41 protein-coding genes and 1 pseudogene (1 of these 42 only partly in view) are annotated in these 47562 nt (G+C 66.7%); 7 read left to right on the forward strand and 35 right to left on the reverse strand.

Annotated features, from left to right (window positions below):
- The 29 genes from CHC02_RS23375 to mtnA all read right to left on the reverse strand — a co-directional run.
- On the reverse strand, nucleotides 1-445 hold the beginning of the coding sequence (locus CHC02_RS23375; RefSeq protein ID WP_141137697.1) for a sulfotransferase family protein. Its footprint begins 842 nt before the window's first position; 445 of the gene's 1287 nt are visible here — the first part of the coding sequence; its start codon is at nucleotides 443-445; its stop codon lies beyond the left edge, outside the window.
- On the reverse strand, nucleotides 402-1562 hold the full coding sequence (locus tag CHC02_RS23380; protein ID WP_167364763.1) for a glycosyltransferase family A protein: 1161 nt from the start codon (nucleotides 1560-1562) through the stop codon (nucleotides 402-404). Before CHC02_RS23380 ends, CHC02_RS23375 begins: the two co-directional genes overlap by 44 nt.
- A gap of 162 nt (nucleotides 1563-1724) precedes the next feature.
- Complete coding sequence (locus CHC02_RS23385; protein WP_089393792.1) at nucleotides 1725-3176, reverse strand: glycosyltransferase family 4 protein; 1452 nt, start codon at nucleotides 3174-3176, stop codon at nucleotides 1725-1727.
- Between the two features lie 9 nt (nucleotides 3177-3185).
- The gene (locus tag CHC02_RS23390; protein WP_167364762.1) at nucleotides 3186-3893 is read right to left on the reverse strand and encodes a glycosyltransferase family A protein; all 708 of its coding nucleotides are present in this window, start codon (nucleotides 3891-3893) and stop codon (nucleotides 3186-3188) included.
- A gap of 25 nt (nucleotides 3894-3918) precedes the next feature.
- Complete coding sequence (locus CHC02_RS30275; protein ID WP_090330257.1) at nucleotides 3919-4710, reverse strand: glycosyltransferase family 2 protein; 792 nt, start codon at nucleotides 4708-4710, stop codon at nucleotides 3919-3921.
- Nucleotides 4700-6418 (reverse strand): sulfotransferase family protein, encoded by a 1719-nt coding sequence (locus CHC02_RS23405; protein WP_089393796.1) that lies wholly within the window; start codon nucleotides 6416-6418, stop codon nucleotides 4700-4702. Before CHC02_RS23405 ends, CHC02_RS30275 begins: the two co-directional genes overlap by 11 nt.
- Entirely contained in the window at nucleotides 6415-7638 is a 1224-nt protein-coding gene (locus tag CHC02_RS23410) for an ABC transporter ATP-binding protein (protein WP_089393797.1), read from the reverse strand. The genes CHC02_RS23405 and CHC02_RS23410 overlap by 4 nt, the downstream gene beginning before the upstream one ends.
- Nucleotides 7639-7680: 42 nt before the next feature.
- Nucleotides 7681-8838 carry a glycosyltransferase family 4 protein gene (locus CHC02_RS23415; protein WP_089393798.1) on the reverse strand — a complete coding sequence of 386 codons (1158 nt, stop codon included), beginning with the start codon at nucleotides 8836-8838 and terminating at the stop codon, nucleotides 7681-7683.
- Nucleotides 8835-9842, reverse strand: a complete 1008-nt coding sequence (galE, locus tag CHC02_RS23420; protein WP_089393834.1) for a UDP-glucose 4-epimerase GalE — start codon at nucleotides 9840-9842, stop codon at nucleotides 8835-8837. The genes CHC02_RS23415 and galE overlap by 4 nt, the downstream gene beginning before the upstream one ends.
- 88 nt (nucleotides 9843-9930) lie before the next feature.
- Nucleotides 9931-11739 (reverse strand): hypothetical protein, encoded by a 1809-nt coding sequence (locus CHC02_RS23425; RefSeq protein WP_089393799.1) that lies wholly within the window; start codon nucleotides 11737-11739, stop codon nucleotides 9931-9933.
- Between the two features lie 689 nt (nucleotides 11740-12428).
- Nucleotides 12429-14747, reverse strand: a complete 2319-nt coding sequence (locus CHC02_RS23430; RefSeq protein WP_089393800.1) for a type II secretion system protein GspD — start codon at nucleotides 14745-14747, stop codon at nucleotides 12429-12431.
- A complete protein-coding gene (locus CHC02_RS30280; RefSeq protein WP_176450343.1) occupies nucleotides 14731-15216 on the reverse strand; it encodes a hypothetical protein in 486 nt (161 codons plus the stop codon). Before CHC02_RS30280 ends, CHC02_RS23430 begins: the two co-directional genes overlap by 17 nt.
- Before the next feature lie 175 nt (nucleotides 15217-15391).
- A complete protein-coding gene (locus tag CHC02_RS23440) occupies nucleotides 15392-15973 on the reverse strand; it encodes a hypothetical protein (RefSeq protein ID WP_244160865.1) in 582 nt (193 codons plus the stop codon).
- Nucleotides 15974-15985: 12 nt separating this feature from the next.
- Nucleotides 15986-16948 carry a hypothetical protein gene (locus CHC02_RS30285; protein WP_176450344.1) on the reverse strand — a complete coding sequence of 321 codons (963 nt, stop codon included), beginning with the start codon at nucleotides 16946-16948 and terminating at the stop codon, nucleotides 15986-15988.
- Nucleotides 16949-17003: 55 nt separating this feature from the next.
- Nucleotides 17004-18023, reverse strand: a complete 1020-nt coding sequence (locus CHC02_RS23450) for a hypothetical protein (RefSeq protein WP_089393802.1) — start codon at nucleotides 18021-18023, stop codon at nucleotides 17004-17006.
- The gene (locus CHC02_RS23455; protein WP_089393803.1) at nucleotides 18013-18615 is read right to left on the reverse strand and encodes a prepilin-type N-terminal cleavage/methylation domain-containing protein; all 603 of its coding nucleotides are present in this window, start codon (nucleotides 18613-18615) and stop codon (nucleotides 18013-18015) included. Before CHC02_RS23455 ends, CHC02_RS23450 begins: the two co-directional genes overlap by 11 nt.
- Nucleotides 18612-19070: a PulJ/GspJ family protein gene (locus CHC02_RS23460; protein WP_244160864.1), complete on the reverse strand. Its 459-nt coding sequence runs from the start codon at nucleotides 19068-19070 to the stop codon at nucleotides 18612-18614. The genes CHC02_RS23455 and CHC02_RS23460 overlap by 4 nt, the downstream gene beginning before the upstream one ends.
- On the reverse strand, nucleotides 19046-19459 hold the full coding sequence (locus CHC02_RS23465) for a prepilin-type N-terminal cleavage/methylation domain-containing protein (RefSeq protein ID WP_089393805.1): 414 nt from the start codon (nucleotides 19457-19459) through the stop codon (nucleotides 19046-19048). Before CHC02_RS23465 ends, CHC02_RS23460 begins: the two co-directional genes overlap by 25 nt.
- On the reverse strand, nucleotides 19428-19865 hold the full coding sequence (gspG, locus tag CHC02_RS23470) for a type II secretion system major pseudopilin GspG (RefSeq protein ID WP_089393806.1): 438 nt from the start codon (nucleotides 19863-19865) through the stop codon (nucleotides 19428-19430). The genes CHC02_RS23465 and gspG overlap by 32 nt, the downstream gene beginning before the upstream one ends.
- A 72-nt stretch (nucleotides 19866-19937) precedes the next feature.
- The gene (locus tag CHC02_RS23475) at nucleotides 19938-21128 is read right to left on the reverse strand and encodes a type II secretion system F family protein (protein ID WP_089393807.1); all 1191 of its coding nucleotides are present in this window, start codon (nucleotides 21126-21128) and stop codon (nucleotides 19938-19940) included.
- Nucleotides 21129-21132: 4 nt separating this feature from the next.
- Nucleotides 21133-22869 carry a GspE/PulE family protein gene (locus CHC02_RS23480; protein ID WP_089393808.1) on the reverse strand — a complete coding sequence of 579 codons (1737 nt, stop codon included), beginning with the start codon at nucleotides 22867-22869 and terminating at the stop codon, nucleotides 21133-21135.
- Nucleotides 22859-23671, reverse strand: a complete 813-nt coding sequence (locus CHC02_RS23485) for an ABC transporter permease (protein ID WP_089393809.1) — start codon at nucleotides 23669-23671, stop codon at nucleotides 22859-22861. Before CHC02_RS23485 ends, CHC02_RS23480 begins: the two co-directional genes overlap by 11 nt.
- 183 nt (nucleotides 23672-23854) lie before the next feature.
- Nucleotides 23855-24559, reverse strand: a complete 705-nt coding sequence (cmk, locus tag CHC02_RS23490; RefSeq protein ID WP_089393810.1) for a (d)CMP kinase — start codon at nucleotides 24557-24559, stop codon at nucleotides 23855-23857.
- Nucleotides 24559-26784: a bifunctional prephenate dehydrogenase/3-phosphoshikimate 1-carboxyvinyltransferase gene (locus CHC02_RS23495; protein ID WP_089393811.1), complete on the reverse strand. Its 2226-nt coding sequence runs from the start codon at nucleotides 26782-26784 to the stop codon at nucleotides 24559-24561. Before CHC02_RS23495 ends, cmk begins: the two co-directional genes overlap by 1 nt.
- The gene (gene hisC, locus CHC02_RS23500; protein WP_089393812.1) at nucleotides 26777-27889 is read right to left on the reverse strand and encodes a histidinol-phosphate transaminase; all 1113 of its coding nucleotides are present in this window, start codon (nucleotides 27887-27889) and stop codon (nucleotides 26777-26779) included. The genes CHC02_RS23495 and hisC overlap by 8 nt, the downstream gene beginning before the upstream one ends.
- Nucleotides 27890-27977: 88 nt before the next feature.
- Nucleotides 27978-29075: a prephenate dehydratase gene (gene pheA, locus CHC02_RS23505; protein WP_089393813.1), complete on the reverse strand. Its 1098-nt coding sequence runs from the start codon at nucleotides 29073-29075 to the stop codon at nucleotides 27978-27980.
- Nucleotides 29075-30160, reverse strand: a complete 1086-nt coding sequence (gene serC, locus CHC02_RS23510) for a 3-phosphoserine/phosphohydroxythreonine transaminase (RefSeq protein WP_089393837.1) — start codon at nucleotides 30158-30160, stop codon at nucleotides 29075-29077. Before serC ends, pheA begins: the two co-directional genes overlap by 1 nt.
- Nucleotides 30161-30175: 15 nt before the next feature.
- Entirely contained in the window at nucleotides 30176-32935 is a 2760-nt protein-coding gene (gene gyrA / locus CHC02_RS23515) for a DNA gyrase subunit A (RefSeq protein WP_089393814.1), read from the reverse strand.
- Nucleotides 32936-33147: 212 nt separating this feature from the next.
- Nucleotides 33148-34224 carry an S-methyl-5-thioribose-1-phosphate isomerase gene (mtnA, locus tag CHC02_RS23520; protein ID WP_089393815.1) on the reverse strand — a complete coding sequence of 359 codons (1077 nt, stop codon included), beginning with the start codon at nucleotides 34222-34224 and terminating at the stop codon, nucleotides 33148-33150.
- A 157-nt stretch (nucleotides 34225-34381) separates the two neighbouring features.
- Here mtnA and CHC02_RS23525 point away from each other — a divergent pair, with 157 nt between their 5' ends.
- The 5 genes from CHC02_RS23525 (at nucleotide 34382) to CHC02_RS23545 (ending at nucleotide 39206) form a co-directional block, all read left to right on the forward strand.
- On the forward strand, nucleotides 34382-35707 hold the full coding sequence (locus CHC02_RS23525; RefSeq protein WP_089393816.1) for a TRZ/ATZ family hydrolase: 1326 nt from the start codon (nucleotides 34382-34384) through the stop codon (nucleotides 35705-35707).
- A gap of 116 nt (nucleotides 35708-35823) precedes the next feature.
- Entirely contained in the window at nucleotides 35824-36522 is a 699-nt protein-coding gene (gene ubiG, locus CHC02_RS23530) for a bifunctional 2-polyprenyl-6-hydroxyphenol methylase/3-demethylubiquinol 3-O-methyltransferase UbiG (protein WP_089393817.1), read from the forward strand.
- On the forward strand, nucleotides 36519-37199 hold the full coding sequence (gene mupP / locus CHC02_RS23535; RefSeq protein WP_089393818.1) for an N-acetylmuramic acid 6-phosphate phosphatase MupP: 681 nt from the start codon (nucleotides 36519-36521) through the stop codon (nucleotides 37197-37199). The genes ubiG and mupP overlap by 4 nt, the downstream gene beginning before the upstream one ends.
- Nucleotides 37200-37286: 87 nt before the next feature.
- On the forward strand, nucleotides 37287-38030 hold the full coding sequence (locus CHC02_RS23540; protein WP_089393819.1) for a YciK family oxidoreductase: 744 nt from the start codon (nucleotides 37287-37289) through the stop codon (nucleotides 38028-38030).
- Nucleotides 38031-38276: 246 nt separating this feature from the next.
- Nucleotides 38277-39206, forward strand: coding sequence for a GGDEF domain-containing protein (locus tag CHC02_RS23545; RefSeq protein ID WP_089393820.1), 930 nt, complete (start codon nucleotides 38277-38279; stop codon nucleotides 39204-39206).
- 309 nt (nucleotides 39207-39515) lie between these two features.
- Here the strand turns inward: CHC02_RS23545 and rluB are convergent.
- Nucleotides 39516-40703, reverse strand: a pseudogene (rluB, locus tag CHC02_RS23550) (23S rRNA pseudouridine(2605) synthase RluB); the annotation flags it as partial.
- Between the two features lie 138 nt (nucleotides 40704-40841).
- Here rluB and CHC02_RS23555 point away from each other — a divergent pair.
- A complete protein-coding gene (locus tag CHC02_RS23555) occupies nucleotides 40842-41312 on the forward strand; it encodes an NUDIX hydrolase (protein ID WP_089393822.1) in 471 nt (156 codons plus the stop codon).
- 282 nt (nucleotides 41313-41594) lie between these two features.
- On the opposite strand, the gene CHC02_RS23560 is transcribed toward CHC02_RS23555, so the two are convergent.
- Genes CHC02_RS23560 through zwf form a run of 3 tightly spaced genes read right to left on the reverse strand, consistent with a single transcriptional unit; the run spans nucleotide 41595 to nucleotide 44437 of the window.
- The gene (locus CHC02_RS23560; RefSeq protein WP_089393823.1) at nucleotides 41595-42245 is read right to left on the reverse strand and encodes a bifunctional 4-hydroxy-2-oxoglutarate aldolase/2-dehydro-3-deoxy-phosphogluconate aldolase; all 651 of its coding nucleotides are present in this window, start codon (nucleotides 42243-42245) and stop codon (nucleotides 41595-41597) included.
- A gap of 19 nt (nucleotides 42246-42264) precedes the next feature.
- Nucleotides 42265-42981 (reverse strand): 6-phosphogluconolactonase, encoded by a 717-nt coding sequence (pgl, locus tag CHC02_RS23565; RefSeq protein ID WP_089393824.1) that lies wholly within the window; start codon nucleotides 42979-42981, stop codon nucleotides 42265-42267.
- Complete coding sequence (gene zwf, locus CHC02_RS23570; RefSeq protein ID WP_089393825.1) at nucleotides 42968-44437, reverse strand: glucose-6-phosphate dehydrogenase; 1470 nt, start codon at nucleotides 44435-44437, stop codon at nucleotides 42968-42970. The genes pgl and zwf overlap by 14 nt, the downstream gene beginning before the upstream one ends.
- A 200-nt stretch (nucleotides 44438-44637) precedes the next feature.
- Here zwf and CHC02_RS23575 point away from each other — a divergent pair, with 200 nt between their 5' ends.
- Nucleotides 44638-45495 (forward strand): MurR/RpiR family transcriptional regulator, encoded by an 858-nt coding sequence (locus CHC02_RS23575; protein WP_089393826.1) that lies wholly within the window; start codon nucleotides 44638-44640, stop codon nucleotides 45493-45495.
- A gap of 353 nt (nucleotides 45496-45848) precedes the next feature.
- Here the strand turns inward: CHC02_RS23575 and CHC02_RS23580 are convergent, their stop codons facing one another.
- Nucleotides 45849-46694, reverse strand: coding sequence for a D-hexose-6-phosphate mutarotase (locus CHC02_RS23580; protein ID WP_089393827.1), 846 nt, complete (start codon nucleotides 46692-46694; stop codon nucleotides 45849-45851).
- A gap of 388 nt (nucleotides 46695-47082) precedes the next feature.
- Nucleotides 47083-47562, reverse strand: a 480-nt coding sequence (locus CHC02_RS23585; RefSeq protein ID WP_176450345.1) for a carbohydrate porin, incomplete at its 5' end; no start/stop codon positions are given.

Below are 47562 nucleotides of genomic sequence, written 5' to 3' on the forward strand. Positions count from 1 at the left end.
GGACGGGGACCACCAGTGCAACATTCACCCTTCTGGCATCCAGCAGCGGCATCCAGAAATCCATAAGACGCGGCAGGCGCGGATCCTTGATGCCAAACAGGTCATGGCAAGCCAGGCGTTGATCCAGCAACAGCCCCATTCGCCGCTGCAGAACCTTGCCAGCCTCGCTACCCAGGAGGCCGGCGCCATCGACACCAACACAGGAAGACGAAGAGCCTTGCGCCGCGAATACCTGTTCGTTCAGTTCGACAATCGCGCTGTCCTCCCAAAACCCCCTGGGATTGTCCGGCCTCGGCGCGATGAGGTGCTCCCCGAAGTCCACCCCCAGGCACTCCAGCGCCGCGGACAACAGGCTGGTACCGGAACGATGCATGCCAAGTGTCATGACTACCGTTTTCAATTCATTTCCTACCTGACTGACAACGATCCCATCGAGCCGGTCCATCTCCACGTTCGACTACGACGTCTTGCGCATGGAGAAGCCGGGCAGCGCCGGGCGCCTGGGGCACGACCAGAGCGCCAAGCCAATCCCGGGTCGCGAAGTAGTTGCTCACGAACGCAGCGCATTGACTCTCATCTAGGAGTCCGGACAACCGATAGACGGTGGCGGCGCGCTCGACCAACCAGCCGGGTGGCTCAGCGCAATCCTCGATGAGCAAGTGCAGCGTCGCCTTTCCGATGAGAACCTCCAGTTCCGGTCGAGAGCATTGCTTGATATCGCAGCCTCGTTGCAGGCAAACCACAAAAATCCGTACCGGCGGACGCCGATACTGGCCCGGTCGTGACAAATTGAGCAGCGGTTCATCCACCAGCCGGCGGCGATATCCATCGGCCAGCGATTTTCGCCAAGCCGAGTTGGCGCAAAACTCCCGATGCGCCAGGCGCAACTCTCGGCAGGCCTGGCGCGGGCGACGGTTGGCATGCCCCAGTCGCGACCTGGGGTGCCTCCGATAGAACATCAGCGCCTCGCCTATCACCCTGCCCCGTACTCCCAAGCTCGCCAGGCGGATCCAGAAATCCCAGTCCTCGTACAAGGCACTCCGGACCTCGGAAAAACCGCCCACAGCCGCCCAGGCAGAACGCGAGAACACAGCCGAGACCCCAAGGTGATTGACGTGAGCCAGCAACACCGGATCGAGGTCTCGGGTCTTGACCAACCGCCGCTCCCTTCCGAACAGCTGCAGCCAGCTATGGGCCAGCCCCAGGCCTGCATCCGCCTCCAGCATGACCACACACTTCTCCAGGTAAGACGGCGCTAGAAGGTCATCGGCGTCCAGGCAACAGACATACCGCCCTCGAGCCTTAGCGATGCCCGCATTGCGTGCAGCCCCGGGACCGGCATTGGCTTGCCGGAGAACGGTCAATGAGGTGAGCCGCTCGAGCAACACGAGCAGACGACGAGTGGCGGGATCATCGGAACCATCGTCTACCAGGATGACCTCGAAGTCCTGCAATGTCTGCTCGCGCAAACTGCGCAGCGCCTGCAACAGATAATGGCCATAGTTGAAGCAGGGAATGACCACACTGACCAAAGGCAATTCAGGGGCCCAGGGTTCAGCCATAGCAGGCTCGCCAGGCAGACTTCCGCATGGGCGCGAGCCCAGCATCCAATGGAGCGCAGCTCGGCCCGGATTCCCCGCCATACGCCGTAATGCGGGCCGGCACAGGAACCAGAACCGCTCTGCTCCCGAACGAATCGCCTCTGCCATCGACATGAATGGCACTCACTCGACCGGCTGCGGTGCAGCACATGTCGGCAAGTATCCCGGCACGGCGGCAACCTCTCGCGTAAAAGTGGCCCAGACATGCCGCCCGCGCATTCGGGCCTGGGCATTGGTCACTTTCCTTTCGGCCCGCTGAGGATCCTCCAGCACTTGCCTGATCATCTCGACAAAGGCAAGCGGCCCTGCCGCAGCATCGAGGGGATAGCCGCTGTCCTCCTCCACCAGCTCCGCTATACCGCCCACCGTCGGCGCGACTATGGGAAGGCCTGCGGCAGTAGCCTCGAGCAGGACGTTCGGCAAACCGTCGTAGGCGGAGGTATAAAGGAAAACGCCATAATCACCCGCCTGGGCGATTGCCGCGAAACTGTCAAAGCGGCCAACCAGGGAAACGTTCGGCAATGCCTTCAGGCGCTGCAGCACATTTGTGTCATAGGCGGGGTCGGCTTCACCATGGACATCGAAGCCCACCTCCGGCATGGCCCGGGCGATTTCATAAAGCAGCTCGGGGCGCTTCTGAGCGGCCAACCGTCCCGCCCATAGCACCTTCCTACCTACTCCAGGCGCGCTGACGATCTCGCCGATGAAGGGGAAATACAAGGCATGCAGACGCTCCCGCGGAAGGCCGTCACGCCGCTGGATGAGCTCGAGAAAGTGCTGGTTGTCGGTGAAAACACCAGCGAGGTGCATCCATGCCTTCGGCAGGAACTCTGTGGCATAGCCACAACGCACCCCGTTGCGGTCGACATCGTCGCAGTAGACGCTGGCAAACAGGCGCTTGCCACTGCTCACCAGCGGTTTGCCGAATCGCTCGAACAATTGCCAACCCAGCAACGAATTGATCAGGTGCAGCGTACTGGCCGAACTCTGCAGCAGCAGCCGCAGCAACACCAGTTCACGATCCTCGTCGCCGGCATGTCGCGTCAGGCGTCCGAACTCGACCACCCTGGCCGCTGCCGGCAGGCGATTGATCCAAGGTGAGAGGACATCCCGGGTGATCACCACCGTCACCCGCAACCCCTGCTCCACACAAAGGTGAACATGGTGCAAAGTGCCCAGATCGGCCCCACCTCGCATCATGTGGGGAATGAGGAAAATCACTTGAGGCTGGCTGTCGACGAAATCAGCCAACAATTCCCGGTAGAGCGCCGCTGCATGAGGATCCTCGCCTGGCTGCCAGGAACGGAAGCGACCGAGCAGCTCATCGCTGGGATATAGCGCCGGCTCGATATGCGACAGTTCGCGTAACTCCTCGACTATCCAATGCGGCAGCGCTGCCGCTGCAGCGCCCTGAATCGGCGCAGCCTCCGGAAAGTAGCGATACTTGAGACGGCGGCAGGACACCACGAACTGCTGCAGCTGTCGCTCATTCAGGCAGCGTCGCAGAAGCGCGAACATCCATCTGTAGGCGTGCCAGGCAAGCCATGCGAGGAGTTTCTTCAGACGTACGGACATCAAAACCTCTTACCTCCAGAATCCATCGGCGAAGAATGGCCCCGGGCGCACGACGACCTGCTGTCGCAAGCCGGCGCTCTGCCGGGAACCGGCAGGCTTGCGCCGATAGAACAACGCCGTCTGCGGCGCTGTGGTATGGCGCGCTCCCGCGGCCAAGGTCGCGAGGCTCCAGTCCCAGTCCTCGTAGCCGAAGCCGGTCCTGGCCATGTTCGCCTCCCGATAGGGGCAACGCAGGAACAGCTCCCGAGACGCGAACACCGTCGAGGCCCACAGATGGTGTTTGAAACAGGTTTCAGCCCCCCCCTTCCCGGTTAACTGATCGCTCTGCCGGGAAAACTCCCAGGACTCGCCGAAAGTCAGCAGATAATCGGTATGCACGACCACCTCGCCAGACTGCGCAGCCAGGGCGCTCGATGCCTCGGTAATCCAGTTCGCCGAACAATAGTCGTCGCCATCGAGAATGCCGATCAGTTCGCCGTCCGCCTCGCTGACTCCCAGGTTGCGCGCCAGGCCAGGATCCCCCAGGGATGCCTCTATGACTCGATCCGTCGGACGCAGTACCGGATGCTCGCGGACCATTCGCAGCGTGAACGGATCGGCATGGTCCAGTACTGCCAACAGTTGCACTTCGTGCCCGAATAGCTCGGCATGGCTACGCATGCGTTCGAAGCCGAACAGCGACCACTGTCCCAGTGTGCGCTCGCGATGGAAGGTCATAACCACGCAGGACCTGGACATGGTCTCAACCAACCTCCGACAAGTGACGAGAAAAGAAGACACCCGGCCTGGGTACGCCGGCTGTCCCTTTACGCTGGACGGGGAGCCCCTCGGGCGCTCCGCGACAAAAGGCGGCAGTACCGCTAGCCAGGGTGTGAGCGCGACCGGAAGCAATGACCTCCAGCCCCCAGTGCCAGTCAGGAAAAGCGAAGCCCGTCTGCTCGGTGAACACAGGCTGATAGGGCACGGCCTCGAATACCTCGCGACGGGCAAAGACCATGGCGCCCCATGGATAACTCTTGAAGCAGCTCGCCGAGCTGTAAGCATCCACCAATTGATCGATGCAACGGGCATAGGAGAAGGCCTGGTCGTGATGCAGGAGATACTCGGGGTGCACCACCACCCGACCTCCACAACGCCGTACGACTCTCTGCGCCTCTACCAGCCAATTGGCGCTGCAGTAGCTGTCGCCATCGAAGATACCGAGACACTCGCCCTCCGCCAGGCCTATGCCGGCATTGCGGGCCAGGGACAGGTCACCGTGCTCGACCTCCAGCAGTCGGTCCGTCGGCTGCAGAGCCGGATGCTCATTGACAATTCGCCGGGTATCGCAGTCAGGACGGTCGAGTACCACCACCAACTGGACCGACAGGCCATGGAAAGCAGTCCATCGACGCATGCGCTGACAGGCCCATAGACTCCATTGGGCCCGTATGCCTTCGCTGCCGAATACGCCCACAAGGCTGATCACCGGCGGCATGGCGTCCATCTCGTGCCCTTTTATTTCCCCCATATCGGTACGACCGTCAAAGTACATATCCCAGACTCCCGGCAACGTCACTCACCACGGCGGCGACCAGCTCACGCTCATGCTCGTCCATCTCGTTACCAAGGCAGGACAGTGGGGCCTGATCCGGCAGAGAAGCGCTCCCCAGCAAGCGATCGAGCATGCCGGAAGGCTCGCTGACCAGATCCTCGTATCGCATCCAGCGCAGATGCTGCTCCATTTCCAGCAATTGGCAGGCGAGGTAGCGCCACCAGAGCGCCCGGCGCACAGGCAGGCAATCGCATGCCACGACTTCCCGCAGCATCTTGCGCTGCCAGCCGCTCAGGCCGGGATCGTCCGGATGGCCGACTGGCTGTGCCTGCACCGCCGCCGTACGCAGGTGTTCGAAGGTCCGCTTCCAGGAAGACAGACTGTCGTAGGGGTGGCGAACAAGCGCGATGCAGGTGGCGTCGGGCATAACCCGATGCAACTCCGGGAGACGCGACAGGTACGCCAAGGTGTTCTTGGTCCCCAGGGTGAAAGACCTGCTCTGGAGTTGCGCCCGATAAGGCAGTCGGTGGTCGAACTCGCGGGCGGTATCGTCCACCAGACGCCCCTCCACGTGCTTGTTCGGCACAGGCAACCCCGCCAGCAGGTCACGACGCAGTTCGCCATACAGCCGCGGAATTCCCCACGGAGTGGCACCGCTCGCCAGTGCCGGAAACACCTCGGCGGGCTCATTGATGATCACGGTGTCCCGACGTTCCGACAGCAGCCGACACAGATGGCTGGTACCGCTACGTGGCAGGCCGGTAATCAGCAGATCACGCCCAGCATCCTCCAGGCACGGGCTGACACCAGAACCAGCGAACCAGGCGGGTGAATAGGCCTGCACATCCACGGATTGCCGGAGCACCTCGGCCAGTTCGGGGAAACGTTGCTGGAGCCCCTGCATGTCGCCCAGCAACTCAGGTTCACGCGCCAGCACCGGAAGGTCGTGATAGTGGCAGAAGAAAGGCCCCCTCCCCGACTTGCCCAATGGTTTCAGGTGCAATGGAAAGTTGTAGCGCTCATCCAGTGAACGTATCCGCTTCTGCAATTGCACCAGGGCAAGCGGCAGTGCCAACTGGTCCAGCCAGGGCCATTTGTGCTCAAGCCCCGGCTCTTCGACGAGGCACTTGGCCACCCTTAACCAGGATGCGGCGAATTGCCCGGCATCGCGCACCCAGATGAAGCCGGCGTTGAAATACCCGGGCATGACCTCCTGATCATGGCTGGCCAGTACTCGCATCTGCGGAAGATCGAGCCCCAGCACCCCGTACAGACGCCCCCAGTAGTTGGCGTCGGTGGGTACCAGAGCCATATCCGCAGGCTTCAGCGCCGCTTCGGCCTGACGAAGCGCATCGAAATCCGGCGCGTGCAGACAGTACATGTCCGTATCGAGAAACAAGGTGTGCTCATACCCCTCCCCCAGGGCCAGAGCGGCGAACTTATTGCCGATGGGGTACGCCGTACCGAAGGGGTTCTCGATCTCCCGAATAGGAATGGCGAGGCGGTCGTACAGGTTGTGCGAAGCTTCGCTGAGCGCGCCCCAGGACGACGCGGGAGTGGCCAGGGCGGCCAGGATGGGGACCTTTTCTCCAAGCCTTGCTCTGAGAGAGGTCGCCAGCAACGCTGCCTTGTACTCGAGCGCACCGCCATGGGTAACGAATACCACGCAGAAGCCGGGAGCGACTCGATCAGGAAGTGAATGGGTCATGGTGCGTGCAGCAACTCGAAGGAGCCATGCAGGTTGACCACGGCATCGAAACGCTTGATGGGATTGTTGATTCGGAAAGTCGCTGCGTTCACCTGCTTGTCCAGCAGTTCGCAGAGTTCATCCGTCAACGCGTCATCCAGGCGTACCGTCAGGGCATAGTCGCCTGCCTGCAGATCGCCAGCGAAGCTGATGCGTACATGCAGAAGTCCATCGTCCCCCGTCGGCAACTCGATGCCCTGATGCGAATTGTTGAATGCGTAAAGGTTGTATCCCCGCAGATCACGAAGAACCAAGGTGATCCTCGGCCTCGATACAGGCTGGAATAGCCTGGCCACCACCTCGACCACTATCCGTTCACCGCTATCGAAAGATTCACGCCACTCTCCGGCGGTTCCCAGACGCAATTGCTGAATCCGCCCCTTGGCGTTGCCAAACGCCAAACCTCCATTACCAAGCGCAAGGTCGGTACCGCGTTCACCCACACGGTCTACAGCAGCACCCGCCTGGCTATCGCGCTGGTAGAGTTCGCAAGCCGTCTCGCAATCGCCGTCGAATGCAACCTGACCATCCCTAAGGTAGATAGCCCGGCTGCAATAGCCTTTGATCAACTGCGCATCATGGGAGACCAGCAAGATGGTCACGCCCCTGGCCAACAACTCGTCCAGCCTGCTCAAGCATTTGAACTGGAAGGCGGCGTCGCCAACCGCAAGGGCCTCGTCGACGATCAGCAGGTCGGCGTCGACATGGGCATTCAGGGCGAAAGCCAGGCGGACGTACATCCCGCTCGAGTAGGTTTTGACGGGTTGGTCGATAAAGGGGCCTATGTCGGCGAACGCGATGATCTCTTCCAGTTTTCCGGCGATTTCCTCACGGCTCATGCCGAGCAGCATGGCGTTGAAGATCACGTTGTCCCGCCCGCTATGCTCGGGGTCGAACCCCATCCCCAGTTCCAGCAGCGCGGCTACCCGACCATGGACCTGCGCCTTGCCCCGGGACGCGCGCAAGGTCCCCGCGATGATCTGCAGCAGGGTCGACTTTCCTGAGCCATTCCGGCCGATGATGCCCACCACTTCACCTGCCGACACCTGGAGCGAAACGTCACGCAAGGCCCAGAACTCGCGGTGAAAGCTGAAACGCTTGCCGAACAGCGCCTGTAGGAAACGCTTGCCGGGGCTGTCGAACAGATGGAAACACTTCCCAAGTCCGTCAACCTGGATCATGGGGTATCGCTCAACACTCATCTCGTTACCATTGGCCGGCGACTACATGCTCGCCAACACTTTCCTGTTGATTTCACGAACGTCGTAACGCGCTTCGGCAATCCGCCGGCTCTCCCTTCCCATCCGCAGAATGAGTCCGGGGTCATGGATGAAACGAGCCATCACCTGCTTCAGGGCCGCAGGGCTGCGGATCGGCACCAGAAAGCCGTTGACGCCGTCGACGATGCTTTCCCGGCAGCCCACCCAGTCCGTGGTGATCACGGGCCGCCCCAGTGCCATTGCCTCCTGGATGCACCGCGGAATGCCCTCGCGGTAATAGGAGGGCAGCACCAGGACGCTGGACTCGTTCAGCCAACCCCGCACATCCCTCACCCAGCCGACCCAACGCACGGAGCCTTCCTCGTTCCAGCGGAGGATTTCCTCCCGCCGGATGGAGTCCGGATTCACGTCCGTGTCGCCAAGGACGATGCATTCGATCTCGGGGTACTCCGCCTTCAGAGCGCGGGCAGCCTCGACGAAGTCCTGAATACCTTTCTGCTGCAGAAGGCGGCCGACGAAGATGAAGACGACCGGGCTCACCGGCGGACGCGATGGAAGGAAATGCGTCAGGTCGAGGCCGATGCCCGGCAGCAGCACGACCTTTTCCGCCGCTACCAGGCCGCCATGCACGAAAAGCGCGTAGTCGTCGGCATTCAGCAGAAAAACGCATCGGGACGACTTCAGGGTAATGCGGTAAAGCTGGCGCACGAGACTGCGCAACAATCCTCTGGCCGGGCTCGATGCGTCGACTTCCGAGAAGACGTAGCCAGCCCCCTCGATCATCGAATAGACGATACGAACCCCGGCCAACCTGGCGGCCAGGCCACCGAGGATCACCGGCATGGGGAAGTAGCTGAACACGGCATCCACCCGGCAGGAACGTAGCTGCCATGCGGTTTTCACGACTGCCCACAGCGCCGTGAGCGGATTCATGCCGCTGCGCCCGATGCAACCCCGCACCGGCGTCGCCCCCAGCTGGCGAAGCTGCCTTCTGGTGTGCTCGTCGTGATCGGGTGCAAAGGCATATACCTCCACGCCCCTGGCCACCATGTCGCGAATCAGCTCGCCGCGAAAATTGACGATCGAGAAGGCCTGGTTCGAAACCAGCGCCAACCGTCGGAAGCCGAGGTCGCCCGCGTCGGGCCGGCCTGAAAGCGTCATGCGTCCATGCCCGACGTCTGCCAGCGCCAGACATCGGCCACTATCTGCCCGATGTCCTTGCGGGACTTCCAGCCCAGTTCCCGCTCCACCTTGGCGACATCCGCCCAGCTTTCCGCAATGTCCCCCGGGCGACGGTCGCGAACCTCATAAGGTATCGGCTTGCCGCATGCCGACTCGAATGCCTTGAGGACCTCCAGAACCGAGTATCCCCGGCCCACGCCCATGTTCCAGACATGTGCGCCGGCGTGCCGGAAAAGAAAGTCCAGGGCCTGCACGTGCCCCTGGGCCAGGTCGCAGACATGCACGTAGTCGCGTACCCCCGTACCGTCGGCCGTGGGGTAGTCGTTTCCATATACCCCCACGGTCGGCTGCTGGCCTACGGCGACACGGCCAACGATGGGCAGCAGGTTGTTCGGCTGGCCTTTGGGGTCTTCGCCAATCAGGCCGCTGGCGTGGGCACCCGCGGGGTTGAAATAGCGCAGTATCGCTACCGCCCAGCCTGGGTCGGTCGCAGCGAAGTCCCTGATCACTTCCTCGGCGAAGAACTTGCTTCGGCCATAGGGATTGACCGCCCGCCCTGCCGCATGCGTTTCAGCAACGGGGACGCTTTCGGGATCGCCATAGACGGTGGCGGACGAACTGAAGACAAGGCGACGGGTTCCCGCCTCCTCCATCACCTCCAGCAACGTCAGGATGCCGCCGACGTTGGTGGAGTAGTAGTCCAGTGGCAGCCTTACGCTTTCCTCCACGGACTTCAGCCCCGCCAGGTGGATGACGGCATCGATGGAGTGCTCGGCGAAAAGCTCCCGAAGCAATGAGATATCTCGAACGTCCCCCTTCACGAAACGCAGGGACCTGCCGGTCAGGGCCTCTATGGTGTCGAGGGTGGCCTGGGAACTGTTGGCCAGGCTATCCAGCACAACGACATCGGCCCCCCATTCCAGCAAACGCACGACCACGTGGGAGCCAATGAAACCCGCTCCGCCTGTCACCAACACATTCATCGCTACACCAGTGAAAACATCGCGCATCGAAAAAAGTGGAAAGGCGATTCGCATCGCCTCCCCACGACCTCATGGCATAAGCCGGAGATCAGTTGCGGTTGTTGCCACCGCGATGGTTGACAGTGGTGGACGGACCGGAATCGCCGTTGAAGTTGCCCTGGGTGGTGGAAGTCATGTTCACCAGGGTGCCGTTCGGCGTACGGATCAGACCGAGCGCCTCGCAGGTGGGGAACTCGCCTTCGATCACCAGGCGGGCACGGCCACCTACGCCATTCCAGTCGTTACCATTGACACCGAAGGCGGAAGCGACCTGCTCCACGCTGTAAACGCCGGTTTCATGGGCCTGGAGGACTTCCTTGCCGCTCTGGTCGACGATGTAGGCACTGCCGACTTCCGGGTAGCGCTTGCCGTTCTGGTCGAACAGCACACCGCGGACCTTGCCGGAACGACCGCTGTCGCTGGTGTTGGTCAGGCGGATGAAGAACGCATCGGCGTTGTTGGCGGCCGGCAGGTTGAACAGGCTGGCGACGCAGCTGCTCTTCCAGAAGTGGTCGATTTCGCCACCGTTGATCACCCGGTCGACGTAGCGGACGTTACCGAAGTCGATGCTCAGCGGACCTACGGCGAAGCTCTGCTGGGCAACCATCGGGTCGACGCCATTGGACTTCACGCAGATGTTGTAGGTCTGGTTGACGTCGCCATTCACCAGGCTCAGCGGCAGCCTGGCTACGCCATTGGCCCCCGTGTTCGCCAGGATATCGGCAGCGCTCCAGGAGTGAGCGGCAGCGGCGCTGCCATCGGCAAACGCCTGGCAGGTGCCGGAAGTCAGCCCCACCGAGTCGATGCCGCTGAAGTTGCCGCTGACGTAGCTGGACAGCTTGTCACTGCCGTTGAAGCCGAACACGTTGCGGCCGTCTTCGTTCAGCACGTCCTGGTTGACGCCAAGGCGCACACTGCCGAGGCGAGCGTAATTGACGCCGTAATTGGTGGGATCGGTCAGTTCCGGCTGGGCGGAGACGCTGGTGTCGAAGCTCTTGTCCTGGTTGGCCAGGTCCAGCGAGTGGAGAACCTGGTACTGCCCCCAGGTGTTGACATTAAGGACATCCCAATAGACCGCCGGCAGGGAGGTGAATACCATCAGCGGCGGAGCGGAGTCGTTGTTCTTCGCGTCGCCGCCATTCGGGCCGGTGGTGGTGTCCAGCTGGGCGGAAACGGTGACATTGAAACGACGCTCGTTCAGCGGATCGTCCAGCATGTCGACGTTGGACTGGCTCAGGAAGGTCACGTCCCCCTGCAGGGCGGCGCGCAGGCGATCGACCCGCGCAGGCTGCTCGTTGGAGGTGTTGTTGGTGCGGAAGTTGAAGTGAATGATGGAACTCTCGGCCACCGCTTTCGCGATTTCCGCGGCGCCGGCGCTGTCCAGCGTGAGGCTGAGGGTGTTGACCCCGGTGCCGCTGGTGATGGCGAAGCCTTCGCCGGCTGGCAGCGTACCGATCTGGATCTGGTTGGGGGTGATCGTGTTGGCGAACTGCGCCACGGTACGATCCAGGGTCAGCTTGACGGTATGGCCGACGTCGACCTTGTCCGCCTTGGCCAGGTCGATGGCGTATTTGAGATCGGGCAAGTCGAATTGAGTGGTTTCGGAAAGGTTGCCGAAGACTTCCTGCGCGATGGTGATGTTTGCGGCGCGGCTGACGTAGTTCGCACCGGTCTCGATACTCACGCCCTCCTTGTAATTGGCTTGGCCCGGAGCATATTGATTATCGGCCCCCGGAGAGTTCTCGAGAATGGTCCCGTTGGAACTCTGACCAACGACGATGCTGACGACGCCGGCATTGGCCGCACCGGCGAACATGGCAGAGACGATAGCCGCGCTCAGCAGTGTTCTTTTCAACATTATTTCAAGCTCCTAACTTTTCTGGAATTTCCATTCAGTCGATCGACTGGGTCGCCGACGACAAATTACATACGGACCTTATTTCGTACCTGAAGCGGAAATGACACCTTGAACTCCGCGTCGGGCAAGGCTCGCCGAATACCGCCCAGCCAATTCCGACCGGGCAGAACAAGGAAAACGCAATACGGCCATATGATTTATTTCGCGCCCTTCCACAACTTACAGCCATGCCTGACCGAATGTGGGAACAGCGCAAGCCAACACCAAGACAGCACTAGCTTCAGGAAGCTTTATATATTCGGGTTTTCCTCAAAACAACGGACAAAGCCTTGCAAACACCCAAATACCAAAAATATGGAAAATACCTACATAGCAAGGAATCAAAGTCCTAAGAAAAGCCGAAGAAAAGTATCGGAAAGTTCAACGACTCTCAGAGCCAAATGAAGTATTTCTGAACGAAAAGCACCTCCAGCCCGCCACGGGCCACTCACTCGCCCATGTAGCGGAACTTCGTGTGATAGAAGGAAAGGATGCAGCAGCCCACTCAGGCATCGACGTCTCCGCGGCGGAGCCCGCCGAAAGTGGATTCAGACCGAAAGGTGGGCAAGACGGGCGACTTCACGGACGGCATCCCCTGCGCGCATGAAGCCGCCATACGGACAGTGCCCCGCTGCACTCGGGGCGACCATTCACAAGCTACGACATTCCGCCAGCGGCCTGTCGCAGCCGATCGCAGGCTCGATCATCCGCCGCAGCTTCTCGGTGATCTCCCTGGCGTCTTCCGCCCCGTCGATGACATAGGGCTGGATCAGCATCACCACCTCGTCCTTGGACGTGGTCCGGGACTGCTTGCCGAACAGGTAGCCCAGGACCGGCAGGTCCTTGAGCCACGGTACGCCGCCGTTGTCGTCCACACGGTTTTCATTGATCAGGCCACCCATGAAGATGGAACCGCCGCTCTGCAGGGTCAGCGAGGTTTCCAGCGACGTCCGCTTGATCGGCGGAGAGGAAATGTCATCGCCTCCACCCCCGCCCCCGCTGGAACCCGTGGCGCCACCGTCGCTGACTTCCTGGCTGACCGTCAGGTCCACCCGGTTGTTCGAGTAGACGACCGGGGAAACGTTGAGGATGACGCCAGTGGAACGATAGGAGATCGATTGCAGCAGGTTGGAGTTTCCGCCGGTATTGCTGCCATCGGTCTGCCGGCCGGTCACGATGGGAATGTCGGTACCGACGTTGATGTTGGCCTGCTCGCCGCTTTTCACGAGGATGCGTGGCGTAGCCAGGATCCGCGTACGGGAGTCGTTGGCCTGCGCCGTCAGCTCCGCTTTCGCGCCGCCGGCGGTATTGATCAGGTATTTGAAGCCCCCGCCTCCCCCTGATATATCGCGGCCGAACCCGGCAATGGTATTTTCCGTCCCTCCAAGGAAGGACCACTCAATGCCCGAATTCAGGCTGGTGCCCAGGGTCACGCTGGCGATCGTCACCTCGATCAGCACCTGGCGCGCGGGCTTGTCCAGTTGCCGCAGCAGCGGCTGCATCTGCTGCCAGACCCTGGCCGGGCCACGGAACAGGATGGCGTTGCGGTTCTGGTCTTCGACGATGGTGCCGCCGCCCGATATGCCAGCCGCCAGGCTATCCATCAGGCTATTGGTGCCACCCGACAACAGGGCCTGGGCGCCAGCGAGGCGGACGAGCGGCGCGACGCCGGGCTGGCCACCGCCCATGTCGCCAGCACCGCGACCGGGCACCGGGCTTGTCGGTGCGGCATTGCTGCCAGAGGCGGCCGCAGCGCGGCTCGAGGCACTGCTGCCCAGGCCCGGCGTCAGCCCGTAGGCACCGCCACCTCCCAGGCCGGAGACCAATGCCCGCAGCGAGCGGGCCACTTCGGTGGCGCGGGTGTTACGCACTTCGTAGAAGAACAGCCCTTCGCTTTCCGCCCCCGCCCCCGCGGAATCCACCGCGCTGGCCAGCGGCACCCGGTCCACCTGTCCGGCCCAGTCGCGGGCCAGGTCCAGCAAGGGACGCTGGTTGGAGAACAGGATCAGGCCATTGGAGCTTTCCAGCGGTACCAGCACGACGCTTCCGGAAGCCTCGCCGATGCCGACGCTGTAGCCCTGGGCCTGGAGCAGGGTCTTCAGTTGCTTGGCCATCTCCGCCGAGGTGATGAATGCCGGGTCGATGCGCAGGCTGTGCTGCCCCCGCATGAAGGGCTGGTCGAGCAGCCGTACGGCCTGCGCCGCCTGCTTGACCAGGGAGGCCATGCCCTTGAGCATCAGGCCGCCGCGCGGGTTGTCCGCGGTGGCCGACAACCCGGACTTGTCGTATGCATTGTTCAGCCAGGGAATCACGTCCTTGGGATCGACGTTGTGCAGGGGGATGAACTGGAACACGGGCCGGTAGGCGTTGGGCACGTCCGGAAGCGCTTCGCCGCTGACGAGGATCGGCGGCTCCTCGGGGCTCAGGCCGATCTGCTTGATCTGGAAGCGCAGGATGTCGCCCTGCTTGACGATCTCGATGCCGTAATTGGCCATGACCTGCGAGGCGATGTCGTAGACCGTCTGCCGGGTCTGCGTCTGCTCCAGGCGCAGGGTGACCCTGTCGTTGCGCTTCTTCAGGCTGTCGTCGATCTCGAACGACAGCCCCAGCAGGTTGCCGAAGACTTCGTTGATGAAGCTCGGCAGCGCAGTGTCCTCGACGCTCACCTGCAGGTCGGCATTCTTGTCATCCAGCACCAGGCGATCGGCCTTGTCCACCAACCCGCCAACGGGCCCGGCCGGCGGCGCCGGTGTCGGGCCCACCTGCGGCCCCGTGGATTGCCGCGGGCGCTGCGAAGGCCTTTCGGCCGCATCCTGCGGCTGGCTCTCCTCCCGCGCCTGGCTTTGCTCCAGCAAGGGCGCGGGCAACTGGAGCGGTGCCATGCTGCAGCCACCCAGCAACCCCAGGCAGATCGCGAGCAGCAGGGGGCGCCGGGGAAAACCCGCAAGGGCGTCATTCGAGGGGGGCATAGAGTTTCCTTTCAAAGTCCTGGGTGGCGCCATCCTCGGACAGCGAGAAACGAATGCCCTGCCCTTCGATCCGCTCGAGGCGCTCACCTCCCGGCAGTTGCTCGCCGGGCGCATAGCGCAACAGAGGTGCGGCGGCGTCCTTGGCGATCAGGGCGAAGCGCTGCTCGCCCTCGGCGACCACCCCACGGAACAGCCACTGGACCTTGACCCGGGCCACGCCCTTCTCGTCCACGCTGATGCGCGCCGAGCGCGGTTGTTCGGCCGCCTTCCCGGCGTTGCCCCACCAGGGCATGCCGGCGATCTGCGCGGGAATACCGGCGTTGCGGGAGACCGCTCGGACCTCCGGTAGCCGCCACTGCGCAGCCTCGACCGGGGCCTCCGGTACCTCTGCCGGTGGCTGCCAGAGCAGCGCCAGCAGAATGCCGCTGGCAAGCGCTGCCCCGGCCAATCGGAAGTGGGAGGAAGTCATAGGAAACCGATGAATCGATACCGCGAAGGAAAGGGTGCATTCGAAGCATGTTGAGCGCGGAATTCTGTCACTACGGAAATGCTGCCTTTGCCGTTTTCCATGAAGGAAGTTTCCCAACCAGGGAATGCCAACGATTGGCAGTGCCGGCATGGCCTGAGCATTCGCCCTAATCCGATCAAGGGGGCGTTCCATCCGGACGAAAATGGAAAGTGAGCTGCAGATTCACCGACGGCGAACCTCGGTCGTTCAACTCGAGGGCGTCGATACTCACCCAGTGCTCCGCGCTTTCCAGCGCATGCAGCAAGCGGCCGAAACTCTTCGGCTCGAAGCGCCCGCGCAACTGCGCCTGAACCCGCGCGCCGACTCCCTCCTTGTCGAAATCCAGGGGCGGCAATACCGAGATGCGCGCATCCTGCAGGCCGCTCTGCCTGGCCTGGGCATCCAGCCAGGCCTGTACGTCGGCCCGGGCCAACGAGGGGTTCCGCGCCTGCCACAGGCGCTTTCGCAAGGCGCTGCGCACGTCTTCGGCCTGGACGGCGCGGTCCGGCCAATCCCCCTGGCTGGCCAGCGCACGCATCTGCGCCAGGCGCCTGGCCGATTCCTCGAACGCCTGGCGGCGGGCATCGCGCCAGTCGCTGCCCAGCAACAGCAGGTGGGCGGCCAGCAGCGCCAGGACCAGCCAGCCCGCCAGGCGCAGGCGGGGTTGCTCCCGCCACTGCTCGCGCAGCCGGGTCCAGTGGGGCAATGCGTCTTTCAAGCGAACGTCCATCTATTCCCCCTGGCGAATGCTCATGGCCAACTGCAAGCCGTCGGCCCTGGGCGAGGGTTCCACCCTGACGTCCTGGAACCTGCCGCCCTCCTGGAGACGCTGGACGAAGAACCGCGGGTCGGCCCGGCGGGTATCGATGAGCAGCTCCAGGGTGTTTTCCCGATAACGCCAGCTCAGCAAGCGGCTATCCTCCGGCAGCAACCCCGCCACCGTGCGCAGCAGCTCGACCTGCGACGGCGCATCCTGCAAGCGCAGCAGGGCCTGGATTTCGCTTTCGGCCTGCATGGCGCGGGTGCGCGCCGCCAGCACCGGCTCGACCTGCTGGGCCAGTGCGGCCTGCTGCCCCGCCAGGCCACGCTCGGCCCACCACCACTGCGCCCCCTGCGTCAGGTTGAAAGCGCTGCCCGCCAGGAGGGTGGCCGCCATGCCGTAGGGCAGCCAGCGCTCCCAGTCCCGCCCCGCCAGGCTGGCGCCGGAAGCCCAGGGACGCTCCAGGCTGGGTACCACTTCTGCCTCCAGTCGCTCGGGCACATGCACGCCGGGAACCCCTCGCAGCGCCTGCCAGGCGCCAATGGACAGCGGCAGGCCATCCTGGAAGACGCTCGCCCGCAGCACGCCGGCCCGCCAGACCTGCAGGTCCATGCCCCGCTGGACGCGCACCAGGCGAACGACGGATTCCGGAGTCGGTGCCGGCGGCACCTGCAGCAGCGTTTCCGGCAAACAGAGGCAGCCGGACATGGCCTCCTGCGAAGCAGCAAGCCCCTGGCGCTGCTGTTCGTCCCAGAGCCACAGCTGTACCCAGCCGTCGCGCCAGACCGCGTAGTGCCCCGGCAAGCGAAACGGCGACAGGCCGGCGAGCTTCAGGGCCAGGGCCTGGGCCCTGCCGCTGGACGGCACATGGGACAGGTCCAGGCAGCGGTACAGGCATTGCGAACGCTCGATGACCCATTGCGGGCGGAGCATCCGCCCCAGGCCACGGGGCTGGCGCCGCCATTCCAGGCATGGCGAGCCCTCCTCGTCACGGCCTTGCCACAAGCGGGGCGGCAAGCACTCCAGGCGCCTCATGATGGATTGACGCGGTGTCGGTATCGGGGACATTGCGCGGCAGGGACCTCCGTTGCAGGAATTGCCAGGGCGACCCTTGCAGGTCGTCGCTCTCGAGTCGCAGTTGGTATTCGTAGCGCGCCGCGGCATCCACGGGGCGCAGGCGGATGAAGAGGGTGGCGCTGGCCAGGCGCGACCAGTTCTCCGCAGGCAATTGCTGCAGGTAGATGCCCAGCACCCCCGCGAGGTCGCCCATGCCCTGCAGCGGCCGTTCGCGGCGCGCGGCGAGCAACAGCGCCAGGTTGTCTTCCGGCAGCCTCCAGGCCAGGCGCAGGAGCTGCCCGCTGGCGGTATTCACGTTCAGGGCCGGTTCACCGACGGTCACCAGGTCATCCCAGCCCGCGGCCCGCAGCCTGGTCTCCCAGGGTTGCCAGCTATCGAGGACGAACACTTCCTGCGGGGCGTGCAGATTGCGCACCACGGCGCGCCCCGGCTGGCTGCGCAGGTAGCCGGCAAGTTCCGCCAGCATGGGCGCTATCCTTTCCGGCGCAACTCCCAGCCCTTCCAGTACCGAGGCCAGCGTCACCGGCGGCGCCTGCTCCAGGCCGAGGCGCGAGGCGCGATCGATGAGCGCGAAGCACCAGCCATTGGCCAGGCAGTATTCGCGGCCATCCAGGGCCAGCTCGGCCCCCACCGGGAGGGTCGACAGGTCCATGTCGGCGAGGCTCGGCGCCGGGCTGTCGGGCGTGGTCAGGCCGGCCAGGGTCAGGCGCTGGGTCGATGCCAGCCAGGTCAGCCGGCTGAGCAGGGAGCGCTCCGCCATGTCGCGCAGCAACCCCTGGCGTTCCTGCTCGATGCCATCCAGCGAGCGTTCGATCCAGGTCACGGCCGAGGCCACCACCAGGGTCATGACGGCGAGAAACCAGATGACGCCGACCAGCACGAAGCCGCGCTGGTTTCCGGCGTCACGCCGGCCCCCGCGCTCAGTACGCATCCACGCTCACCTGGCGAAGCGGCGTCGCTACCCTGGCCAGGCGGAACAGGCGCTCGGCCGGCGCGCTCAAGGCCACCGCCGCGGGAAGGCTGTCGGCCAGTGCCGGCAGGGGCGGCCAGTTGTCGTGCCACCCCCCCGACTCGTCGCGATAGAGGAAGTGCGCGCCCCCCTGCAGCTCCAGCAGTGGCCAGCGGCTGGCCTGCAGCCGGCGCACGTAGATCAGCCCGGTCCGCTCCCGGCCCGGCTCGCCCTGTCTTTCCAGGCGGAAGGCGAAGGGCGCCGGGACACCCTCGATACGCTCGGCGCTGGCCAGGGTGACGCCTTCGAAACTGAGCGCATCACCCCTGAAACGGGCCGCCGCCTCTTCCTTGGCCGGCGCCGCCAGCTGCGACACCGAGTCGCCGAACCAGCCGAACGCCAGGACGCGCAACTGGCGCGACTCGCCCTGGCGCAGGAAGCTGTCGTTGGCCCGCGAGACATAATCCATCCCTTGCATCAGCAGGGTGGTGACCATCGCCGCCAGCAACAGGACCACGATGAGCTCCAGCAGCGTGAAGCCCCGCTGTCGCCGCCCCGCAAAGCGCTGGCTCATGGCTCCCCCCCCTGGGCACCGTCGGCCGGGCGGGCCAACCGGTGCCCCGCCAGCTCCAGGCTGACGGGCAGCGGTGGCAGGTCTTCGCCGAGCACGCGCGCCTGGACCCGGTACAAGGCACTGTCGAAAGGACCGGGATGGCCGTTGTAGCGGCTGACGACAGGCCGCGGGGCGGCAAGCAGATGGCTTTCCCAGTCCAGCCGGTAGCTTCCCAGCGTGACGCTGCCGCTGGGCTGGAGCATCGGGTTGAGGCCCTCCAGGTAGGCCAGGCCGGTGCGGGTCGCATCGAGGCGGCGCTGGACGTCGTTCATGCGCTCAAGGGTCCTGAAGCCCGTCCCCAGCCACGCCAGCAGGGCGCTTCCCACCACCGCCAGGAGCGTCAGGGCGACCACCGCCTCGAGCAGCGTGAAACCGGCTTGCCGCCCCCGCCTCACCCGTCGAACTCCGGCAGGCATTGCGGCGGCTCCAGGCGTAGCTCCCGGATGGCCTCTTCCCTTCGCAGTTGCAGCAGCCCACCCAGGCAGGCGCCATTGGCCAGATAGATGACCGGCTCGGCTGCGCTCAACACCCAGCCATCCGGCAGCCTGAGCATCCGCGGCGGCTCGACGCCGGCGGGGCCGATGAGGGTCTGCTGGGCCTCCAGCCGGGCCCGATAGCCCAGCGTCTGCAACTGGTGGACGATGTCCTGCAGTTCGACACGACGGCGCCAGGCCTCCTGCATGTTCAGCAGGCTGGGCATGACGATGGCGCCCAGCGCGGCGACCAGGGCCAGCACCACCAGCAGTTCGAGCAGGGTGAAACCGCCGCTGCGCTCACTGCCTGGGCAGGTAGCCGATGTCCGCATTCTCCCCTTCCCCGCCGGGCTGCCCGTCGGCGCCCAGGCTGTACAGCGAGAACGGCTGTTCGGCGCTGGGCGCGTTGCTGTACACGTATGCGCGGTTCCAGGGATCAAGCGGCACCCCGCCGTCCAGGTAGGGACCTTTCCAGAAGGCCTTGATCCGCTCGTCCGCCGGCGCCGCGTTGAGCAGCGCCAGCCCCTCCTGCTCGCTGGGCAGGCGGCCGATGTCCAGGCGCATGGTCATCAGCGCGCCCTTGAGCATCTTCACCTGGGTATCGGCGGTCTGCACCTTGGCCTTGTCGGCCTGGCTGAACAGGCGTGGCCCGACCAGCCCCATGAGCAACCCGATGATCACCAGCACCACGATCATTTCCAGCAGGGTGAAGCCGCGTTCGCCGCGGCTGCCCCCCATGGCCGGCGGCTTGTGCCTCCCTTGCCGGGGCCGCCCGCCCTTCTGCCCGTTGTCCATTCTCTTCCCCTTCGTTCAGAACACGATGTCGTTGGCGCTGGTGATGGCCAGCACCACGCCGGTGATGATCACGCCGAACAGCGCACCGATCAGCAGGATCGCCAGCGGCTCGATCAGCGCCAGGACCTTGCGCATGCGCGAGCGCCCCAGTTCCTCGTAGAGCCCGGCGAGGCTGTCGAGCATCTCGGCCAGGCGTCCGGACCGCTCCCCGACCCGCACCAGGTTGCCGCCCGTGGCCGTGATCGCCCTGCGCAGCTCCAGCGCCTCGGACAGGGCGGTCCCCCCCCTCACGTCCTGGGTCACCCTTTCCAGCAGGTCGCGCTGGTGGCCGATGCGCACGCCCGCGCTGGCCAGGCGCAGGGCCTCGACCAGCGCCACGCGATTGCCCAGCAGGGTGCCGAGGACCTTGGCCCACTGGGCGATCTCCGCCTGCAGCAGCCAGTCGCCGAGCAACGGCAGGCGCAGCAGGGCGTTCAGGGCCCGGCCGCGAACCTTCTCGCTCCTGGCCAGGGGCAGCCCCAGGGCCCCCAGCAGCAGGCCGGCGAACAGCAGCGGCAAGGCATTGGCCTTGCTCCAGACGCCGGTGCTGAGCACCGCCCAGGCCAGCCACGGCAACTTGTCGGCGTGCTCCAGCAGGTTGGCGAACTTGGGCACGACGAAGACGAACATCACCATGACCGCCCCGATGCCGCTGAGCACCAGCACGCTCGGGTAGATCAGGGCATTGCGCACTTCCTCGCGGGTGCGCCGCTCGTACTCCATCTGCGCCACGCAATCCCGTAGCGCCGCCGCCAGGTTGCCGGTCAACTCCCCTGCCGCCACCAGTTGGTAGGCGTAACGCGGCAGCGGCAGGCCGGCACTCTCCAGCACCTGGGGGAAGGAACGGCCCTGGCGCAGGCCTTCGCTCATGCTGCGCAGCGCCGCGGCAATGCGCGGATGGCTGCTCGAACGCTCTTGGGCGGAAACCGCGTCGGCCAGGGCCACACCCGCCGCCAGCAAGGTCGCCAGCTCGTGCAGCGCCATGTTCAGCTCTTCCGCGCGCAGCCGTCGGCGCCCGGGTTGCGGCGCCCGCTGGCCCGACTCCAGGCGCAGGGGGGTCATGCCCTGTGCCTCCAGTTGGCGAAGCGCGTCACCGCGGGAGCCGGCATCGAGGTCGCCGCTGCAACGCCGGCCCTGCCGGTCCACTGCCAGGTATTCGAAGCGCATGGCGTTAACCGCTGGTGACCCGATGTACCTCGTCCAGCGAGGTCAGGCCCAGCCAGGCCTTGATGAAGCCGTCCTCGCGCATGCTGCGGAACCCCTGGCCGGCCGCCAGCCGGCGCATCTGCTCGAGGGGCGCCTGCTGCAGGATGAGCGTCTGCAATTCGGGGCTGACATCCACCATTTCGTAGATCCCCAGGCGCCCGTGGTAGCCCGTGCCCTGGCACAGTTCGCAACCCCTGGCGCGATGCCAGTTGGGGGCCTGCCCCGGGTAGAGGCGCAGGATCGCCGCGTCGAGCGCGGCCTGGTCTTCCGCCGCCAGGCTCGGCTCATAGGGCTCCGCGCAATGCCGGCACAGGGTTCGCACCAGGCGCTGGGCCTGGACGCCACGCACCGGAGAGGCCACCAGGAAAGGCTCGATGCCCATGTCGATGAGGCGGGTGAAGGCGCTGAGCGAATCGTTGGTGTGCAGCGTCGAGAAGACCAGGTGCCCGGTGAGGGAGGACTGCACGGCGATCTCCGCCGTTTCCAGGTCGCGGATCTCGCCGATCATGATCACGTCCGGGTCCTGACGCAGGATCGAGCGCAGGGCGGCGGCGAAGGTCAGGCCGATATCGGCATGGGCCTGGACCTGGGTGATGTTCGGTACCTGGTACTCGACCGGGTCCTCCACCGTGATGATCTTGCGAATGCCATCGTTGATGGCTTCGAGCGTGCCGTAGAGAGTCGTCGACTTGCCAGAGCCGGTCGGCCCGGTGACCAGCACGATGCCGTGCGGCTCGCCGATCCAGGCGCGCATCAGCTCCAGGTGGTCCGCCAGCATCCCCAGGCGGTCCAGGCGCAGGCCTTCGCGGGCCTTGGGCAACAGGCGCATCACCACCGACTCGCCGTGCACCCCTGGCAGGGTGGAAACCCGGATGTCCATGTCCTGCCCGCCGACCCTCGTGCTCATCCGCCCATCCTGGGGCAGGCGCCGTTCGGCGATGTCGATGGCGGAAATCAGCTTGATCCGCGACACCACCGCGGCGAAGCGCTCCCGCGGCAGGCTCAGTTGCGATTGCAGGACGCCATCGATGCGGAAGCGGATGTGGAAATTGAACTCGCGCGGCTCGATGTGGATGTCCGAGGCGCGTTTTTCCACCGCCTGGCTCATGACGTTGTTGACCAGCTCGACGATGGGCGCTTCCTCCGCCATCTCCCGCAGCTGTCGGATGTCATCGGAGGCGAAGCGCAGTTCCTCGCGGCTTTCCTGCTGCAGGCGCTCCTTGAGCAGCTCCAGCCAGGCGTCGAGGTCCTGGGAGCGGCACAGCACCGGGCACAACGGCTGGCCGGGATGGAAATAGCGCAGGACCTCCAGGACGAAGGGCGCCAGCGGGTCGCGGGAAGCGATCAGCAGCGTCCCCCGGGCATCGCCCCAGACGACCACCTGCTCGGCGACGAACCATTCCACGCCGAGGGGGGTCGCCTCGAGAAAGGCCAGAAGCTCGGCGTTGCCCGGGGCCTCCAGGTCCGTTCCCACCAGGGGCATGCGCAGCTGTTCGGCGAGCACCTCCAGCAGCGCCGCCTCCGAAACACCGCCCGAGCGCAGCAGTATCGCCCCCAGGCGCCCACCGATCCGGGCCTGCAGTTCCAGCGCCCGCTCCAGTTCCTGGGCGCCGCACAGGCCGCGCCCGACGAGCATCTGCCCCAGCGGGCGGGCCTCGGCGACCACCGCCGGCGCGGTATCGGCGAGCCGTTCAGAGGACATCGGCGAAGCCATCCTTCATGCGCCGGAACCACAGCCACCCCAGCGCCGCCAGCAGGCAGGCGATGCCGGCATACCCCAGCTGGACGCCCGCCGGCGGCATGGGCATGCCGAACAGGCTGGCCCTCACCGCCTCCACCGGGACGCTCAGCGGATTGAGCAGCAGGTAGGGACGCAGGGCTTCCGGCAAGGCGCTCACGGGGTAGAACACCGGGCTGAGGAACAGCAGCAGCACCAGCAGGAACTGGATGAACTGGCTGGTATCGCGGAAGTAGGCGCCGAACACGGCGATGATCCAGCTGAGGCCGCACACGCACAACAGGAAGGGCAACAGGGCCAGCGGCAGGTAGAGGATGTTCCAGCCCAGCGGTTGCCCGAACCAGGGCATCAGCAGGAGCAGCACGAGAAAGCCGATGACGGCGTTCGACAGGGCGGAAAGGGCCAGCGACAGCGGCAGGATGTCCAGCGGGAAGACCAGCTTCTTCACCTGGTTGCGGTGGTTGTGCATCACCGTGACCGCGCGCGACAGGCTGTCCGCCAGCATGCCGTGGAGCAGCAGCCCGGCGAAGAGCGTCAGGGCGAAGGAACCCGTGCTCTGCCCAGCCCCCCAGCGCGACTTGAGCACATGGCCGAATACGAAGGTGTAGACCGCCAGCAGCAGGAACGGCGACAGCAGCAGCCACAGCCGCCCGAACAGGGCGCCCTGGTAGCGCGCCAGGATTTCCCGCCGGGTCAGTGCGAGCAACAACTGGACCCACGCGCCCTGCGAAGCGTGCAGTGCGGCGGGGACGGGACGGTCGGACAAGGGGCCTCCACGCTGTTCCCGGCCCGCTCAGGGGGAGCGGGCGCTATTGGACAGCGCGGAATTTTGGCAGCCCGGGCAAGACGTCTCTAGAAGAAACGTCCTCAGCATCAGGAGGAAACATCCTCAGAAATCTCTTCAACCACGTCGTACCGAAAACGGCCGTGGCTGAAGGATTCCCGGGGTTCAGTCGGTCAGACCGAGCCTCTCGACTTCGGCCAGGATGCTGTCCACCACCGCCTCGATGCTCATGCTGGTGGAGTCGACCACGATGGCGCCTTCGGCCGGCTTCAGCGGGGCTACGCTGCGCTGGCTGTCGCGTTCGTCGCGGGCGCGGATTTCCTCGGTGAGCGCGGCCATGTCGCAGTCCACGCCCTTGCCCTTGAGCTGCAGGTAGCGGCGTCGGGCGCGCTCCTCGGCCGAGGCGGTGAGGAAGATCTTCAGCGGCGCGCCGGGGAACACCACGGTGCCCATGTCGCGGCCGTCGGCCACCAGGCCCGGGGCTTCGAGGAAGGCGCGCTGGCGCTGCAGCAGGGCGTCGCGCACCGCCGGCAGCGCGGCGACCTGGGAGGCGCCGGCGCCGACCTGCTCGGTGCGGATGGTGTCGGTGACGTCTTCGCCTTCGAGGATGATGTGCTGGCCTTCCCCGCCCTTGGCGTGGGTGAACTGCACATCCAGGTGCGCGGCCAGGACCTTGAGGGCTTCCTCGTTGGTCAGGTCGATGCCGTGGTTGCCGGCGGCGAACGCCAGCAGGCGGTAGAGCGCGCCGGAGTCCAGCAGGTTCCAGCCCAGGCGCTTGGCCAGGATGCCGGCCACGGTGCCCTTGCCGGAGCCGCTGGGGCCGTCGATGGCGAGCACCGGCCAGGCCGCGGCGAAGTCGGAGGCGGCCATCAGTTGCCCTCCTCCGCCACGCGGATGCCGGCGCCCGCGGCCAGGCCGAGGAAGTTCGGGAAGGAGGTGGCGACGTTGGCGCAGTCGTGGATGCGGATCGGCGCCGAGGCGCGCAGCGAGGCCACGCTGAAGGACATGGCGATGCGGTGGTCGCCGTGGCTCCAGACTTCGCCGCCGCCGTAGGGGCCGCCGTCGATGATGATGCCGTCCGGGGTCGGCTCGCACTTCACGCCCAGGGCCAGCAGGCCGTCGGCCATGACCTGGATGCGGTCGGATTCCTTCACCCGCAGCTCTTCGGCGCCGCGCAGCACGGTGCGGCCTTCTGCGTTGGCAGCGGCGACGAACAGCACCGGGAACTCGTCGATGGCCAGGGGCACCAGGTCCTCGGGGATATCGATGCCCTTCAGCCTGGCCGAGCGCACGCGCAGGTCGGCCACCGGCTCGCCGCCCACTTCGCGCTGGTTCTCCAGGGTGATGTCGGCGCCCATCAGCTTGAGGATGTCGATGACGCCGGTGCGGGTCGGGTTGATGCCGACGTGTTCGAGGACGATCTCCGAACCTTCGGCGATACTAGCCGCAACCAGGAAGAAGGCCGCGGAGGAGATGTCCGCCGGCACCTCGATGCTGGTGGCGCTGAGCTTGTGGCCGCTTTCGACCTTGGCGGTACTGCCTTCGACGTCCACCGGGTAGCCGAAGCCGCGCAGCATGCGCTCGGTGTGGTCGCGGGTCGGCGCCGGCTCGGTCACCGAGGTTTCGCCGGCGGCGTAGAGGCCGGCGAGCAGCAGGCAGGATTTCACCTGGGCGCTGGCCATCGGCATGTCGTAGTGCATGCCGGTCAGCTTCTGGCCGCCACGGATGGTCAGCGGCGGGCGCCCTTCCGGAGCGGTCTCGATCACCGCGCCCATCTCCCGCAGCGGCTTGGCCACGCGGTTCATCGGGCGCTTGGACAGCGACGCATCGCCGGTCAGCACGCTGTCGAACGGCTGCGCCGCCAGCAGGCCGCTGAGCAGGCGCATGGAGGTGCCGGAGTTGCCCAGGTAGATGGGGCCCGGCGCCGGTTTCAGGCCGTGCAGGCCGACGCCGTGGACGGTCACGCGGCCGTGATGCGGGCCTTCGATGACCACGCCCATGTCGCGGAACGCCTGAATGGTGGCCAGGGCGTCCTCGCCCTCGAGGAAGCCGGCCACCTCGGTGGTGCCTTCGGCCAGGGAGCCGAGCATGATCGAGCGGTGGGAGATGGACTTGTCGCCCGGAACGCGTACGCGCCCGGACAGGCGGCCACCCGGCTGGGCCAGGTAAATCAGGTCGTTGTTGTGCATGGCGTCCACATAGGCCCGGCGGGCCAGGATTTTGCTGAAATGTTCACGGGCGACGCGGGCGCGGGTGAAGACGCCCATCAGTTGCTGCCCGTCCCCTGCATCGACGGCCTCGCGCAGGGCGTCGAGGTCGTCGCGGAAAACGTCGAGGATGCGCAGCACCGCCTTGCGGTTGGCAAGGAAGATGTCGTGCCACATCGTCGGGTCGCTGCCGGCGATCCGCGTGAAGTCGCGGAAGCCGCCGGCGGCATAACGGAAGATTTCCAGATTTTCGCTGCGCTTGGCCAGCGAGTCGACCAGCGTGAAGGCCAGCAGGTGCGGCAGGTGGCTGGTGGCGGCGAGCACTTCGTCGTGGTGCTCGACTTCCATCAGCTCGACGTCCGCGCCCAGCTCGCGCCACAGCGCCTCGACGCACTGGACCGCGTCCGCATCGGCATTATCCAGCGGCGTGAGGATGACTTTATGACGGCGGAACAGTTTGCCGTTGGCCGCTTCCACCCCGCTCTGCTCGGAACCGGCGATGGGATGGCCGGGAATGAAGCGCGCCGGCATCTCGCCGAAGGCGGCCCTGGCCGCGCGCACCACGTTGCCCTTGGCGCTGCCGACGTCGGTGAGCACGGCATGGCCGAGGTCGAAGGTGGCGAGTTCCGCCAGCACCTTCTCCATGGCCAGGATGGGCACGGCGAGCTGGATCACGTCGGCGTCGCGGCAGCCTTCGCGCAGGCTTTCCTCGCAACGGTCGACCACGCCCAGCTGCACCGCCAGACGGCGGGTCTGCGGGTCGCGGTCGACGCCGACCACCTCCTCGAACAGGCCCTTCTCGCGCAGCCCCTTGGCGAAGGAGCCTCCGATCAGGCCCAGCCCCACCACCACCAGACGGCGGAGCTTGCGTGGCGTCACCTCAGGCACGGGCGAGCACCTTGGCCAGGGCTTCGAGGAAGCGCGCGTTCTCTTCCGGCAGACCGATGGAGATGCGCAGGTGCTGCGGCATGCCGTAGCCGCCCACCGGACGGACGATCACGCCCTCGGCCAGCAGGGCCTGGTAGACCGGGCCGGCGTCGCGCTGCAGGTCGACGGCGAGGAAGTTGCCCTTCGACGGAATCCAGGTGAGGTTCAGGGCGCGCAGGCCGTCCTGCAGCTGCTGCATGCCGGCGTCGTTGACGCGCTTGCCTTCGGCCAGGTACTCGGCGTCGTCCAGCGCGGCGCAGGCGGCGGCCAGGGCCAGGCTGTTGACGTTGAACGGCTGGCGCACGCGGTTGAGCACGTCGGCGATCTGCGCCGAGGAGATGGCGTAGCCGACGCGCAGCGAAGCCAGGCCGTAGGCCTTGGAGAAGGTGCGCGAGACCAGCAGGTTCGGATAGCGGGCCAGGTAGGCCAGGCCGTCGGGCAGTTCGTCGCCCTCGGCGTATTCGATGTAGGCCTCGTCCAGCACCACCAGGACGTTCTGCGGTACGCGGGCGAGGAAGCGCTCCAGGGCGTCCGGGCCGAACCAGGTGCCGGTGGGGTTGTTCGGGTTGGCGATGAACACCACGCGGGTATCGGCGTCGATGGCCGCCAGCATGGCTTCCAGATCATGGCCCCAGTCCCTGGCCGGCACCGCCCTGCCCTCGGCGCCGACGGCCTGGGTGGAGATCGGGTAGACGGCGAAGGCGTACTGGCTGAACACGGCGTTCAGGCCCGGGGCCAGGTAGGCGCGGGCGACCAGGTCGAGGATGTCGTTGGAGCCGTTGCCGAGGGTCACCTGGCTGGTGGTCACGCCGCAGCGCTGGGCCAGCTTGCTCTTCAGTTCGAAGCCGTTGCCGTCGGGATAGCGGGTCATTTCCGCCAGTTCGCCGCGGATCGCTTCCAGCACCCTGGCGCTGGGGCCCAGCGGGTTCTCGTTGCTGGCCAGCTTGACGATCTTCGCCGGGTCCAGGTTCAGCTCGCGGGCCAGTTCGTCGACCGGCTTGCCCGGCACGTAGGGCGAAAGTTTCTGTACGCCCGGCTGGGCCAGGGCGAGGAAGTCACACGACATATCTGAGGCCTCAGGCTACAGGCCCCAGGCCGCAGGCATAGACGCTCTTCACCGCCTGTAGCCTGCCGCCTGCCGCCTGCCGCCGCAGTTAAAGTACCGCTTTGGGATAGGAGCCCAGCACCTTCAGCGCCACGGCTTCGCTGTTGATCTTCTCCAGCACGTCCTTGATCAGCGGGTCCTTGTGGTGGCCGACGAAGTCGATGAAGAACACGTAGGTCCACTTGCCACTGCGCGAGGGGCGGGTCTCGATGCGGGTCAGGTCGATGCCGTTGGTGTGGAACGGCACCAGCAGCTCGTGCAGCGCGCCGGGCTTGTTGCGCATGGAGACGATGATCGAGGTCTTGTCGTCGCCGGTGGGCGGCACTTCCTGGTTGCCGATGATGAGGAAGCGCGTGGAGTTGTCCGGGCGGTCCTCGATCTTCTCGAACAGCTTGTCCAGGCCGTACAGGCTGGCCGCCATGTCGCCGGCGATGGCCGCGCTGTTCCACTCGCTCTTCACCCGCTTGGCGGCGTCGGCGTTGCTCGGCACCGCCACGCGCTCGACGTTCGGGTAGTGCGCGTCCAGCCACTTGCGGCACTGGGCCAGGGACTGGGCGTGGGAATAGATGCGGGTGATGCTGTCGGTCTTGGTGTTCTCGCCCACCAGCAGGTGGTGGTGGATGCGCAGCTCGACCTCGCCGCAGATCACCATGTCGTGCTCGAGGAAGCTGTCCAGGGTGTGGTTCACCGCGCCCTCGGTGGAGTTCTCCACCGGCACCACGCCGAAGTTCACCGCGCCGGCGGCCACTTCGCGGAACACCTCGTCGATGGCCGCCATCGGCGTGCTGATCACCGCATGGCCGAAGTGCTTGAGCGCCGCGGCCTGGGTGAAGGTGCCCTCGGGGCCGAGGTAGGCGACCTTGAGCGGCTGCTCCAGGGCCAGGCAGGAGGACATGATCTCGCGGAACAGCCGCGCCACTTCCTCGTTGCCCAGCGGGCCCTTGTTCAGTTCCATGATGTGCTTGAGCACCCAGGCCTCGCGCTCGGGCCGGTAGAACACCGGCTTCTCGCCCTCGGCCAGGGACTGCATCTTCACCCGCGCCACGTCGGTGGCGCAGCGGGCGCGTTCGCTGATCAGCTCGAGGATCTTCTCGTCGAGGCTGTCGATGCGTACGCGCAAAGCCTTGAGCTGGTCAGCGTCGCTCATCAGCCGTGCTCCTTCTCGAACTCCGCCATGTAGGCCACCAGGGCCTCGATGGCGTCCAGGCCCAGGGCGTTGTAGATGGAGGCGCGCATGCCGCCCACCGAGCGGTGGCCCTTGAGGTTGAGCAGGCCACGGGCGTCGGCGCCGGCGAGGAAGGCCTTGTCGAGCTTCTCGTCGGCCAGGCGGAAGGGCACGTTCATCCAGGAACGGGCGCTGGGCTGGATGGGGTTGGTGTAGAAGTCGCTGCCGTCGATGAAGCCGTACAGCATGTCCTTCTTGGCGCGGTTGCGCTTCTCCATGGCCTCGACGCCGCCCTGCTCCTTCAGCCACTGGAAGACCAGGCCGGAGAGGTACCAGGAATAGGTGGCCGGGGTGTTGTACATGGAGCCGTTGTCGGCGGCGACCTTGTAGTTGAGCATGGTCGGGCAGATGCTGCGGGCGCGGCCCAGCAGGTCTTCGCGGACGATGACCACCACCAGGCCGGACGGGCCGATGTTCTTCTGCGCGCCGGCGTAGATCAGGCCGAACTTCGACACGTCGATCGGGCGCGAGAGGATGTCCGAGGACATGTCCACCACCAGCGGCACGTCGCCCACCTCCGGCACCCAGTCGAACTCCAGGCCGCCGATGGTCTCGTTGGACGCGTAGTGCAGATAGGCGGCGCCCGGGCTCAGGTTCCACTCGTTCTGCCCGGGAATGGCGAAGTAGTCGTACTTCGAGGCGCTGGCGACCACGTTGACGTTGCCGAAGCGGCGCGCTTCCTCGATGGCCTTCTTCGACCAGATGCCGGTCTCCACGTAGTCGGCCACGCCGTCCTCGGGCAGCAGGTTCAGCGGGATCTCGGCGAACTGCTGGCTGGCGCCGCCCTGCAGGAACAGCACCTTGTAGTTCGACGGCACGCCCATCAGGTCGCGCAGGTCCTGCTCGGCCTTCTCGGCGATGGCCACGTAGTCGTCGCTGCGGTGGCTCATCTCCATGACCGACAGGCCCTTGCCCTGCCAGTCGAGCAACTCTTCGCGGGCGCGCTCCAGCACCTCGGTGGGAAGCGCAGCGGGACCTGCGCAGAAGTTATAGGCTCGCTTGCTCACATCCACTCTCGCTAGTCAGTCTTCGCTGGCCTGCGGCGCTTCCTCGGCCGCGGCTTCGTCTGCTTCCGGGTTCTCGTCGAACGCTTCGTCGTCCACGACTTCGCCCTCGACCACGGTCGGCTCCTGCACCCGCTCCAGGCCGACCAGGGTCTCGTCGGCGGCCAGCTTGATGAGGATCACGCCCTGGGTATTGCGGCCCGCGCCGCGGACTTCGTCGACGCGGGTGCGGACCAGGGTGCCCTGGTCGGAAATCAGCATGATCTCCTCGCCGTCCAGCACCTGCACGGCGCCCACCAGCTTGCCGTTGCGCTCGTTGATGACCATGGCGATCACACCCTGGCCGCCACGGCCGCGGCGCGGGTAGTCGGCCAGCGGGGTGCGCTTGCCGTAACCGCGCTCGGAGGCGCTGAGGATCTGCGCCTCGCGGCATTCGGGGATCAGCATGGAGATGATGCGCTGGTCTTCGGCCAGGCGCATGCCGCGCACGCCACGGGCGTTGCGGCCCATGATGCGCACCTTGCTTTCCTTGAAGCGGATCACCTTGCCGGCGTCGGAGAACATCATCACGTCCTTCGAGCCGTCGGTGATGGCGGCGGCGATCAGCGAGTCGCCCTCCTCCAGCTTCAGCGCGATCAGGCCGTTGGAGCGCGGCTTGGTGAACTGGATCAGCGGGGTCTTCTTCACGGTGCCTTTCATGGTGGCCATGAAGATGTAGGCACCGGTCGGCTCGTCCTGGCTGAAGTCGGCGTCGTCGCCCTCTTCGGCCTCTTCGGCCTCCACCACCTCGGCAACCTGCTCGGCGACCACGTCGTCGTCATCGCCCTCGTCACCGGCGAACTGGGCGCGCACGGCCTCCAGGTCGATCTGCAGCATGGCGGTGATGCGCTCGCCCTCGTCCAGCGGCAGCAGGTTCACCAGCGGACGGCCGCGCGCGGTGCGCGAAGCTTCCGGAATCTCGAAGGTGCGCAGCCAGTAGACCTTGCCCTTGCTGGAGAACAGCAGCAGGGTGGCGTGGCTGTTGGCCACCAGCAGGTGTTCGATGTAGTCCTCTTCCTTCACCGCGCTCGCCGACTTGCCCTTGCCGCCGCGGCGCTGGGCCTCGTAGGCGGCCAGCGGCTGCGACTTGGCGTAGCCGCCGTGGGAGATGGTCACCACGCGCTCTTCCTCGGTGATGAGGTCGGCGATGGTCAGGTCCACCTGGGACGCGACTATCTCGGTGCGGCGGGCGTCGCCGAACTCGGCCTTGACCTTCTCCAGTTCCTCGCGGATGACTTCCATCAGGCGCTGCGGGTTGGTCAGGATGCGGATCAGCTCGCCGATCAGGGTGAGGATTTCCTGATATTCGGACAGGAGCTTCTCGTGCTCCAGGCCGGTCAGGCGGTGCAGGCGCAGTTCCAGGATGGCCTGGGCCTGTTCCGGCGACAGGAAGTACTTGCCGTCGCGCAGGCCGTACTGCGGGTCCAGGTCTTCCGGGCGGCAGGCATCGGCGCCGGCGCGCTCGACCATGGCTTCCACCGCGCTGGATTCCCAGGGGGTGGCGATCAGGCGCTCCTTGGCCTCGGCCGGGGTCGGCGAGGTCTTGATCAGCTCGATCACCGGGTCGATGTTCGACAGGGCGACCGCCTGGCCTTCGAGGATGTGCCCGCGTTCGCGGGCCTTGCGCAGCTCGTAGACGGTTCGCCGGGTCACCACTTCGCGGCGGTGGCGGATGAACACCTCGAGCATGTCCTTGAGGTTCAGCGTGCGCGGCTGGCCGTCGACCAGGGCCACCACGTTGATGCCGAACACGCTCTGCAGCTGGGTCTGGGCGTAGAGGTTGTTCAGCACCACCTCGCCGACTTCGCCGCGGCGCAGCTCGATGACCACGCGCATGCCGTCCTTGTCGGACTCGTCGCGCAGCTCGGTGATGCCTTCGATCTTCTTCTCTTTCACCAGCTCGGCGATCTTCTCGATCAGCCGCGCCTTGTTCAGCTGGTAGGGCAGCTCGGTGATGATGATCTGCTGGCGGTTGCCGCCCTTCTCCATGTCCTCGATGTCGGCGCGGGCACGGATGTAGATGCGCCCGCGGCCGGTACGGTAGGCCTCGATGATGCCGGCGCGGCCGTTGATGATGCCGGCGGTGGGGAAGTCGGGGCCGGGGATGTACTGCATCAGCTCGTCGACGGTCAGCTCGGGGTTGTCCATCAGCGCCAGGCAGCCGTCGATCACTTCGCCGAGGTTGTGCGGCGGGATGTTGGTGGCCATGCCCACGGCGATGCCGCTGGAACCGTTGACCAGCAGGTTGGGGATCTTGGTCGGCATGACCGCCGGGATCTGCTCGGTGCCGTCGTAGTTGGGCACCCAGTCGACGGTTTCCTTGTCCAGGTCGGCCAGCAGCTCGTGGGCCAGCTTGGCCATGCGCACTTCGGTGTAGCGCATGGCCGCGGCGTTGTCGCCGTCCACCGAACCGAAGTTGCCCTGGCCGTCCACCAGCATGTAGCGCAGCGAGAACGGCTGGGCCATGCGCACGATGGTGTCGTACACCGCGGTGTCGCCGTGCGGGTGGTATTTACCGATCACGTCGCCGACCACACGGGCGGATTTCTTGTAGGGCTTGTTCCAGTCGTTGCCCAGTTCGCTCATGGCGTACAGGACGCGGCGATGCACGGGCTTGAGGCCATCGCGCGCATCGGGCAGGGCACGACCGACGATCACGCTCATGGCGTAATCGAGGTAGGACTGTCGGAGTTCGTCTTCGATGTTGACCGGGAGGATTTCTTTGGCCAGTTCGCCCATGAGAAGCCTGGTTCCTTTTGCAGATGGAACTCCGCCTCGCCCATCCCGAGCCCGGCGGAGTGCGACGGCGCCATCAGAACGCCATCGACTCACAACAAATCAAAGACTTAGGTCATTGATCCGCGCAATCGACGGGGCCAGAAAAAGGCCCCACTGAGAACCGTCGGAGCTTACCACAAGCCAGGGGGAACACCTATCCCCGCCCGGCGCCCTCAATGCAGGCGCTTGCGGCTCATCAACTGGGCCATGCGCTCGGCGTCGGGGCGCTCGACGACGCCGCGCTCGGTCACGATGGCATCGACCAGGTCCGCCGGGGTCACGTCGAACACCGGATTGTAGGCATCCACCTCGGCCGCCACCCGTTTGCCGCCGATTTCCAGGAGTTCGCGGCCGTCGCGCTCCTCGATGGGGATGTCCTCGCCGCTCTCCAGGTTCATGTCGATGGTCGAGCTGGGCGCCACCACCATGAAGCGCACGCCGTGGTGCATGGCGTTGACCGCCAACTGGTAGGTGCCGATCTTGTTCGCCACGTCGCCGTTGGCGGTGATGCGGTCGGCGCCGACGATGACCCAGGTGATGCTCTCGGTCTTCATCAGGTGCGCCGCCGCGGCATCGACGTTGAGCGTCACCGGCACGCCTTCGTTGGCCAGCTCCCAGGCGGTCAGGCGCGCGCCCTGCAGCCAGGGGCGGGTCTCGTCGGCGTAGATGCGCTCGACCAGGCCCTCCAGGTGCGCCGCGCGGATCACCCCCAGGGCGGTGCCGAAGCCGCCGGTGGCCAGGGCGCCGGTGTTGCAGTGGGTGAGGATCTTCTGCGGACCGGCGTGCTGCTTGCGGATCAGCTCGACGCCGAGCTGGGCCATGGTCAGGTTGGCCTCGCGGTCGCTCTCGTGGATGGCGATGGCCTCGGCCTCCAGCACCTGCAGCGGGTCGTCGCCCGGCTTCAGGCGGTCGAGGCGCTCGCGCATGCGGTTCAGCGCCCAGAACAGGTTGACCGCGGTGGGCCGCGACTCGGCCAGCACGCGGAAGTCGTCCTCCAGGGCCTCGCGCCAGCCGCCGCCGTTGTTCAGGCGGGCCTGCAGGCCCAGTACCAGGCCATAGGCCGCGGCGATGCCGATGGCCGGGGCGCCGCGCACCACCATCTGGCGGATGGCCTCGGCGACGCCGGCGGCGCTGTCGTAGCTCAGCCAGGTTTCCTCCAGCGGCAGCAGGCGCTGGTCGAGCAGACGGAGGGTGCCCTTGCGCCAATCAATGGCCGTGACCCGCTCGGCCGCCAACAGTCGCTCACGCATGGAACACCTCTTTCTTCTATCAGGTCCGGGCGCGCCGGGCGGCACGCCGATATCGAGCCCGGCCAGGGCCGGGAAAACCCGCGAGTATAACGAGCCGCAGGCCAAGGCGCTCGGGTATACTGCCGGGCACCCGTTCCCGCGCCGCAGGAAGCGCCCCATGCCCGACGCCAAAGCCCCTCTCGACCTGCTTCTGCTGCCGACCTGGATAGTCCCGGTGGAACCCGCCGGCGTGGTCCTGCGCGACCATGCGCTGGGCATCCGCGACGGCCGCATCGCCCTGCTCGCCCCGCGCGCCGAGGCCCTGCGCCATCCGGCGGCGGAAACCCGCGAGCTGCCGGGCATGCTGCTCGCCCCGGGCCTGGTCAACGCCCACGGCCATGCCGCCATGAGCCTGTTCCGCGGCCTGGCCGACGACCTGCCGCTGATGACCTGGCTGCAGGAGCACATCTGGCCGGCCGAGGCGAAATGGGTGGACGAGGACTTCGTGCGCACCGGCAGCGAGCTGGCCATCGCCGAGCAGATCAGGGGCGGCATCAGCTGCTTCTCGGACATGTACTTCCACCCGCGGGTGACCTGCGAGGCGGTCCACGACAGCGGCATCCGCGCCCAGGTGTGCGTGCCGGTGCTGGACTTTCCCATGCCCGGCGCCCGCGACGCCGAGGAGGCGATCCGCCAGGGCGTGGCCCTGCACGACGACCTCAAGCACCACCCGCGCATCCGCGTGGCCTTCGGCCCGCACGCGCCCTACACGGTCGGCGACGACAAGCTGGGGAACGTGCTGATGCTGGCCGAGGAGCTCGACGCCGGCATCCAGATGCACGTCCACGAGACCGCCTTCGAGGTCCAGCAGGCCCTGGAGAAGCACGCCGAGCGCCCGCTGGCCCGGCTGCACCGCCTGGGCCTGCTGGGGCCGCGCTTCCAGGCCGTGCACATGACCCAGGTGAGCGACGAGGACCTGGAGCTGCTGGTGGAGACCAACAGCTCGGTGATCCACTGCCCCGAGTCCAACCTCAAGCTGGCCAGCGGCTTCTGCCCGGTGGAACGCCTCTGGCAGGCCGGGGTCAACGTAGCCATAGGCACCGACGGCGCGGCCAGCAACAACGACCTCGACCTGCTCGGCGAAACCCGCACCGCCGCCCTGCTGGCCAAGGCCGTGGCCGGCCAGGCCACCGCCCTGGACGCCCACCGCGCGCTGCGCATGGCCACCCTGAACGGCGCCCGCGCCCTGGGCCTGGAGCAGGAGATCGGCTCGCTGGAGCTGGACAAGTCCGCCGACCTCGTGGCCTTCGACCTCTCCGGGCTGGCCCAGCAGCCGGTCTACGAGCCGGTTTCGCAACTGATCTACGCCAGCGGCCGCGACTGCGTGCGCCACCTGTGGGTCAGCGGCAAGCAGCTGCTGGACGCCGGCCGCCTGACGCGCCTGGACGAGGGCCGCCTGGCCGCCGAGGCCGGCGCCTGGGGCCGGCGCATCGCCGGCGCCTGAACACCGCCGGGCGCGGCTGCGACAATCTGTCATGCCGCGCCCATCCGCCGCGCGAAGCTGGCATCATAGTCGGCCTGCGCGCCACGATTTCCCATGATTTGCAACGAAGGTACGCCATGAGCAACGTCGACCACGCCGAGATCGCCAAATTCGAGGCACTGGCCCATCGCTGGTGGGACCGCGAGAGCGAGTTCAAGCCGCTGCACGACATCAACCCGCTGCGCGTCAACTGGATCGACGAGCGCGCCAGCCTGGCCGGCAAGAAGGTGCTGGACGTCGGCTGCGGCGGCGGCATCCTCAGCGAGGCCATGGCCCAGCGCGGCGCCACCGTCATGGGCATCGACATGGGCGAGGCGCCGCTGGCGGTGGCCCAGCTGCACCAGCTGGAATCCGGCGTGCCGGTGGAATACCGGCGCACCACCGCCGAGCAGTTGGCCGAGGAAATGCCCGGGCAGTTCGACGTGGTCACCTGCCTGGAGATGCTCGAGCACGTGCCCGACCCGGCCTCGGTGATCCGCGCCTGCCACAGGATGGTCAAGCCCGGCGGCCAGGTGTTCTTCTCCACCATCAACCGCAACCCCAAGGCTTACCTGTTCGCCATCGTCGGCGCCGAGTACGTCATGCGCCTGCTGCCGCGCGGCACCCACGACTTCAAGAAGTTCATCCGCCCCTCCGAGCTGGGCGCCTGGTCGCGCGATGCGGGCCTGGCGGTCAAGGACATCGTCGGCCTGACCTACAACCCGCTGACCAAGCACTACAAGCTGGCCGACGACGTCGACGTCAACTACATGATCCAGACCCTGCGCGAGGAATGACGCCGATGCAGCTCAGAGCGGTTCTCTTCGACATGGACGGCACCCTGCTGGACACCGCGCCGGATTTCATCGCCGTGTGCCAGGCCATGCTCGCCGCCCACGGCCGCGCCCCGATCGACGACCAGCGCATCGCCGACGTGGTCTCCGGCGGCGCTCGCGCCATGGTCGCCGCGACCTTCGACATGGACCCCGAAGCTCCCGGCTTCGAGACGCTGCGCCAGGAATTCCTCGACCGCTACCAGGACCACTGCGCGGTCTACAGCCGCCTGTACGACGGCATGCCGGAGCTGCTGGAAAGCATCGAGCGGGCCAACCTGATCTGGGGCGTGGTGACCAACAAGCCGGTGCGCTTCGCCGAACCGATCATGCAGCAGTTGGGCCTGGCCGAGCGCTCGGCGGTGCTGGTCTGCCCGGACCACGTGACCAACAGCAAGCCCGACCCGGAGCCGCTGCTGCTGGCCTGCAGCCAGCTGGGCATCGACCCGGCCCAGGTACTGTTCATCGGCGACGACCTGCGCGACATCGAGTCCGGCCGCGCCGCCGGTACCAAGACCGCGGCGGTGCGCTACGGCTACATCCACCCCGAGGACAACCCCGCGCACTGGGGCGCCGACGTCATCGTCGACCACCCCCGCGACCTGCTGGCCGTGCTCGACCGCGCGCTCTGTAGCTGCTAGAGCAGCAGCCCCAAGCAACAAGCTGCAAGCCTCAAGCTCAAGCCGCTCTTTGTGACTTGCGGCTTGAAGCTCGCCGAAGGAGATTCCATGTTCCAATATTCCGCCCGCCCCGACCTGCTCAAGGACCGGGTGATCCTGGTCACCGGCGCCGGCCGCGGCATCGGTGCCGCCGCCGCGCGGGCCTATGCCGCCCACGGCGCCACCGTGCTGCTGCTGGGCAAGAGCGAGGAAAACCTCAACCAGACCTACGACCAGATCGAGGCCGCCGGCCACCCGCAGCCGGTGGTCATCCCCTTCAACCTGGAAACCGCCCAGCCGCACCAGTACGACGAGCTGGCAGCCACCATCGAGAAGGAATGCGGCAAGCTCGACGGCCTGCTGCACAACGCCTCCATCCTCGGCCTGCGCTCGCCCATCGAGCAGATCTCCGGGGAAAACTTCATGCGCGTCATGCAGGTCAACGTCAACGCGGTGTTCATGCTGACCCACGCCATGCTGCCGTTGCTCAAGCTGGCCAGCGACGCCTCGGTGATCTTCACCTCCAGCAGCGTCGGCCGTAAGGGCCGAGCCTACTGGGGCGCCTACGCGGTGTCCAAGTTCGCCACCGAAGGCCTGATGCAGGTGATGGCCGACGAGTGCGACGGCACCAACGCGGTCCGCGCCAACAGCGTCAACCCCGGCGCCACCCGCACCAGCATGCGCGCCATGGCCTACCCGGGCGAGAACCCGGCGAACAACCCGGCGCCCGACGAGATCATGCCGGTCTACCTGTACCTGATGGGCCCGGACAGCATCGGCGTCAACGGCCAGGCCTTCGACGCCCAGGCCTGACCGGCGCGGGGCGGCGCAGCGGCCGCCCCGCCGGTTTTCCGGCTCCGCCCGGGGGAAGGCCCCGCGACCACCCCGGCAAAGTCGCCATCATTTTGACATCCCTTTCCGCGACCTCCCCCCGCCCGCGGAACCAAAGCCCGCGCCAGACGGTCCCTTGAGCCGTCAGAACAGAACTTTCCGCGGGTTGGCACGAAAATAGCTCAGCCCTCACTGTCGCCGTTTTTGCGCCAGAGGTCGCCACGCGTCATGGCCCCGCCCAAGCAGTCCAACACCATCGATTTCGACACCGCCAAGCTCCAGCGCCTGGGCCTTGGCGAGAGCAGCCGCCCGCGCGGCCGGCGCCCGGCCAGCCTGGCGGATGTGCGCCGGCAGCTCGCCGTGCAGTTGCAGACCAGCCTTGAGACCGAACGCGTCCTGGGCCTGTTCTTCCAGGAGATCCAGGCGCTGCTGCCGCTGGACTACCTGAGCTACCAGAACGGCAGCGCCGACCTGCGCCTGGAGTTCGGCGAAGTGGCCAGCCACGGCGCCACCTATCACCTCAACCACGCGGGGGAATACCTGGGCGAGCTGGCCTTCCGCCGCCGCCGGCCCTTCGACGAGAGCGAGCTGGGCCAGTTGGAAAGCCTGATCGCCAGCCTGCTCTACCCACTGCGCAACGCCCTGCTCTACCGCGCGGCCATCCAGGCCGCCCTGCGCGACGCGCTGACCGGCACCGGCAACCGCATCGCCATGGACCAGGCCCTGGGCCGCGAGGTCGAGCTGGCGCGGCGCAGCCTGCAGCCGCTGTCGGTGCTGATGCTCGACCTGGACCACTTCAAGCGCATCAACGACCAGCACGGCCACAGCCACGGCGACGAGGCCCTGCGCTGCGTGGCCCGGGCGATCAAGGCCAGCCTGCGCAACGTCGACATGGTCTTCCGCTTCGGCGGCGAGGAGTTCCTCGTGCTGCTGTCCAACACCCCGGGCAGCAGCGCCGCCCAGGTCGGCGAGAGGCTGCGGCAGGCCGTCCAGGAGCTGGACTTTGCCGTCGACGGCCAGCACGTGCCGCTGTCCATCAGCCTCGGCTGCGCCACCCTGATCGCCGGCGAGCGCGTCGACGACCTGCTGCACCGGGCCGACGCCGCGCTCTACGCGGCCAAGCGCAACGGCCGCAACCGCCTGGCCTGCGCCGGCTGAGCGGACATTTGCGCAGGCGAAGAAAAGGGCTCCGAGGAGCCCTTTTTCCATGCCTGGCGCTTAGCGCTTGAAGCCCGGGCGCATGCCGTCGCCGGCCGGCTGCGGGCGGCGCTTGTTCAGCGGCTTGCGCACCACCGGCTTGGACGGGCGCTCGTCACGCTCGGCGCCCGGCTTGGCCGGACGCGAACGCGGCGCCTCGCCGGCCGGCGCCTTGCCACGGCCTTCCGGTCGCGGCGCGCGGGCCGGGCGATCGGCATCCTGGCGTGGGCCACGGGCCGGACGCTCGGAGTCCTGGCGCGGACCACGGGCCGGACGATCGGAGTCCTTGCGCGGACCACGGGCCGGGCGATCGGAGTCCTGGCGCGGACCGCGGGCCGGGCGATCGGAGTCCTGGCGCGGGCCACGGACCGGACGTTCGGAATCCTGGCGCGGACCGCGGGCCGGACGCTCGGAGTCCTGGCGCGGGCCACGAACCGGACGCTCGGAGTCCTGGCGCGGACCGCGGGCCGGGCGGTCGGAATCCTGGCGCGGACCACGGGCCGGGCGGTCGGCCGCCGGACGCTGGCCACGGGCCGGACGCTCGCCCTCGAAGGACGCCTTGCGCTGGCGGTTGCCGCGACCGGCATCCGGGCGCTCGCTGCGCGCCAGCGGTTTGGCCAGCTTGCGCTGCTGGCGTTCGAGCTTGTCCTTGGCCTTGGTGGTCATCTCCGGCAGTTTCACCGGCTTCAGGCCGACTTCCTCGCTGAGGATGTCCAGCTCGCGCTGGTCCATCTCGCGGTAGCGGCCCATGGTCAGTTCGGAGGTGAGGAACACCGGGCCGAAGCGCACGCGCTTCAGGCGGCTCACCACCACGCCCTGGGATTCCCACAGGCGGCGCACTTCGCGGTTGCGGCCTTCCATCACCACCACGTGGTACCAGTGGTTGAAGCCTTCGCCGCCCGGCGCCTGCTGGATGTCGCTGAACTTGGCCGGGCCGTCTTCCAGCATCACGCCGGCTTTCAGGCGCTCGATCATCTCTTCGTCGACCTCGCCGCGCACGCGCACGGCGTACTCGCGATCCATCTCGTAGGACGGGTGCATCAGGCGGTTGGCCAGCTCGCCGTCGGTGGTGAACAGCAGCAGGCCGGTGGTGTTGATGTCCAGGCGGCCGACGTTGATCCAGCGGCCGCTGCGCAGGCGCGGCAGGCGGTCGAACACGGTCGGGCGGCCTTCCGGGTCGTCGCGGGTGCAGACCTCGCCCTCGGGCTTGTTGTAGATCAGCACGCGGCGCACGTGCTCTTCGGCCTGCTCGCGGCGGATCAGGTGCTCGTCGACGGCGATGGCGTCGTGGCCCTCCACACGCTGGCCGAGGCTGGCGACCACGCCGTTGACCTTGACCCGGCCTTCCTCGATCCAGGCCTCGACGTCACGGCGCGAGCCGACGCCCAGGCGGGCCAGGACCTTCTGCAGCTTCTCGCCGGCGGGGGAAATTTCTGGGGTTTCGTGCGTGTCGTTCATCTGGGCACCTCCCGGTGTGTCATGCAACGAAGAAAAAGGTCGCGCATCATACGCGCTTGGGCGCGGCAAAGCACCGTCCGTGATCGGGAAAGCCTAGCCGCTTTTGGCATTCGCGCCGTTTTCAGGGGGAAAACCGGGTTGAACGACGAATCCGCCTTCACCGGCGCCAAGCTGGCGCTGTTCCACGATGGCCACCTGGTGGTCTACCGACGCGACGAAAAGCCCGGCATCCCCTTCCCCGGCTGCTGGGATTTTCCCGGCGGCGGCCGCGAAGGCGCGGAAACGCCGGCCGAATGCGCGCTGCGCGAGCTGGAGGAGGAATTCTCCATCCGCCTGGGCCGGGAGCGCATCGAATGGCAGCGCCGCTACCGCGCCACCCACGGCCCGGCGCCCTGGGCCTGGTTCCTGGTGGCGCGGCTGCGGGCAGCGGAGTTCGCGGCGATCCGCTTCGGCGACGAGGGGCAGTACTGGCGGCTGATGGCGGTGGAGGAGTACCTGGGCCTGGACCACAACGAAGCGGTGCCCTATCTGCAGGAGCGCCTGCGGCATTACCTCGAAGACCATCCGCCGTTTTCCTTGGGCACCGGTGTTCCGGCCGACGGCGGATAACCGCGAACGGTTATGCGCCCTACCATGGTGGGCTTGGCGTAGGGCGAATAACGCTCCGCGTTATCCGCCGTTTGACCTCGGCCACATGCCACTCTCGCTGCCGAGCACGGAGTCGCCCTCAAAACCACACCAAGCTCAACCACGAAGTTGCCGACAAGAAAGGTGTAGCGGCGGATAACCGCGAACGGTTATTCGCCCTACGCTCGGCGGCATCCCGCAGGGCGGATACGCCTCCATAAAAAAGCCCGGCACAAGGCCGGGCACGTCCGATCGCGGGACAGCTCAGTGTGATTCGAGCAGCGCCAGGGCCTCGCGCGACAGGCGCTCGACCGTGGCCCAGTCACCGCTGGCGACGGCGGCCTTGGGCAGCATCCAGGTGCCCCCCACGCACATCACGTTGTCCAGGCGGTAGTAGTCGTTCAGGTTGTCCGGCCCTACCCCGCCGGTGGGGCAGAAGCGCACCTCCGGGAAGGGGCCGGCGAAGGCCTTGAGCGCCTCGACGCCGCCGCACACCTTGGCCGGGAACAGCTTGAAGCGGCGCAGGCCGTGGCGGTAGGCGGCCATGATCTCGGAGGCGGTGGCCACGCCGGGCAGCAGCGGCACCGGGCGGCTCAGCGCGTGCTGCAGCAGTTCCTCGGTGCAGCCGGGGGTGACGATGAACTGCGCGCCGGCCTCTTCCGCCTGGCGGAAGGTCTGCGGGTCCAGCACGGTGCCGGCGCCCACGCACAGTTGCGGGCGCTGCGCGGCCAGGGTGCGGATGGCGGTCAGGCCCAGCGGGGTACGCAGGGTCACTTCCAGCACCGTGATGCCGCCGGCGGCCAGGGCGTCGGCCATGGGCAGGATGTCCTGCTCGCGCTCGATGGTGATCACCGGCAGGATGCGGGCGCGCTCGGCGAGGGCGTCGATGCGCTGGATGTGGGAATCAAGGCTCATGTTGCGGTAACTCCGTGCCTCAGGGGCACCAGTGGATCGACAGGGGAGCGCGGAGGAAGGCGCTCACCGGCATGCTTGCTTCGTCTTCGACGGCCAGCGCGGCCTTCAGGGTGGCCAGCTTGGCCTCGCCCTGGAGCGCCAGCAGCTGCACCCGCGCGGCGGCCAGCAGCGCACGGCTGAGGGTCAGGCGCTGGTGCGGCACGCTCGGCGCCCAGGCCGGCAGGCAATGGCGCGCGCCGGCGGGGTCGAGGGCTTCGGCCAGGCCCGGGCTGGCCGGGAACAGCGAGGCGGTGTGGCCGTCGTCGCCCATGCCCAGCACCAGCACGTCGATGGGCAGGGCCAGTTCGGCGACCTGGCGGTCGGCGATGGCCGCCGCCTCTTCCAGGCTCGGCGCCGAGTGGTACAGGCCGCAGAACAGCGCCCTGGCCGCCGGCCCCTTGAGCAGGTGGCGGCGCACCAGGCCGGCGTTGCTGTCCGGATGGGCTTCCGGCACCCAGCGCTCGTCGGCAAGGGTCACGGTCACCTTGCTCCAGTCGAGGGCTTCGCCGCCCAGGGCTTCGAGGAATGCCACCGGGCTGCGCCCGCCGGACACCGCCAGCAGCGCGCGGCCGCGCTCGGCGATGGCCCCGCGCAGTTGCTCGGCCACGCTGGCGGCCAGGCCGCGGGCCTGCGCCATCGGGCTTTCCCAGGCCGTCCAGCGCACGCCGGCCGGCAGACTCGGATCAATGGTCGCCATACCAGTCCTTCCCGTCTCTCGCGATCAGCGCCACGGCCGCCTGGGGTCCCCAGGTGCCCGCGGCATAGGGTTTGGGGGCATCGCCCAGGCGTTCCCAGCCGGCGATCAGGTGGTCGCACCACTTCCAGGCGAACTCCACCTCGTCCTTGCGCACGAACAGGTACTGGTTGCCCTGCATCACCTCCAGCAGCAGCCGCTCGTAGGCGTCCGGCACGCGCGCGGCCTGGTACGCCTCGGAGAAGCTCAGCTGCAGCGGCCCGGTGCGCAGCTGCATGCCCTTGCCCAGGCCCTGGTCCTTGGTCATCACCTGCAGAGAGATGCCCTCGTCCGGCTGCAGGCGGATGATCAGGCGGTTGCTGATCAGCGAGCGCTGCTCCGGGGCGAAGATGTAGTGCGGCGGGTTCTTGAAGTGGATGACGATCTGCGACAGCTTCTGCGGCATGCGCTTGCCGGTGCGCAGGTAGAAGGGCACGCCGGACCAGCGCCAGTTGCGGATGTCCACGCGCAGGGCGACGAAGGTCTCGGCGCCGCTCATGCGGTTGGCGTGTTCCTCTTCCAGGTAGCCGGGCACCGCCTTGCCGTCGATGAAGCCGGCGGTGTACTGGCCGCGCACCACGCGGCTGGCCAGTTGTTCCGGCGGGATCGGCTCCAGGGCGCGCAGCACCTTGACCTTCTCGTCGCGGATGCTGTCGGCGGAGAGGTCGCTGGGCGGGTCCATGGCGATCAGGCAGAGCAGCTGCAGCAGGTGGTTCTGCACCATGTCGCGCAGTTGGCCGGCCCGGTCGAAGTAGCCCCAGCGGCCCTCGATGCCGACCTTCTCGGCCACGGTGATCTCCACGTGGGAGATGTGGTTCTGGTTCCACTGCGTCTCGAACAGGCTGTTGGCGAAGCGCAGGGCGATGAGGTTCTGTACGGTTTCCTTGCCCAGGTAGTGGTCGATCCGGTAGATGCGGTTCTCCGGGAAGAATTTCGCCACCGCCTCGTTGACCGCGCGGGAGGACGCCAGGTCGTGGCCGATGGGTTTCTCCAGCACCACCCGGGTGCGTTCGGCCAGGCCGAGGGCGGCGAGGTTCTCGCAGATGCCGCCGTAGACCGCCGCCGGGGTGGCGAAGTAGGCCACCAGCGGCAGGCCGGCCGGCACCGCGTCGCGCAACGCCGGGTAGGAAGCGGCGTCGAGGAAGTCCATGCTCAGGTAGCTGAGGCGCTGCTGGAAGCGCGCCCACACGGCGTCGTCCCATTCGCGCGCCGGCACGGCCAGGCGCAGGCGCTTCTCGAGGGTGGCCAGGTGGGCGGCGGGGTCGCCTTCCTCGCGGGCCAGGGCGAGGATGCGAGTGTCGCCGTGCAGTAGGCCTTCGCGGTCGAGCTGGTAGAGGGCGGGGATCAGCTTGCGCAGGGCGAGGTCGCCCAGCGCGCCGAACAGCGCCAGGGTGCAAGGCAGAACGCGGACATCAGGCATTTGTTGTTACCAAACAGATTTTGAGGAACATTTGCCGAATACACCGGGCCATTAAGGCAAAAATGTAGTAATTAAACAACATATTTTTCCCAAGGCACGGTCCGGTTGGTCGTCTGCCGACCTGACGTTAGGATAGCGCCGCTGGCCGCGGGCACGTCCCCGGCCGTCGATTGCCCCACAGGGGCCACCAAGGAGAACGGATGAAGAACCTGCTGGAGCAGATCCAGACGCGCCTGGAAGACTTGAACAAGGCCGAACGCAAGGTCGCCGAGGTGATCCTGCAGAACCCGCAGCAGGCCACCCGCTTCAGCATCGCCGCGCTGGCCCAGGCCGCGAGCGTCAGCGAACCGACGGTGAACCGCTTCTGCCGCTCCTTCGGCATGAGCGGCTACCCGGAGCTGAAGATCCAGCTGGCGCAGAGCCTGGCCAGCGGCGCGGCCTTCGTCACCCAGGCGGTGGCCGCGGACGACGGCCCCGAGGCGTACACGCGGAAGATCTTCGGCAGCACCATCGCCTCGCTGGACGCCGCCTACAAGCTGATCGACGCACGCGCCGTGGACCGCGCCGTGGACCTGCTGATCCAGGCCCGGCAGATCCACTTCTTCGGCCTCGGCGCCTCCAGCTCGGTGGCGCTGGATGCGCAGCACAAGTTCTTCCGCTTCAACCTGGCGGTGTCGGCGCAGAGCGACGTGCTGATGCAGCGGATGATCGCCTCGGTGGCGCACACCGGCGACCTGTTCGTGGTGATCTCCTACACCGGCCGCACCCGCGAGCTGGTGGACGTGGCGCGCCTGGCGCGGGACAACGGCGCCTCGGTGCTCGGCCTGACCGCGGCCGACTCGCCGCTGGCCAAGGTCTGCACCCTCACCCTGGACATCCCGCTGCCGGAAGACACCGACATCTACATGCCGATGACCTCGCGGATCATCCAGCTGACGGTGCTCGACGTGCTGGCCACCGGCGTGACCCTGCGCCGCGGCGTGGACTTCCAGCCGCACCTGCGCAAGATCAAGGAGAGCCTGGTGCCGACGCGGTACCAGCTGGACGAGGAAGACTGACGCCCGCCGCAGTGATTTCGTAGGAACGGATTCATCCGCGATTTCGGCGCAGGGATCGACCGATCGCGGACGGAGTCCTACCCTGCCGGGGGCACTGCTTCTCGTAGGAGCGAGCTTGCTCGCGAACAGGCTCCGCTGCGGGGCTTATTCGCGAGCAAGCTCGCTCCTACGAAGAGCACATCGGCGCAGCCGGCAAGACAGTTGCTCCTACGATCGTGCCTCCCTGGAGCTGTAGGAGCGGGCCCTGCCCGCGATTCGCGCGCAGGGCGCGCTCCTACATCGAAATGGTGCGGATAATGTGGCGTAGGAGCGGATTTGTCCGCGATTGCCCGAGCCCCGCGCAGCGGAAACCGTCAGACCAACCCGGCCTTCAGCCGCAGGCGCATGCGCTCGCCCTGGGCCAGGATCAGCCCGCCGGGGCGGTAGCCGGCGGCGCCGATGCACAGGAAGCGGTCGGCCTCGCCCGGCTCCACCTGCTCCACCGCGCGGCTGCCGGGGTGCCAGATGACGCTGCCGGCGGCGGCGTTCTTGTCGATGCGCAGGCGGCGCTGCCAGCCGGCATCCTCCAGCACCAGCGAACCGGTGTTGTACAGCACCTGCTTGACCGCGCCCCGCGGCGTCCAGGTATTGGGTAGCGGCGCCGCCGGGCGCTGGCCGCCCTCCAGCTCCATGCCGTGGACCACGCTGCGGCGCAGCGAGCCGATGCGCCAGTAGGGCTGCAGGGCGAAGCTGAACAGGCAGTCGCTGTCGTCCTCGTGGTAGCTGGACAGCTCCATCTCCAGTTCGCGGCCCAGGCGCGCGTCCAGGCGCACGTGCCAGTCCTCGATGTCCAGTTGCCAGCTCACCTGCACCAGGCTCTCGTCGGCATGGGCGTCGAGCAGGCGCCATTCGCGCTGGCGGGCCCAACCGTGGGGCGGCCAGTCGGGTTCGCTGGGGTGGCTGCCGAACCACGGCCAGCACACCGGGATGCCGCCGCGGATGGGCGCCGTGCTCAGGGCCGGCCACTGGCTGGCGCACCACAGCATGGAGCGCTCGCCCTGGGGGCGGAAGTGCAGCAGTTGCGCGCCCTGGCGGCTGAAGACCGCCTGGCACAGGGGGTGATCGATCAGCAGCAGGTCGCGGCGCTGGAAGCGCACCCAGTCGAAGGGGCGCTTGGCACGCATGGAATGGAAGAAGCGCTGCAGCGGATGCTCGAGCATTGTCCGGAGGTCCTGAATCAATCCCTTCCCGGACGCTCCCGGGGCATGACATCTGTGTAGTTTTACTACACGTTGGTGAAAAAAGCGCAGATTCTACCTGAAAAGCATAGAACCCCAGCCACATGTGCGGATTTTTTCGTCCCGGGGCGCAATAGCCCCTGTAGAGGCAATGAGGGCGCCAGCCACGTAGGGCGCATAACGCCCCAGGCGTTATCCGCCGTTTGGCCTCGGTGCCCGGTGGCTCCGAGGTTGACCTGGGCGTTGGCTGTGACGCCGGCGTATCGGCGGATAACCGCGAACGGTTATCCCCCTACGAACAAAAAGCCCGCCCCGATGATGGCGGGCGGGCCAAGTACAGCAGCACCTCAGGAGCGAGTCGATGCGCGCGTCAGAAGCTGGACTGGACCTTCAGCCCGGCGACCAGGGCGTTGTCCACCTCGTAGACGCCGCCAGGATGCTTGATGTACTGCAGGTTCGGCCGCACGGTCAGCCAGTTGGTGACGTGCACCCCGTAGTACAGCTCGGCGTCGTACTCGCTGTGCTGCACCGGCTGGAACAGCGGGTTGTCGTAGTCGTCGATACCGGACACCGCGTTGATCTGCTTCTGGTGCCTGGTCACATCGTCGTTGATGTGGATGCGCGCCACCGCCAGGCCGATGTCGTCCTTGGGCCGGGCGTCGAACAGGCCTTTGTAGACGGCGCCGACCTGCTGGTAGTTGTCCACCGTGTTGGTCGCCTGGTCATGCACGATGAAGTTGGCGAACAGGCTCAGCCCGCGCGAGGCGTCGCCGTCGTGGGCGGTCACCTGCTGCTGCGCCACCACCCACCAGCCGTGCTTGCTGCCGTGGGACTTGAAGGCGTCGCCGGT

The organism is Pseudomonas delhiensis (assembly GCF_900187975.1).
Lineage (GTDB): Bacteria > Pseudomonadota > Gammaproteobacteria > Pseudomonadales > Pseudomonadaceae > Pseudomonas > Pseudomonas delhiensis.

Bases quoted from the DNA above. Each gene is read 5' to 3' on its own strand.
- pheA (WP_089393813.1), bottom strand. From the start codon at position 29,075: ATGAGCGACGCTGACCAGCTCAAGGCTTTGCGCGTACGCATCGACAGC.
- cmk (WP_089393810.1), bottom strand. From the start codon at position 24,559: ATGGCCGCCTCCGACTTCGCCGCGGCCTGGCCGGTGCTCGCCATCGAC.
- CHC02_RS23545 (WP_089393820.1), top strand. From the start codon at position 38,277: ATGGCCCCGCCCAAGCAGTCCAACACCATCGATTTCGACACCGCCAAG.
- galE (WP_089393834.1), bottom strand. From the start codon at position 9,842: ATGAATGTGTTGGTGACAGGCGGAGCGGGTTTCATTGGCTCCCACGTG.
- CHC02_RS23480 (WP_089393808.1), bottom strand. From the start codon at position 22,869: ATGTCCTCTGAACGGCTCGCCGATACCGCGCCGGCGGTGGTCGCCGAG.
- gspG (WP_089393806.1), bottom strand. From the start codon at position 19,865: ATGGGGGGCAGCCGCGGCGAACGCGGCTTCACCCTGCTGGAAATGATC.
- mtnA (WP_089393815.1), bottom strand. From the start codon at position 34,224: ATGCGTGAGCGACTGTTGGCGGCCGAGCGGGTCACGGCCATTGATTGG.
- CHC02_RS30285 (WP_176450344.1), bottom strand. From the start codon at position 16,948: ATGCTCCGCCCGCAATGGGTCATCGAGCGTTCGCAATGCCTGTACCGC.
- CHC02_RS23415 (WP_089393798.1), bottom strand. From the start codon at position 8,838: ATGACGCTTTCAGGCCGGCCCGACGCGGGCGACCTCGGCTTCCGACGG.
- CHC02_RS23560 (WP_089393823.1), bottom strand. From the start codon at position 42,245: ATGAGCCTTGATTCCCACATCCAGCGCATCGACGCCCTCGCCGAGCGC.
- CHC02_RS23390 (WP_167364762.1), bottom strand. From the start codon at position 3,893: ATGACCTTCCATCGCGAGCGCACACTGGGACAGTGGTCGCTGTTCGGC.
- CHC02_RS23380 (WP_167364763.1), bottom strand. From the start codon at position 1,562: ATGGCTGAACCCTGGGCCCCTGAATTGCCTTTGGTCAGTGTGGTCATT.
- CHC02_RS23460 (WP_244160864.1), bottom strand. From the start codon at position 19,070: ATGCCTGCCGGAGTTCGACGGGTGAGGCGGGGGCGGCAAGCCGGTTTC.
- gyrA (WP_089393814.1), bottom strand. From the start codon at position 32,935: ATGGGCGAACTGGCCAAAGAAATCCTCCCGGTCAACATCGAAGACGAA.
- CHC02_RS23525 (WP_089393816.1), top strand. From the start codon at position 34,382: ATGCCCGACGCCAAAGCCCCTCTCGACCTGCTTCTGCTGCCGACCTGG.
- CHC02_RS30280 (WP_176450343.1), bottom strand. From the start codon at position 15,216: ATGACTTCCTCCCACTTCCGATTGGCCGGGGCAGCGCTTGCCAGCGGC.
- CHC02_RS23430 (WP_089393800.1), bottom strand. From the start codon at position 14,747: ATGCCCCCCTCGAATGACGCCCTTGCGGGTTTTCCCCGGCGCCCCCTG.
- CHC02_RS23465 (WP_089393805.1), bottom strand. From the start codon at position 19,459: ATGCGGACATCGGCTACCTGCCCAGGCAGTGAGCGCAGCGGCGGTTTC.
- CHC02_RS23405 (WP_089393796.1), bottom strand. From the start codon at position 6,418: ATGACCCATTCACTTCCTGATCGAGTCGCTCCCGGCTTCTGCGTGGTA.
- pgl (WP_089393824.1), bottom strand. From the start codon at position 42,981: ATGGCGACCATTGATCCGAGTCTGCCGGCCGGCGTGCGCTGGACGGCC.
- CHC02_RS23580 (WP_089393827.1), bottom strand. From the start codon at position 46,694: ATGCTCGAGCATCCGCTGCAGCGCTTCTTCCATTCCATGCGTGCCAAG.
- zwf (WP_089393825.1), bottom strand. From the start codon at position 44,437: ATGCCTGATGTCCGCGTTCTGCCTTGCACCCTGGCGCTGTTCGGCGCG.
- CHC02_RS23385 (WP_089393792.1), bottom strand. From the start codon at position 3,176: ATGTCCGTACGTCTGAAGAAACTCCTCGCATGGCTTGCCTGGCACGCC.
- CHC02_RS23410 (WP_089393797.1), bottom strand. From the start codon at position 7,638: ATGATCCAGGTTGACGGACTTGGGAAGTGTTTCCATCTGTTCGACAGC.
- CHC02_RS23450 (WP_089393802.1), bottom strand. From the start codon at position 18,023: ATGCGTACTGAGCGCGGGGGCCGGCGTGACGCCGGAAACCAGCGCGGC.
- CHC02_RS23455 (WP_089393803.1), bottom strand. From the start codon at position 18,615: ATGAGCCAGCGCTTTGCGGGGCGGCGACAGCGGGGCTTCACGCTGCTG.
- CHC02_RS23475 (WP_089393807.1), bottom strand. From the start codon at position 21,128: ATGCGCTTCGAATACCTGGCAGTGGACCGGCAGGGCCGGCGTTGCAGC.
- CHC02_RS23425 (WP_089393799.1), bottom strand. From the start codon at position 11,739: ATGTTGAAAAGAACACTGCTGAGCGCGGCTATCGTCTCTGCCATGTTC.
- CHC02_RS30275 (WP_090330257.1), bottom strand. From the start codon at position 4,710: ATGTACTTTGACGGTCGTACCGATATGGGGGAAATAAAAGGGCACGAG.
- mupP (WP_089393818.1), top strand. From the start codon at position 36,519: ATGACGCCGATGCAGCTCAGAGCGGTTCTCTTCGACATGGACGGCACC.
- CHC02_RS23540 (WP_089393819.1), top strand. From the start codon at position 37,287: ATGTTCCAATATTCCGCCCGCCCCGACCTGCTCAAGGACCGGGTGATC.
- hisC (WP_089393812.1), bottom strand. From the start codon at position 27,889: ATGTCGTGTGACTTCCTCGCCCTGGCCCAGCCGGGCGTACAGAAACTT.
- ubiG (WP_089393817.1), top strand. From the start codon at position 35,824: ATGAGCAACGTCGACCACGCCGAGATCGCCAAATTCGAGGCACTGGCC.
- CHC02_RS23575 (WP_089393826.1), top strand. From the start codon at position 44,638: ATGAAGAACCTGCTGGAGCAGATCCAGACGCGCCTGGAAGACTTGAAC.